Genomic DNA, 46,788 nt, shown 5'->3' with positions numbered 1-46,788 from the left:
ATATTTTTTCGTTTTCCGTTTATAAGCACCAAAGTTCTACTTGGTCCCATATTACGAATTTCGTAAGGATCAAGTAAAGATGTTGCATCATTAACTGGAGTTTGCACCGTGTTAAATGATGGTATTTTGTATTGCAACGCTTTGTCAAATGTTGCTTGTCCTGTCGAATTTAAATCTTTAGCTGTTAATACATCAACTGGCAATGCAGATGTAGTGTTACTTCTTGGTGCGGTTCTTGTTCCAACTACAACTACATCGTCAAGTTTAGAGCCACCATCATCATTTAAAGTTACATTGATAACCGAACCTTCACTAGCATTTTTTTCAACTCTCTCAAATCCTACTGAGCTGAATACTAAAACAGCATTTTCTGAAACTTTAATTTTGTAATTTCCATCGAAATCGGTCGATGAACCTGTTGTTGTACCTTTTTCTTTTACGTTTACTCCAGACAAGCCTGTGCCTGAACTGTCAGAAACTTTTCCACTTATTTCATTCTGTGCGAAAAGCACCGAGAAACTTAATAGAAATAACATTAATGTAAATTTTTTCATAATTGTTTTTTTGGTTTGTTAATTTTTGGTTTATTGTTTAACGAATGTAGTAATTAAATTAACACTAACTTAACTTCTAGGTAAAATTGTTTATACTTTTATCAAATGTTCAAAATTTTATGTAAAAATGGATTACTTGTATATGTGAGAATATGAAAATTAACAATTGGTTTTGAATTTGTACGATAATTCTTTATTTGTTAATAAAAATTATTCAAGAGATTACATCAAACTTTAAACTATCATTAAATAAAACTATATTTGCACACTTTTAAAAAAATAATACACGTAATAATGAAAGCAGGAATTGTAGGATTACCAAACGTAGGAAAATCGACTTTGTTTAATTGTTTATCTAATGCAAAGGCGCAAAGTGCTAACTTTCCGTTTTGTACTATCGAACCAAATATTGGCGTTGTTAACGTTCCAGATTCAAGAATAAACAAACTCGAAGAATTGGTAAAACCAGAACGTGTGCAAATGGCAACAGTCGATATTGTTGATATTGCAGGATTGGTAAAAGGCGCAAGTAAAGGCGAAGGTCTAGGAAATCAATTTCTTGGAAACATTCGCGAGTGTAATGCAATTATTCACGTTTTGAGATGTTTTGATAATGACAATATCATTCACGTTGATGGCAATGTAAACCCAATTAGGGATAAAGAAACAATTGATATCGAATTGCAATTAAAAGATTTAGAAACGGTAGAAAAACGTTTAGAAAAAGTAAATCGTGCAGCCAAAACAGGAAATAAAGAAGCACAAGTAGAAAAAGCACTTTTAGATAGAATTCGTGAAACATTATTGCAAGCCAAATCTGCAAGAACTGTAGAACCTCAAAATCAAGATGAGATAGATTTACTTGAAGATTTTCAATTAATTACCAACAAACCAGTGCTTTATGTATGTAATGTTGACGAAACTGCTGCGGTAAATGGAAATGAGTATGTAAATCAAGTTCGCGAATTGGTAAAAGATGAAGATGCTGAAGTTATTATACTTTCCGTTGGCGCAGAAGCAGATATTACCGAGTTGGAAAGCTATGAAGAACGTCAAGTTTTTCTAGAAGATATGGGATTAAAAGAACCAGGTTCGGCAGTATTAATTCGTGCCGCTTACAAATTATTAAAACTTCAAACTTACTTCACAGCAGGCGTAAAAGAAGTTCGAGCTTGGACAATAAATGTTGGTGATACAGCACCAAAAGCGGCAGGAGTAATTCACACCGATTTCGAAAAAGGATTTATTCGTGCCGAAGTGATTGCCTTTGATGATTATTCTAACTTAGGTAGTGAAACCAAAGTAAAAGAAGCAGGAAAACTGCGTGTAGAAGGTAAAGAATACATTGTTAAAGATGGCGATGTAATGCATTTCCGTTTTAATGTGTAGTTTTAAAGTACAAAATTAGAAATACTAGATACGAAAAAATACTAAGAATAAAAAATCTGTTAAATAATTTAGCAGATTTTTTTTGTGCCTTTTCCAGCTTTACACTTCAAGATTTTCTATTAAATTATTTTTTTCTAAGCCAAAAAAGGAGCTTCTTTGGTCGCTCTTTTTCGCCAAGAAAAAATATAATTTAATATGAAAATGCTTTTCGTTTCAATCTGGGGCGAAACAACAGTCTTAAACAGTTACACATTTTTTTAAAAGTATGTTAATTTTTTTGGCACAGCATTTGAATTGAAAAAATAAACCAATCAATCCAATGAAAAAAATAACCTTACTAATTGTTGTAATAATAACAGTCATTTCGTGCAAAGAATTTAATTCCGAATCCGAACCTTTTGGAAATAATTTCTATTTCGAAAATCCACAACCAATAAACGATTCTGAATTGAGTTCAATCCCAAATAAATTTCAAGGAGTATATATTAATTCTGATTCCACTTATCTTAACATTAATAAAAATTTAATTTTTACAGAAAGTAAAACTAAATTTATGTGTCATAAAACTAAATTAGATTCTTTAAAGCAAGATTTTTATTTTGAAAATGGAAAATATATTTCTAAAGACACTAAAGATGTTTTTGACTGTAAGAAGATAGGAGATTCAGTAGAATTGTCTTATAAAGATATTGATACACTTTTCATATTTTCAAAGACTCAAAAAGCAAAAAGAATAAACGGAAACTTAACATTAAACGAAAAAGATTCTATTTTCTGGAAAATCAAGCTCATCAGTTTGAGCAAGAATCAGTTAACTATAAAATATTTTTATTCAGATAATGATTTAAAAAGAATGGATTCAATTACTAAAATTCCTTCAAAAATGATTGATTCATTGTCTTTTGTAATATCACCATCAAGAACAGAATTTAAGAAATTTAGTGAGGTTAAAGATTTTGGGTTTGATTCTAAATTTACAAAAGTTAAGAAATGAAAATTATAAATAAGAGTTTCGTAATTTTTAAAAAACTTTTTTTAGGAATTTTATTATTTCTATTTATTTATTTTCTTTGTGCCTTTTTATTTTCAAAAATAACAGTCAATTCTGATGCCGAAAACCAATCTAAAGACGTAACAATTTATATAAAAACTAATGGAGTTCATACAGATATTATTGTCCCAGTAAAAAATGAAATTAAAAACTGGAGTTCACAAATTATGTTTGAAAACACTAAATCTAAAGATACAACTGCAAAATATTTAGCTTTTGGTTGGGGTGACAAAGGTTTTTATTTAGACACTCCAGAATGGTCAGATTTAAAGGCAAGTACCGCTTTTAATGCCGCATTTGCATTAGGAAATTCTGCAATACATACCACTTTTTATAAATCTATTAAAGAAAATAACGATTGTGTAAAAATTATTATTTCGAAAGAAAATTATAAAGATTTAGTTACTTACATAGAAGATAGTTTTCAGTTTGGCAAAAACCAAAATCCAATATTTATTCCATCTACAACCTACGGAAAAAATGATAGTTTTTATGAAGCTAAAGGAAAGTATAATTTATTTCATACTTGTAATTCTTGGGCAAATAATGCATTAAAAAGTGCAAATCAAAAAGCAGCTTTTTGGACAGTAACCGATTCGGGTATTTTCTATCATTATCAGTAAATAGTTTATTTTAAACCTCGTACATCCAACTTCGTAAATCAAACCTAAAACATAATTCGCCATTTTTAACAAAAAAAGTAAAAAATGGCGAATTATGTTATTCTAAAAATAATTGATTTAAGTCTATTTCATTTGTAATTATAGAACCAGAGTATTTATTTTTTACTAATCCAAATGTAGTAATCATAGTCAAGAAAACAGTTTTTCTAGTTTTGGTAAATGCTGTAAAAGAAGCTAGTTTATTTCGTAAAACTTCATCATAACTTTTAGTAATTTCATATTGATTTATAGAATATTTTATCTCAAATAAATTAATAATTCTATCTTTTCTGTCAATAATTAAATCTATTTGAGTTCCTTTATTTTCTGTAGTTCCTTTTTTATTCCAAATTGTAGTTTCACTATAAACACCTTCAATTCCTAATGCTTTTTTTATACTTTTAGTATGATCCCAACATAGTTGTTCAAATGCTAATCCACTCCAACTTATAACTTCTGGATTGTTGCTTTTGTTTTGCCAAGAACTATTTTTAGAATTTTCTATAAATTTTAAATAAAATAAAGTATAATAATCACTAATTGCATATATTTTTTTGGCTTTATTTGCACCAAATGGAACATAAGATTTAACAAATCCACTTTCTTCTAATTCTTTAATTTTTTTAGAAATTTCTCCGCTAGAAGCAATGTTCATTTGTTTTAAAATCTCTTCTCTTGTTGCTCTTGCTCCTAATTCAAAAATAGATCGTATAATTTTTTCATGTACATCAGCATTCGTAAATAATGATGAAAACACATAGTTAAACTCGCTTCGTAATAATCCATCTTTATCAAAACATATTTTTTCAATATTTTGCGTGGCACTTAAACCTTTATTTATTTGTTCTAAATAATACGGAATTCCTCCCATAACCATATATAAATTGGCAATTTGGTATCGATCTAGTTTTATGTTTTTACTTTCTAAAAAAAGCTCTGTTTCATACAATGTAAAAGGTTCAATTTTCATTCTATGAGTAACTCTATTGTGTAATCCGCCACGATTGGCAATTAATTTATTTAGCATCCACGAAGCAGATGAACCACAAACAATAAGTTTTAAATTTTCTTGAGAACTTGCCCAGCTGTTCCAAAACCACTCTAATCCTGAAATAAATTCCGATTTTTTAGTGTCAAACCAAGGCAATTCGTCTAGAAAAATAACTCGTTTACTTTTCTTTTTTTCTAATTGATTTTTTAAAAGATAAAATGCTTCAAGCCAATTTTTAGGTGTTTCAAAATCATTATTAAAAGATTGATTTAACGCAAGTCCAAAATTAATTAATTGCGAATTTGTATTTCTATTGGCTAAACCAGTAGTATAAAATGTAAAATTATTTTTAAAATATTCTTTTATCAAGTAGGTTTTTCCAACTCTTCTTCTGCCATAAACTGCAATAAATGCTGGTTTATCATGGCCAACAATTTCTTGTAAAAGTTTTTTTTCGTTAAATCTTCCTATTAATTCCATAATCTAAATCTTTTGCCAAAAGTACAAATTATTTTTAAATATGGAAATAAATAACATACATAATCTACCATTTTTAATAAAAAAAGCAAAAAATGGCGGATTATGTATTTGATTTAGTTATTTCTCAACTTTTAAAATCCTACTTAAAATTGTCAAAAACATTCTTAATAACTTCTCAAAAACCTGTTTTTAAATCTGACTAGATTCACTATATTAGCACAAATTCGATAGTTTTAAAATGCAAGAACAAGATCAATATAACGACGATAATATTCGTTCATTAGACTGGAAAGAACACATAAGATTACGTCCTGGAATGTACATTGGTAAACTCGGCGATGGTTCGTCTCCAGATGATGGAATTTATATTTTATTAAAGGAAGTACTCGACAATTGTATTGATGAGTTCGTAATGGGCGCAGGAAAAACTATAGAAGTAACCATAAAAGACAAAATGGTAACAGTTCGCGATTATGGTCGTGGAATTCCGCTAGGTAAAGTTATTGACGTAGTTTCTAAAATGAATACTGGTGGAAAATACGATTCTAAAGCGTTTAAAAAATCGGTAGGATTAAATGGAGTTGGTACCAAAGCTGTAAATGCTTTGTCTAATTATTTTCGTGTAGAATCGGTTCGTGATAACCAACAAAAAGCAGCTGAATTTTCGGCAGGAAATTTAACTCTCGATGAAGAACTTCAAGAAAGTACCAAGCGAAAAGGAACTAAAGTATCTTTCGTTGCTGACGAATTAATTTTTAAAAATTATAAATATAGAAATGAGTATGTCATTAAAATGCTCAAGAATTATTGTTATCTAAATACTGGATTATCAATATATTATAATGGCGAAAAATACTATTCAGACAATGGATTAAAAGATTTATTAGAAGAAACAATAACTGAAGAAGATTCGGTTTACCCAATTATACATTTGCTTGGCGATGATATTGAAATTGCTTTAACACACAGTAAATCACAATATTCAGAAGAATATCATTCGTTTGTAAACGGTCAAAACACTACACAAGGTGGAACGCATTTAAATGCATTTCGTGAAGCTATTGTAAAAACCATTCGTGAGTATTATAATAAAGGTTTTGAAGCTTCGGATATTAGAAAATCTATTGTTTCTGCGGTTTCTGTTAGAGTTGAAGAGCCAGTTTTTGAAAGTCAAACTAAAACCAAATTAGGATCTACAGACATCGGACCAAAAGGACCAACAGTTCGTACATTTATTCACGATTTTATTACTACTAAACTAGATAATTTTTTACATAAAAATCCAGAAGTTGCCGACTTACTTTTGCGTAAAATTTTGCAAGCAGAACGTGAACGAAAAGAACTTTCTGGCATTAGAAAATTAGCCAAAGACAGAGCTAAAAAATCGAGTTTACACAATAAAAAATTACGCGATTGCAGAGTGCATTTGTCAGATATTAAAAACCCAAGATATCTAGAAAGTACACTTTTTATTACCGAAGGCGATTCTGCCTCAGGTTCTATAACAAAATCACGCGATGTAAATACACAAGCCGTTTTTAGTTTGCGAGGAAAACCTTTGAATTCTTATGGAATGTCTAAGAAAATCGTGTATGAAAACGAAGAGTTTAATTTGCTTCAAGCAGCATTAGACATAGAAGAATCAATGGAAGACTTGCGTTACAACAACATTGTAATTGCAACTGATGCCGATGTTGATGGAATGCATATTCGATTGTTATTGATTACTTTTTTCTTGCAGTTTTTTCCAGAATTAATAAAAGATGGACATTTGTATATTTTGCAAACACCATTATTTAGAGTAAGAAATAAAAAAGAAACTATTTATTGCTATTCTGATAAAGAGCGAGTTGATGCCATTGAAAAGTTAAAACCAAAACCAGAAATTACTCGATTTAAAGGTTTGGGAGAAATTTCTCCAGATGAATTTAAGCATTTTATTGGTGCAGATATTCGATTAGATCCAGTTATGTTGGACAAAGCGACTTCAATTGAAAAGTTGCTGGAATTTTATATGGGAAAAAACACACCAGATAGACAAGTTTTTATTATCAATAATTTGAAAGTAGAATTGGACGTAATTGAGAAGAATTAAAAATTAAAAATTTGTCAAAAGAACTTCAAAATAAAGAATTATTTCAACAAGTAGTTGTGTTATTGCAAAATGCACGACAACAAGTTTTGCGTACTGTAAATTCAACTATGACTTTTACCTATTTTGAAATAGGAAGAATGATTGTAGAAGAAGAACAAAATGGAAAAGAACGAGCAGAATATGGCAAGCAAATTTTAAAAGGACTTTCAAAGCAATTGACGAATGAGTTTGGGAAAGGATTTTCTGTAGAAAGTTTAGACAGAATGAGAAAATTTTTTAGAATATATTCAAATTCGTCATCAGTGATGAGGATTTTGGATATATTAAATTCGTCATCACTGATGACGAATTCTAATTTAGATGACTCAATACTTTTAACAACTAAATTAGATAATGCAAAAGCGCAATCACTGATTTCGTTTTTCAAACTTACTTGGACACATTATATCATTCTTATGCGTATTGATGATGAAAAAGAAAGAAGTTTCTATGAAATTGAATCAGAAAAATACAATTGGAGTGTAAGAGAATTAAAACGTCAATACGATTCGGCATTATATACAAGATTGTCGTTGAGTAGAGATAAAGAAGGCATTTTAAAACTATCTGAAAAAGGACAAATAATAGAGAAATCCAAATATATTATTAAAGATCCATACATTTTAGAATTTTTAGGATTACCAGAATTACATCACTATTCAGAATCAGAATTAGAGCAGGAAATAATCAATAAATTAGAGAATTTTCTTTTAGAATTAGGACACGGATTTGCATTTGTAGCGCGTCAACAGCGAATAACATTTGATGATAAGCATTTTAGGATTGATTTAGTTTTTTACAATCGAGTTTTAAGAAGTTTTGTTTTAATTGATTTAAAAATTGGCGAATTAAAGCACCAAGATTTAGGACAAATGCAAATGTATGTTAACTATTATGACAGAGAAATGCGATTGGAAGGAGAAAATAAAACCATCGGAAATGTAATTTGTCAAAATAAAAGCGATTTAGTTGTAGAATACACATTACCGGATAATAACGAACAAATTTTTGCTAGCAAATACAAAACTGTTTTGCCAAGTAAAGAAGATTTAACAAAATTAATTTCAGAATCTAGATAAAAATGGATTTTATTTATTTAAAAAAAGAAGGTTTATTTACTAAAAGTAAAAAGAAATTTATTGTAATAGATAAATCTATTTCCTATTATTTAAATGCATTTCCTAAAATTGATAACGATTTTACTGTTGAAGATTTAATGAATATTTTAAAAAAACATGAAACAGAGGTTGATTTTTTATTTCAATCATTTACCAAAGGATATAATTTACATCTTTACTATGAAGAGATGAATTTAGAATCATTAAATGATAATAAATCAAAAATTTCTAAATTAGAATTTTCTTGGGTAGGAGAAGTTGAAAATATAAAAGAGTTTGGAAAACCTAAATTTGAAATTTCACAATATGCTCAAGTTAATGGCAAAGTAGAGTTTGAAAAAGATTCGTATTCGTTATCATTTGTTAATTTAAATGAAATTAAGGATGCAAAGTTTAAAATAAACAAGAAAATAATATATCAATACATTGAATTTGGAAATTTGTGGGATGAAAATCGAAAAGTAACAAAAAAAACTTTTTTTAATGGAGTAAAAGAATTTACTTTTCAAGATATTATAGGTTATTTTTTAAATGAAATTACTTTTTATGGTTATCCAGAGGATGCTGATGATGAAGCTGATAAATTAGACAAAATAATTTTAAATATTGATAAATCCAAAACAACACCATTTGAGGAAATTCAACTTAAATGGAAAAAGAAATTATTTGATAATATTGATAAAAAGAAGAAAACAGAAAAGAATTTATTAAGACTAGAGAAATTAAAAAAAGAAATTGATTATTTAGAAAACAGTTTAAAAAATAAAAATTAAGTTTATAAAACGATTAATAATAAGTTAGTGCAAAACCTAGAAAATATATCAGGTCAAATTGAAAATATTCATTCTTATTTCAGCGATTATGCTAATAAGCAGGTTAATTATGCCTACACTTTACGAAATTGGATTATCGGAATGTACTTGTTTAAAATAGAACAAAAAGGTCAAGAAAGAGCAGAATATGGAGATAAATTATATAAAAATATTGCTGAAAGATTAAAAGAAGAAAAGATAAAAGGCATGTCTTTTACTTCTTTACATACTTTTAAGAAGTTTTTTCAAACTTATCCATCAATTGTTCAGTTATTACCTGAAGAATTCGTTTGGTCTGAAAATCAAATTTTTACAATTATTCAGTCAGCGACTGAACAATTTGAGTTAGTAGATTATGGAAAAAAAAGTTAAATCTATTTCCCTATAAAACACTAGTCTGTTTTTAAGCATAATTAGTTTTTCACACATTCTAGAGTTTATAAAAATTGATGATGATTTACAACGAAGCTTTTATGAAATTAAAATACTTAGAACAAACTAAATTAGTATATATAGTTTTAAACTGTAAATTTGTAAATGATTAGATTTGGTAAATTAGAAATTAATTTTTTTTAAATTAAAAGCAATGAAAAATAATTATATAAAGAGTTTTAGAGTTGAAGGATTGTTCGGCACAAACGATATTAATATCATATTTGATGAAAACAAAAAAATTCTTATTGGTGAAAATGGTTTAGGAAAAACACAAATACTAAATTTACTGTATTATACCCTTACAAGAAATTTTTTAAGATTAAATGATTTTAATTTTGAAAAATTAGTTATTGTATTTGAGAATGATGAAATTGAAATAAAAAAAGATGAAGTTAAAAAGTCAATTGAAGGACTTTATAAAGAACCTGAGATAAGAGAATTTATTAAAGAATTTGGTTATGCTCAATTTGAGTCTTTCAATAAAAAATTTAGTCAAAACAAAAGAAAATCTTATGAATTAGAGAGAATTCTTGAAGCAAATCCAAAATTTAGGAAATATCCAATTCACAGATTATTTAGATATTTTGAAGAGTTTGATAAACAGTTTAGATCTAATTCTAATTTCAAAGAATCTGATTCAAAAATTAAAAAAGTATTGGAAAAATCAGAAATTTTGTATTTTCCAACTTACCGAAGAGTTGAAGAAGATTTACATAATTTAGGATATAATGACGATGAGTTTTTGGAGGAAGAAACAACTTTGATTCAATTTGGAATGGAAGATGTTGACAAAGAATTTAAAAAATTAGAATCTAAAATTGATAGATTATTAAAAGAAGGATTGACACAATTTACTAAGGATGTATTAAATATTGTTATAGATGATAATGTTCTTGAGAAGAATTTTCTTGAAAAAACGAGCGAAGAGGATATTAATTTGATATTATCAAGAGTTGGTCCTTTGTTGTCAGATGTTCAAAAAACATCTATCAAAACCATTGTAATTGAAAAAAAAGTAAACAACCAATTATCAGTTCATTTACTTAATAAGCTAGTTGAAAGTTACGAAAAACAAAAGCCTTTGGATAAATTAATAAAGATATTTAGAGATGTATGCAACAAATACCTTGTAAATAAAGAAATTTTTTATGATGAAAGTAATATAAAAATTTTTATAAAATCTAAAATAACTAATGAGAAAATTGAACTAAAAAACCTTTCCTCTGGAGAAAAACAAATTATTTCTATCTTTTCCAAAATTTACCTCTCACCAGAAGAAAATCGTTTTATTATTTTATTTGACGAGCCAGAATTATCATTGAGTATGCTTTGGCAAAAAGAATTATTGCCAGATATTGTAAATTCTCTAAAATGTAATTTTTTATTAGCAGTTACGCATTCACCTTTCATTTTTGATAATGAATTGAATAAATATGCTGTTGGTTTAAATGAATATTTCTCACTTTCAAAAAATATTTCAAAATGAGTTTAGGAGTTGAGCAAATGAGAAAAAGCATTACGGAACCTGTAGTAGCTTATACTGAATTTATGACATCTACAGCAAAATTACCAAATCATTTATTTTGTTTTTTTGAAGGTAAAGATAACCCTTATTATGTTCCAAGAATTAAAAAATACACTGCCAATTTTCATCCTATAAAATGTGGAGGAAGATCAAAAGTATTAGAGGTTTACAAATTGATAAAAAATCAAGAAGTTTATAAGAAATATAAAAAAGCTTTTTTTATCGATAGAGATTTCAATGAAACTTTGTACTTGCAAAATCCTCCTATATATGAAACTCCTTGTTATTCTATTGAGAATTTATATGTTTCCATATCTGTTTTTAAAGAAATTTTGAGTAATGAATTTCATTTATCAGAAACAACAAGTACTTTATTTGAAAAATATTCTGATATTTATATAAATAGACAAAAAGAGTTTCATTCAGCAATTTTATTATTCAATGCTTGGTACGCTTGTTTGATAAATATTAGAAACAATGATAATATTCAAACAGGAGTTCAACTTAACGATAAATTACACAAAGGATTGATTCAAATTTCAATTAATGAAATTATACAAAGTTATAGTTTTCAAGATTTGAGAGATAAGTTTTTAAATGCGCCTGAAATTTCTCAAGAAATTTTAAATCTTAAAATTGAAGAATTTAAAAATAGCGATACTACAAAAATATTTAGAGGTAAATATGAAATGGAATTTTTAATCAAGTTTATTGAATTAATGATTGAAGATTCTAGAGTTACTGATGAAGTTTTGAACTTTTCATTTAATGGTGCTTTAAATAATGTTAGGGCTATTTCTGTTTTTAGCGCTTATGCTGAAACTCCTGAAAGTTTAAATGATTATTTAGAAGAGGTTACAGGATATTTATTAGAATAGATTGAACTTTAAAATAGTGTTCGAATATTTAACAAACTATGAAAGACGAAGAAGAAGACAACATTATCCCAAACGAAGACGAATTTAACGAAGAGTTAAACGAAGCAACGAATGATGACGCAATTGAAGAAGGTTTCGAAGACATAAAATCGTCTAGCGGAAATCATTTTTATGACCATCAAGAAAATCCAGAAGATACCATTACCAAAGTTACAGGAATGTACAAAGATTGGTTTTTGGATTATGCTTCCTATGTAATTTTGGAACGTGCGGTGCCAGCAATTGAAGACGGTTTTAAACCTGTTCAACGACGTATTATGCACTCAATGAAAGAGTTAGACGATGGTCGTTATAACAAAGTTGCCAATATTGTTGGGCACACAATGCAGTATCATCCTCATGGTGATGCTAGTATTGGCGATGCAATGGTGCAAATTGGTCAGAAGGATTTGATTATTGATATGCAAGGAAACTGGGGAAATATTTTAACCGGTGATAATGCTGCAGCATCAAGATATATTGAAGCGAGAATTAGTAAATTTGGTCACGATGTTTTATTCTCACCAAAAATTACAGAATGGGGAGTTTCTTATGATGGTAGAAGAGCTGAACCAGTAAATCTTCCTGTGAAATTTCCGTTACTTTTGGCACAAGGTGCAGAAGGAATTGCTGTTGGACTTTCTACAAAAATTTTACCTCATAATTTTAATGAATTAATAGATTCATCAATAAAAATATTAAAAGGAAAACCATTTACTCTTTATCCAGATTTTTTAACTGCCGGAATTGCAGATGTTTCTAATTACAATGATGGTGTTCGTGGTGGAAGAGTTCGCGTTAGAGCAAAAATAACTCAGTTTGATAAACTAACATTAATAATTACTCAAATTCCGTTTTCTACAAATACATCTACTTTAATTGATAGTATTTTAAAAGCCAACGAAAAAGGTAAAATTAAAATTAAGAAAATTGAAGACAATACTGCTGCCGAGGTTGAAATTTTAATTCATCTTTATCCAGGTGTTTCACCAGATAAAATGATTGATGCTTTGTATGCTTTTACAGCTTGCGAAACTTCGGTTGCGCCTTTGGGTTGTGTAATTGAAGATAATAAACCATTGTTTGTTGGCGTTTCTGAAATGTTGAAAATTTCAACAAACAGAACAGTTGATTTACTAAAACGTGAGTTGGAAATTCAATTGGCAGAATTAGAAAACAAATGGCATTTTTCAACACTTGAAAAGATTTTTATTCGCGAAGAAATGTATATTGATTTCAAATTATACAGCGATAGAGAAACACTTTATGAATATTTGTACAAGAAATTTGAACCATTTAAAAAATCATTTGTTAGGGAAATTCATGACGAAGATTTGAATAAACTAACTCAAATTCCTATGATTCGTATTACACGATTCGATTCTGATAAAGCTGATGATGGAATTGCAAAGTTAGAAGAAGAAATGGAACAAGTGAAACATCATTTGGCAAATATAATTGATTTTACAATTGATTTTTTTCAAAAGTTGAAAGATAAATACGGAAAAGGTAGAGAACGCCAAACAGAATTACGAAGTTTTGATACTATTGAAGCTACAAAGGTGGTTTTAAGAAATACAAAACTATATGTAAATATGGAAGAAGGTTTCTTGGGAACAGGATTGAAAAAAGACCAATACGTTGCTGATTGTTCTGATATTGATGATGTAATAGTTTTTCTTCGTGATGGAAAAATGATGATTACTAAAGTTGATGAAAAGAAATTTATAGGAAAAGACATTATTCATATTGCAGTTTTTGATAAAAATGACAAGCGAACCATTTACAATATGATGTATCGCGACGGAAAAAATGGTTCTACATTTATAAAACGTTTTAATGTATCTGGTGTAACTCGTGATAAATTTTACGATTTAACTCAAGAAAAAGCAGGTTCGCAAACCTTATATTTCTCTGCAAATCCTAATGGTGAAGCTGAGGTTGTTACTATTTTATTACGTCAAGTAGGAAGCGTTAAAAAGTTAAAATGGGATTTAGATTTTACAGATATAGCCATTAAAGGAAGAGCTTCTAGAGGAAACACAGTAACCAAATATCCAATTAAGAAAATTGAACTAAAAGAAAAAGGAATTTCTACTTTGCGTCCGAGAAAAGTTTGGTTTGATGACACAGTTCAAAAATTAAATGTAGATGGAAGAGGCGAGTTGCTTGGCGAGTTTAGACCAAATGATAGATTATTAATTATCAATCAAAGTGGAAAACTAAAAACTATAATTCCAGAATTAACAACTCATTTCGATGAAGATATGATAGTTTTAGAAAAATGGAATCCTAAAAAACCAATTTCTACAATTTATTATGATGGCGAAAAAGATCGTTATTTTGTTAAACGTTTCTTGGTAGAAAATGAAAATAAAGACGAAGTTTTTATAACAGAACATGAAAAATCGCAATTGGAAATAGTTTCAACTGATTGGCGACCAATGGCTGAAATAGTTTTTACCAAAATAAAAGGCGTTCAAAAAGAAAACCAAACCATAAATATGGAAGAGTTTATTGCTGTTAAAGGTATAAAAGCTCTTGGAAATCAATTAACTGCTGATAAATTGAAACAAGTAAATCTTTTAGAATCATTGCCTTTTGAAGAACCAGAAGAGGAAATAATTGAAGAAATAGAAGTTGCTGGCGAAGATAATGTAAGTGAAGATATTCAAACAGAAACTGGCGATGATGGTCAAATAGGGTTGAGTTTTGAGTAATTTTTATTTTAAATAAAAATAAATTATAAAAAGTTTTTTACTTTAAGTAATTTAGTATAATTTTATACTTTATTTATAAGTAAACTATACTATGGCGAAATATAAAATTAATAAAAACGAGAATCTTTCAATTGTTAGTGAACCTACTGTAGCATATGGTGGCTATGATACGCCTAGATTTTCTAAGTCAATATTGTATGGAAATTCTATAAAAGTTCCAGAGTATCAAATGGTTTCTTTTGATAAAATGAAAATTTTAAAAGCTGGACTAACTAAAGTGAATTTAGAAAAATTAAAACAAAGAGCTTCATTAGATTATGATAAATTGTCTAAGGCATTATCTGTTACAAGAGCTACTTTAATTAATAATAAAGGTACAGAAAAATACAGCAACACAGTTTCTGAAAGAATTTTAGCATTAAGTGATTTATATTCTTATGGTTACAAAGTATTTGAAGATGAAGTCAAATTTAATGATTGGATGTTTAAGCCAAATAAAGCATTATGTAATAAAATTCCGTACGATATAGTTGATAATCAATTTGGTAGAGAGGAAATTAAAAATTTAATTGGAAGAATAGAATACGGTGTTTACTCTTAATTTATTGTAATGGTAGTATTTAGAGTAGGTAAAACAGAATATTGTAACGATTTACTTGGTGAAGGCGCAAGATTATTTGGAGGAAGATGGAATCTTGTTGGTGTTGCTTGTTTATATACCTCTTCAAGTCGTGCGTTGTCTGTATTAGAATATTCGGTTAATTTAAATGCTTATGAAATTCCAAAATTGTTAAGTTTTACTTTAATAGAAATTCCAGATAATGAAATTTATGAGGTTAATATTAAAGATCTTCCAGATGGATGGAATTCTTTTCCTGTTCCTACAATTTCAAGACTATTTGGAAGTACTTTATTAACCGGAAGTAATAAAGCAATTATTAAAATTCCGTCTACTATAATTACCAAAGAATTTAATTATTTACTAAATCCATATCATAAAGAGAGTTATAAATTTAAAATAGTTGAAATTGAAGACTTTGTTTATGATGATAGGATTAAAGCATTGTAATTGAGTTAAATAACTAGATTATTTAACTACATAACCTTTCAAATACATCACTGTAAAATTTGGTTTTGTATTAGAATCTAAAATTATTGATTTATTTACAATTCCTATATTATCTTCTTCAGCAGTAAAAGTAACTTTTATTTTAGTAGATGAGTTTTTACCTATTATTGAGTCTTTTAATTTTGCTAAAGTACAACCACAACTCGTTTTTAAATTTTTTATTTTTAGTTGAGTTGAGGATTTATTTTTTATTTCAAAATATTTTGAAATTGTATCACCAACTTTTATTGTGTCAAAACTAACTTCTTTTGTAAATTCAATATCAACAATATTGGTTTTTTTATTACATGAAATTATAAATAATGTAACAAGAATAGTAAAGACTAAGATTTTATTTTTCATTATCAATTAATTCATAAATGTTATTATAAGTTTCACTAGTTTCAATGTTTAAATCCCCAAAATATTTTATTTTACCATCTTTTCCAATTATCATATAATAGGGATAAGCAGAAAAATTTAACTTAGCAAGAATTTTTTTGTCAGTATAATAATTTTTAAATGTATACTTTTTAGTGTATTTTTTTGATTGTGAAATTTCACTAGTGTCATTATACACATTTACAGCAAAAATATTTACATCTGGATCATTTTTATAATGATTTTTTAATTTTTCGAATTTAGGGAAGGATTTTATACATACTCCACAAGAGTTAGACCATAAATCAACCACTTGAATCTTATTAAATTTTTTAATTTGAGTTTTATTGTTATTTTCATCTAATAAATCAATATGTGGAATTTCTTTTCCAACATTTTCATTTTTTTCAAAATTATAATTATAAAAGTTCATCAAATTTTCATAATTATATGATGAAATCATGAATGTGATAAAATAAATTAAAGTAATAATTATTTTGTTTTTATTGTGAAAGTAAATTAGTAATGCGAAAATTGATGATGTCAAGTAGATTATAAATCCTAATAAACCGGGTAAAAATATTGACTTAATTAATGCAAATATTACCGCAAATGTTGATAGTACTAGTGGAAAAAATATTAAAAACAAACCCATTTTTCTTAATGGATTTGTTTTTAATAAAATATAAGTTAAAAATATATTTAATACTCCAGCTAAAATAAAATAATTATATAAACCGTAAAACCGACCAAACATGTTTATGGAATATAATAAAATTATTACAACTGTAAAATATATATTTTTTTTCATTAATAATTAAAGCAGTTACCATTACATTCAAACATTCCAAAGAAACCACACCCATCAGTAGCAAACTTACACTTATTAGTTCCTCTACACTCACTTACACCTGCTGCGCAAGACCAAATTGATCCTTGGTTGCAAGAACAAACAGTAATAGAATCATAAACATACAATTTGTTATTATTGTTTACTGGATCACCTATTTCAAATAAATTTCGTTTTATAAACTCAATTGAAAATAAATATTGAGCATTATTTAAAAAATCTTTAACTATAACATTTTTAAAAACTTCTCTCTCATCATTAGAATATGAATCATCAAATACATTTGATGACATATTATTTTTTAATCCTAATAATAGGTTTTTTTGTTCTTCTGATAATTCATTATCTGTAATTAATTCAGTTATCTTATCATTCCAAATAGTAAATTTTTCTTCTTTAGACAACATTCTGTACATAATTCTCTGATTATCTAAATTCTTTTCTTTTATTACACTTGTAATTTTCTCTTGATTAATATTTTCTTGCTGTTTATCTACAGAGCAAGAAGTAAATAAAATAAAAATGAACGATAAAGTTAAAATAATTTTTTTCATAATTTAAAAGTTTAAGTTATTATTAATACTATATCAAATTTATATATTTAGAAAACACTATATGATTCAAATTTCAAATAATTATATTTATATTTGTTTTAAAATATAAATAATATGAATACAATAGGAAATAAAATTAGAATTTTAAGAGAAACTAAAGGTTTGTCTCAGGATAATGTTGCAATAGAATTGGGATTAACTCAACCATCTTATGCAAGATTAGAAAAAGAAGATGAAAGAATTTCTATAACACGTTTGATTCACATTGCTAAAATTTTAAAAACTTCAGTATCAGATTTAATTGATGAAAAGACTCAAAAAGTTATTAATCAACAAAATAGTGAGAATCCTAGTGCTTATGTAGATTCTGTAATTAATTCCGATAAAGACCATATAAATTCTTTAAAAGATGAAATAATTTTTTTAAGAAATCTTTTAAATAAATTCAAAGAAAAATAATATTTATTTTAGAAGAAATAATTGAAGAAATAGAAGTTGCTGGTGAAGATAATGTAAGTGAAGATATTCAAACAGAAACTGGCGATGATGGACAAATTGGGTTGAGTTTTGAGTAAGTAATTTTTAAATAAATAGTCAATACATAAATTCTTAGCCCTGATTACTTCACTAAAACTTTTATTTTAATAGGAGTTCAGCGAACTACGTTTGTAGTGTAAATAATCTTTGCCAAAGTTTTAAACTTTGGCAAAGATATTGAAACGGAAAGCAGGAATTACCATATTAAATAAAGCCCAAACCATTTTCTACAAATAATCTAAAAATTTGAAAATGAGTTTACTTGCTTAGTAATAACCAAAAAGTAAATTAAAGCAATAGGAATATTAGCAAGCATAATTAAAATTTTTATAGCTATATTTTCTCGTTCTACAATGTTTGTAAGCCATTGAAATATTAGGTTTATTAGTATCATTATATTAAAAAATATTGCAAATAATGTATAGAATAATCCTAAAATTAAAATTCCATCTTTATTGGGAAAAATATAATAGGATGCAAATAAAGCTGTACCAATAACAAATGATACAACTGCAAATTGTGTTGAAAACGAAAATTTTTTAAAGTCTTGAATGGTTTCCATAGTTAAATTTTAGTTTGTTTTAATAAATAGGATAAATAGATAAAGGTTCCAAAAAGTAGTGTAAATAAAATTGATTTTATTGTAAATCCAACAGTCACTAAATCAACAAATAATTGAAAAGGATTACTAATAATATTCCAGCTGTTGTATCTTAAAATTCTACCTAGATATATTCCAAAACCGCATAAAATACATATAAAAGGAATTGTGTAAGTGCTATATTTTACTAGATTTCTAGAATTTAAAAATATCTTGAAATGATTTAAAGAAAGTAATCCTAGTAAAAAACCTATTGTTGCAAAAGAGCAAATTATTATTAAATCTAAATAAAATAAGTTTCCGGTTGAGCGAACAATATGAACTAAATCTGTAATAATATAAAATGAATTTGGCAGAAATAAAAGCCAACAAATAAATGATATTACTAGTAGTAAATTACTTTTTATTTGTTTAGATTTTACAATAATATAACTCGAAATGAAGTAAGGAATTATTGCAAGAAATAAATTCCAAATTAGAAAAAATAGATAAGTTGAATTTGTAATTTTTGCTCTTAAAAGTAATAAAGAAAAACAATACGCAGAAAATAGTATTACTAATGTATTTATTTTTTTGTTACTGTTGAATATATTTATAATAATGTTCATAATTATTTAATATTAAAAGTTTGTTGAATTGTTGTTACAGGAATGGTTAACATTTTAGAAAAATCTAAGTGATGAAATAAATGTGCTTGCTTTCCTTTTTTGTAAGTTTTTATAAAGTTTTTTAATTCTAATGGATAAAAAAACAAACCAGTTATAATTACAATAAATACAAACGGACTTCGTTTTCCGTTTCCTAAAAGATAAAATTGCATATCAATTTCGTCTTTAACAGTAGCTCCGGTATTAGTAAGTACATGGTAAACATCGTGTTCTTCTAAACTTGGTTGTACATTAAAATTGTATTTTAATAGAAAACAACCCAAGTGAAATCCTAATGAATCTTGCGGATATTTTAAAAAATCAGATACATTTAAATTCCAAGAATCATTCTTTTTAAATAAAAATTGATAAGGCACTTTAATAATTTTGTAAAATGTTTCAATAATAATTTCTTTCATAATTATATTTAAAAGTACTTTGAAATTCAAAGTAAATGAATAAAAAAATAGGTCTAGCTTTTTTGTATTAATTTTTCTAATGCGTCAATGTGAGAAGCAAATGCTTTTTTACCACTAGTTGTTGCTATGTATTTGGTATTGGGTTTCTTACCAATAAATTGTTTTTCTATTTGAATATAATTTTCTGCTTCCAATGCTTTGGTATGACTTGCCAAGTTGCCATCGGTTACACCAAGAAGTTCTTTTAACATATTAAAATCGGCACTTTCGTTCACCATTAAAATAGACATGATACCCAAACGAATTCGGTGATCAAATGCTTTATTTATATTTTGTATGATGTTTATCAAAACTTAGTAATTAGTATAAATGATTGTTACTTTCTCTGAATCTGCAAGTTGCGATGGTGCTACAACATCTTCATTTAAAGGAAAATTATTTCCGTAACGCTGTTTTAATATTGCTTTTACTTGAGGATTATCTAAATTAAACGATTTTAGTTTTTCTAAATTACAGAGTTCAATATTAGCACCGTTTTTATATATTTTCCAAACATATTCTGAGCAGTAAATTTTTTCATTTGACCATTCAAAATAAATATCATACTCTTTATTGAATTCTTTTTTACCGTATTCTTTCATTTTAGCAACATTATTTGCATTTAAAAGTGTGGTATCTTTTAATCTAGCAACTACATATTTATTATCTAAACCATGAGTTATCCAATCGCTTAAAAGCGTTTTTTTTACTGGCTGAATTGCTTCATATACGTAGCTTTTTCCGTTTTCGTTAAATATAATTCCACAGTGCGAAAACTTAGAATTTGTAGCAATTCTAACTGCTTCACATTGTTCAGATTGTGAACTTTGAAAAATTATATCGCCATCGTTAAAACTAATTTTATCTTTAGATTTTAAAATCTTAAAAGTATTTTCTACTTCTGCAGATGCTAATTTAGCTCCAACAATAAAAATAGTTGCAAAGCAAATTAATGAAATTAATAGTATTTTTTTTGTTTTCATAACTTAATTTCTATCGTATTTAAAATACATGATGCTTCCATAAAGAATGTGACAAATTCCAAAACCTAATGTCCAAAAAAGTAATCCAAATCCAGAATAGTAGGTTGAAATTAATCCCAAAATTACCAATGTAATTCCAAGATAACGAACATCTCTAAACGTATTTTTACTTGCATTTACACATCCTAAACCATAAAAAATTAAGGTAATTGGTGCAATTAATACATAATCTTGTTTCAATAATTGTATAAGTGCAAATATACCACCAGTAATTAAAGGAATACTAAAGTTTATAATTAATTTTCTAGAAGATACATTCCATAATGTTTCACCTTGTTTTTTAGCTTTTCTTGCACTTAAAGTTAATCCAGTTACTATAGAAAGTGCGATAACACAAATTGCAATTAAAAATAATTGATTCGTAATTTCAGTTTCAGAAATTGGAGAAGTGTTTCTAGTTATTTTATAGTTAGTTCCAGAATAACTTGAAAGTAAATTGTTTGCAAGAAAAGCTCCTATTAAAGAATAAACTCCAGCTAGAATACCAGATAATCCGCTTAATGATAAAAACTGTGAAGAATTAGCCATCATGGATTTGATGTCTTGTATGTCTTTTAAATAATCTTTTGCTTCCATATAAAAGTACTTTGAATTGCAAAGTTACAATAAATTTTTAATCATCCTAATATTTTTTAATTTATTTTTGAAGAATGAAACCAGCAGAAATTTACATTTTAAATCAGCCAGAAAATTTTAGAGAAATTCTCTACAATTTACAAGTAGTTATAGAGAAATGTATACCAAATGATTTGCAATTATTATATAAATGGAAGTTACCTTTTTATTATTATAAAGGAAAACCATTTTGTTATTTCAATGTAAGTTATAAAAATAATTATGTTGATTTAGGAATTTTTAATGGATATGAGCTTACAAACACATCAACTAAATTAATTTCAGAAAATAGGAGTATGATGAAATCTCTTAGATATTATTCTTTAGAAGAGTTGGATAATGAATTGCTTGTTGAAATTCTAGAAGAATCTTTATTATTATTGAAGAAAAAAAATAGAGACTGAAATTTCAGTCTCTATTTTTAATTTTAATCAATTTTAAAAATTATTTATTTTCTCTGTTTATATAAACCCAACCCGATCTGTTTTCTGAAGTTCCAGTTTCTATAACATAATAGTATGTTCCGTCTGGTAAATCGTTTCCATTATCGGCTTGACCAAACCATTCTTTAGAATAATTTCCTTTAGCATAAACTTTACTTCCGTATCTATTAAAAATACTTAATTGAGTAACATTTAATCCAGTTAAGTCAAAACTATCATTTAATCCATCGGCATTTGGAGAAATACCTTTAGGAATACTACAAGTAATATCATTGGCAGTAAACACTTCAGATTTTAAACATCCTGTTCCATTTACTGTAATTAAACAAGTAAAATTTCCTACAACAGTAACTGTAATAGATTGTGTGTTTCCAACTATTGTTCCAGCTGCATTTGTCCAAGAATAATTTACATTATTTGTAAAAGAATTATTAATTGGAGATGCTTCTATAACGTAACTTGAACCTTGACAACCACCAGCTATAGCAAACTGAGGTATAGGATTAATTGTTACATCAAATGATTCTTCGTCTGTACAATTTGGTATTGTATTGCTTTGTGCAAAAACATAAATTGTTTGCGATGAAGAAATTATAGTTCCAGCAGGAATTTGAGTTCCTTGTCCGTTAGTTTGTGGATAATAATTTCCAAGAGTTAAAGCAGGTAAAGTATATGATGTACAAGCATCAACATCTTGAATTACTGATAGAACAGGAATAGGATTTATAGTAATATTCATTGTTGTTCCTGTGGCACATTGTCCAGAATTTGCTGTAAATGTGTAAACTGTAGTACCAAAATTTGCAGTAGTAATTGTAGATGGATTCCAAATTCCAATAACACCATTTGACGAAGTTGTAGGTAAAACTGGCGCAACATTATTTTGACATATAGCATTTATTTGAGTAAATGTAGCGGTAACTGGTGCTAAAACTGATATATTTAATGTTGTAGTAGTAGCACATTCTACATTAATTGGGGTAAAAGTATATGTTGTACTACCAATGTTTGCTGTATTTATTGTTGCATTCCAAGTTCCAGTAATTCCATTATTAGAAATAGTTGGTAAAGTAGGAGGAACTGTGTTTTGACAAATTGGTCCAATTGCTGTAAATGTTGGTACAACTTGAGGATTAATGGTTATGTTAAATGATTCTTCATCAGTACAATTAGGTATTGTATTGCTTTGCGCAAAAACATAAAGCGTTTGCGATGAAGTTATAACAGTTCCAGCAGCAATTTGTGTTCCTTGTCCGTTACTTTGCGGATAATAATTTCCTATAGTTAAAGCTGGTAAAGTATATGATGCACAAGCAATAACATTTTGAATAGGAGTTAAAACCGGTGTTGGATTTACTGTAATACTCATTGTTGTTCCAGATGCACATAGTCCAGAATTTGGTGTAAAAGTATAAACTGTTGTTCCTTCTACTGAACTATCAATTGTACTTGGATTCCAAATTCCAATGACTCCATTTAATGAAGTTGTTGGTAGAATTGGCGCAACAGTATTTTGACAAATATTTGCAATTTGAGTAAATGCTGCTACAATTTGATTATTAATCGTTATTGAAAAACTATTTTCTGCGGTACAGTTTGGAGTAGTTCCACTTTGAGAATAAACATATAAAGTTGTTGAAGCCGAAATAGTATTTCCAGCAAAATAAGCCGTTCCAGTACCATTTGAACCACTAAAATAGTTGCCATTTGTTAGTATTGGTAAAGTATAATTACCACAAGATATAACATCTGTTGGATCATCTGGAGTTGGTAAAGGTGTTATTGTAACGATTGTAGTACCAGTATTTGTACAGCCAGAGTTATTAACTGTTGCAATATATGTTCCTGCAGCGTTTGCTGTTATTGTACTTGTATTAAATGGCAATGCTATTCCATTTAATGTCCATGAATAAGTAACATCTTGAGGATTAAAGTTAGTTGGAGTTACTGTTATTAAACCACTTCCACTAGGACAAACACTAAAGCTAGGCGTTATAGTAAACTGAGGAGTCAAATCTTGTACAACCAAATTAAATTGGGTTACACCAAAACAACCTGCTGTATTTGTAACTCTAACATAAATAGTTTGAGTAAATGGAGTAGTATTTGTATAAAGATTTGGTAATGATGGTGTACCAGCATTTGCATCTTCACTATTTAAATAATAGGTTACAGTATGAGTAGCAGGATTTAATGTTCCAATTGAAGGAATATTGTTTTGAGCCAAATTAAATTGTCCTACTCCTAAATTATTGCATACATATAAAGTATTAGGAGTTCCAGGTACAACTACATCATAATATTCAATGGTAACAGAATCAGTTGATGCACAAGTTGTATTGGTATAATTTGCTGTTAAAGCATAAACTCCAGGAGATGTTATTGTTAAATTTGGTCCAGTTGCACCTGCAATTGTAGTTCCATTTAATGTCCAAATAAATGTGTATAAAGTAGGACTTAAATCACTTGTAATAGTGTAAGATTCTCCGTTACAAAGAGCAGTTCCATTGGCTTGAAGAAAATCTCCACCCAATTCAATATTACCAATATTTAAACTTCCGCCTTCTAAAAATACTGCAGAATCAAAGTTATTGTCTAATCTATCTGCAATTACCAATTTAATATGGTATTGACTGCCTGGAATTACAGGAGAAGTTGCAGTTAATGGTACAACAGTTCCATTATAATTTATTGGTGCTCCAAGCGGACTTACTCCTAATGGTAATTGGTAGAATTCATCAAAAAATTGTTGATATGAAGAAGCGCAACCAGTATTAAATTGATTGTCTCTAATAGTAACAACAGAAATTGGCAGAGTTGTTCCAGGAACAATTGCAAGATTTGTAGTAGTTCCTGTGGCAATATTGGTTAACAAAAAAGCAAAAGCGTCTGAAAAACCACATTGAAAAGTTCCATATTCTTCAGATGCAAAAATAAAATTAAAACTAATATTGTTTGTTAAAGGAACAAAATCAAATTCTAATTTAGTTGCATTTCTAGAATTCATAGGTAAACCAGTTGCTGCTAATATAATTGCTTCAAGATCTGTATCGCCAATCCAAGCTTGATTGCCATCTCCAAGTGTTGTAGTATTTGGTCCAGGTGCACTTAATGCATTACCAGTTGTTAAAACAATACCTTCTTGAAATGGAAAACTAGAACCATTTTTATTAAAATATCCAATACCATTTGTAGAACCAAAATTAGTTCCTGTAGAAGATGTTATATTAGTTACACTGGCACAAGTTGTATCTAATAAAACATCTTCAATTAATTGTACATTAGTAAATTGTGTCGTATTCGATGTTATTGGTGGAGGTACAGTTCCAACACAAACATTAAATGTTGTTGTTACAGGATTATCACTTGAAGAAAATATTCTAATAAAATAGACTTGGCCTGGAATTAATCCTGTTAAAGTAGTTAATGCATTGGTATTACAAGTAATAGAAGTTAAACTTCCACAAGTTCCAGAATATATTTGATACACAACATTAAAAGCATTACCGTTAATAATATTATTTAATCCAACATAATGATTGGCAGTTACAGCAGTAAATTGAAACCATACATCATCATTTGGATTACCAAAACAATTACTTGTTAATGCTGTTCCTGTTGCTCCTATTAAAGAACCAGCAACAGTTAATGCACAAGAAGTATTTCCGTTTACTGGAACATTTACAGCATTTATACACTCATCATTAGTTATTAATGTTGCAAAAACTACACCTGGGGTTGACCAAAAACTTATATCTGTATCGGTGCATCGAGATCTAACATAAGCTACATATTGTGTTGCAGAATTTAAACCTGTGGCAATATATGGATTGCTAGTAGTACTTATCCAACCTGTAGTTGAAGCATCAGGAATTGGTGAACCAAAAGGTAAAATTAATACGTTCCAAGTAGTTGCAGGCCCAACTTCTGTCCAGTTTACCGTGGCAGTTGTTTGTGTTACATTTGTAACAGAAACCAAAGTTGGTCTTGGGCAAGTTGGTGGAGGTAAACAAACAACATTGGCAACCCAACCTGCAAGATTAAATGAACCATCACTTACAAATCTAAAGGTTAAACATCCATTTGGAGAATCTCCAGTAAATGGTCCAGGAATTGTATTTCCCCAATAAGAACCAGGTAAACCTCCAGGAACATTTCCGCCACCATTGGTACTAGAAATTTGTGGTGCTAAAATTGAATTTCCGTTATAAACATACAATCCATCCCAGTTTACTTCTGTACTAAAACTTGTAAAATTTAATGTAACTTGTTCTCCTGTAATTATAGGACAAATTGTTACTGTACTGTTTGTATTACTAAGATAATTTTGATTTGCTCCTAACGGATCTGTAAATATTCCACCACATATTGGTGGTGTAACCTGTGTTGTAAAACTCGTTGAGCTTGACCAAGAACTAGAATCTGATGAAGAACATATAGCTTTTATATAAACATCATAACAAGTATCAGCAGTTAATCCAGTTAAAGTAAAAGGATTAGAATTGGCAACTACTTGACCAACAGTTGCACTAGTTGGAGCTGCTGATCCACAAGGTAAATATAAAACTTGCCAAGAAGTTGCTGTATTTGGATTGTTCCAAGATACTACGCCACTTGTTGATGTTACAGTATTAGATGATAATGAAAATGGAGATGGGCAAGTTGGTGCAATTGCACAAGTTACATTAGCATTCCATCCAGCTTCAGTTCCAAAAAAGCCACTTATAAATCTAAAGGTTAAACATCCATCGGTACTTGACGAAGTAAAAGGTCCGATAATTGTATTTCCCCAAAATGCTCCAGGTAAATTTCCAGGTATAAAACCGCCATTGTTACCACTAGAAAATTGTGGATCTGTAATTGAGTTTCCGTTATAAACATACAATCCATCAGATTCTTCTTCAACACTAAAACTTGTAAATGTGACTGTTACAACATCGCCAGCATTTACAGGACAAATTGTTACTGTATTATCAGTTTCATTCTGATATTGTGCATTAATACCGCCCAAATCTGTAAATATTCCACCACAAACTGGCGGTGCAACTTGTGTAGTTATTGTAGTTAAAGCTGACCAACCACTTATATCAGTTAAAGAACAAACCGCTCTTACATAAATATCATAACAAGTTTCAGGAGTTAATCCATTTAAAGTGAACGGATTAGAATTGGCAACTGTAAATCCAGTTGTTCCTGCATTTGGAGCTGTAGAGCCACATGGTAAAGCGATAATATGCCAAGAATTAGCAGTATTTGGATTTGTCCATCCTAAATTAACTGTTGTTGAGGTAACAGAATTGTTAGACAAACTATAAGGTGCAGGACAAGTTGGAGCAAGTGTACAAGAAATATTAGCAATCCAACCAGCAGCATTTACAAGACCATCACTCCTAAATCTAAACGTTAAACAACCATTGGTTGCACTAGAAGTAAATGGACCAGGTATAGTATTGCCCCAAAAAGATCCAGGCAATCCGCCAGGAACATTACCTTCATTATTAGCACTAGAAATTTGTGGTGATGTAATGCTATTTCCATTGAATACATACAATCCATCAAATTCTTCTTCGGTATTAAAACTTGTAAAAGTTACTGTTACAACATCGCCAGGATTTATTGGACAAATTGTAACAGTAGCATCTGAATTATTTACATAATTTGTTGTTGGTCCGGCAGCATCAACAAAGTTTCCTCCACAAACTGGTGGCGCAGTAGTTGTAGTAAAATTATATGGTCCAACCCAAGCGCTAGTAACACCTGGACTGCAAACTGATCTAACTAAGAATTTGTAATTTGTGTTAGGTAATAAATTAGTAACAACATAAGGCAGAGTTCCATTATAAATAGTTCCAATTCCAGTTGGAGTTGAACCCACAGGAAGAATTTCAACTTCCCAAGAAGTACTTCCTTGACTAGTCCAAGTTAATGAACCGCCATTAAAGGTAATTGGATTAACATTAAGATTTGCTGGATTAACACAATTTGGCACCAATTGAACATTATCTACTAACCATCTATCACCGCTTAATCCAGGAACATTTTGAGTATATTTCATTACAAAAGCAATATATACTTGTTGCCCAGCAAATAAACTTAAATCTACAATTTTTTGCTCATAAATATTATAAGTTGTAGTAAGTGTTGCTTCTGTCCATTGTTGTACAAGTGTATAATCTGATGGATTTAATTGTGTTCCAGTTGCTGGAGCAATTTTTATTTGAAAAATAGTTGCAGTCTCTAGTGCAATTGTAGATTTTGTAAAAAACCGTAATTGTCCATTTGCAGGAACAGTAACTAAAGGTGTTGCTAAATAATCTTCAGATGTATTTCCTTGCCCTATGAATTCTCGATCCATATAGGCTGCATTCAATCCTTGATAAACATCTGTTGTTGGAGTATTTCTAATTTCCCATCTTTTACCAAGTCCAACACCATTGTCAAAAACTGCCCATTCACCAGTTCCGATTGTCCAAGGCGATGGTGTTGTAGGTGGTGCTAAATCTGGTCCAGCAGTGTTTTCGAATCCTTCGATTCCTGGAGGTGGTAATAATTGTGAAAAGGAAGAAAAAGAAAAAAAAATTGTAATAATAAATAATGTAATTTTTTTCATAGCATATTAAAATTTATAGAATTTATTTTCAACAAAGTATTGTTGTAAATCCAAAAATAAATAAAAATATCGAGAAATATTACATTATATTTTAAAAATTCCACCAAAAGCTATTATTCTTTGAAGAAATAAGATATTTTGTTGCGCTTTATCATTAACATCATTAGTTGTTCTAATATTATTCATATTGATGAATCCTGCTTTTAATTCGGATTGAATGAAAAAATATTTAAAAAAGGTAATATTGATTCCTACTTTGGCAGATATTCCAAAGCCAGAAATATGAAAATTATCGTGTCTTTCTTTTCCTATTAATTTTGTATTGGTTTTCGGCAACATTATTCCAGCTCCAATACCTTCGGTTAAATTTATTTGAATTTTATCAGTATTTTTTATTTTTAAAACATTTGAAAAATCATCCATTCTAGAAAATTCAGTATGAATATAATTTAATCCATCAGTATGTTCAAATGTTAAAAAATCTTCTGTAAGTAGTACTTGATTATTGGGCAACGTTTCTCCAAAAGTTCCTTGATTAGGATAATATCCTGTGAAATCGGCAGCAACATTTTGTCTTAAAACATACTTCATATGATCAACTCCAATGGAAATATTGTATTTATCTGAAATAAAGTATCCCATTCTAAAATTAGTTTGTGGAATTGTCATTCGTGATGGATTAACATAATCTATATGCCAACCTTTAGGTTTGTCATCTGCGGCAACATTATTTAAAGTAAAATCATAGTTTTCTCCTTTAAATGTGATGTCCGATTTAGAAAAACTTTCTCTGTTTCCACCCCAAAAAAAGAAAAATTTTCCTTTGTTGTGCGATGTGAACTTTTCTTTTTTTATATCTTCTTGAGCTTGGGTAATTTGAAAAACAAAAAGGGCTGTTATAAAAATTATTGGACTTATACTAAATTTCATTTAAAATTGATTAATTGTTTTTCTAATTGCTACTAATTTTTTCATTAAATCTTCAAAATAATCTAAATGTAACATATTGGCACCATCACTTTTAGCATTTGCTGGATCAAAATGGGTTTCAATAAAAATTCCATCAACACCAACTGCTATTCCGGCTTTGGCTACAGTTTCTATCATATCTGGTCTTCCTCCAGTTACACCAGTTGTTTGATTAGGTTGTTGTAATGAATGTGTAATATCTAAAACTGTTGTAGCATATTTTTGCATTGTTGGAATTCCTCTAAAATCTACAATCATATCTTGATATCCAAACATTGTTCCTCTATCAGTTACCATTACATTTTCATTATGGCAATCTACTACTTTTTGAACCGCATGTTTCATACTTTCTGGACTCATAAATTGTCCTTTTTTTAAATTTACAACTTTTCCTGTATTTGCAGCAGCAACAACTAAATCTGTTTGACGTACTAAAAATGCAGGAATTTGCAATACATCAACATATTGAGCAGCCATTTTTGCATCTTCACTAGTATGAATATCTGTAACTGTAGGAATTGAAAATTCTTCGGAGACTTTTCTCAAAATTTTAAGTGCTTTTTCATCACCAATTCCAGAGAAACTATCAATTCTAGAACGGTTTGCTTTTTTAAAAGATCCTTTAAAAACAAATGGAATTTTTAAATCGGTTGTAATTTGAACCAACTTTTCGGCAATTTTAAAAGCCATTTCTTCTCCTTCAATAGCACAAGGTCCAGCTAAAAGAAAAAAGTTACCACTATCTATATTTTTTAGTTGAGGTATATTTTTAATATTCATTTTAATTTTTTTGTTGTGCAAAGATAATAAGAAAAAAGTTTTAATTTTAGTATCAAAACTGATTGAAAAATAAAAAAATTAAATTAATTTATTTTATTAAAAATCCTTTTGGACAATAAACTTTTCCTTTATCATTTATATTTATATACAATAAAATTTTCTTATCATTACCTTCAAATGTAATCTCATAGATATCTAAAATTCCGCCACCCATAACATTTCTAGTAGTTGGAAATGGACAACAACTGTCTACTTTTTTATAGGTAAACTTCTCTCCATTAAGTCCAGTAAAAGCATTAAAAAAATAACTAATACTTCTATCTCCAAATTTTTCGTTATCAAAACCAATGTTTATAGGATAGTTTTTATCATAACCATATTTAAAATCTTTACTGTATTCTGTAATTACATAATGTCCATCTTTCATTGCAGGTTTGGGAATAGTATTGTCAACATTTTTCAGAGTAGATTTAATGCTTCCGCAAGAAAAAAATAAAAATAGGATTGATAAAAAATAAATGATTTTAAGCTTTTTCATTACTTATAATTTAGTGTATAAAGATATTATTTTTTTTAAATATTAAATAGTTTAACAATAATCAAACCACAATATTTACTTTTGCTAAAATTATTTTTAAATATGGATTTTATTTCTCAAACTTGGCATTGGTCAATTTCTGGTTTTTTCATTGGAATTGTTATGCTTTGTCTTAATTATTTCGGAAAAGTTTTTGGTATGTCGTCCAATCTTAGAAGTTTATGTTCTATGACTGGAGTTGGTAAAAAAGTTCCATTTTTTGATTGGGATTGGAAAGCCCAAAGATGGAATTTTGTAGTTGTAATTGGCGCAATGATAGGTGGTTTTATTGCAACTTATTATATGAATGATGCTTCTAATGTTTCTATAAATCCAACTACAATTTCTAAATTAAATGCTCTTGGAATAGATGCTCCAAATGGTAAATTATTACCAGATTTTATGTTTGGCAATCAAATTTTCACATCTTTTAAAATGATTTCGATATTAATTATTGGAGGAGTTTTAATAGGTTTTGGATCAAGATATGCTGGCGGATGCACTTCTGGTCATGCAATTTCTGGTTTAAGTAATTTACAACTTCCTTCTTTAAAAGCTGTTATTGGATTTTTTATTGGAGGTTTAATTATGGCTCATTATATTTTTCCTTTATTATTTTAAATTATGAACTTACTTAAATATTTAATTGTGGGTTTTGTTTTCGGAATTGTATTAACAAAATCGGAAGCCGTTTCTTGGTACAGAATTTACGAAATGTTTCAATTTGAATCTTTTCATATGTATGGAATAATTATGACTGCTGTAATTACTGGATTAATTGGAATTCAACTTATTAAAAAATACAACGTTAAAGATGTTAAAGGATTACCAATAGTTATTCAAGATAAAGAAAAAGGAACTTTTAGATATTGGATTGGTGGATTATTCTTTGGTTTAGGTTGGGCAATGGTTGGCGCTTGTCCAGGTCCAATATTTATTCTTTTAGGTTCTGGTTTTTTAAGCGTAGGATTAATATTAATTGGAGCATTACTTGGAACATTTTTATACGGTGTTTTTAAAGATGATTTACCACATTAAAAAAAAAAGCTAAAACATAAATAAGAATTAGCTTTTATATGCTTAAAAATTATTTCTTTTTAAATTATTTCTGCGCTTAAACCAGCTTCAAGCAACGAGGAACATTTAGGTTTTAACTCATCAAACGAACCAGTTTTTACAGTGCATTTTCCTTTATAATGTACTAAAATTGCACATTGTTCAGCTTGTTCTGCTGTGTGTTCACATACTTTTATTAATGTTTCAATTACATGATCAAAAGTATTTACATCGTCATTAAAAAGAACAATTTCATTATTTATGTCAACTGCTTCTAAAACAGCAACATCTTCTTGAATTTTTTCTATTGTACTCATATTATTTTTTTATAAACCAAGTTTTACAATTGCAAAATTAAGTAGTTTTTAAGTATTTTAATGAAACCCAATTGTTTCTTTCCAATTTTTTAACATACGTTAAACCATTTTCTAAACAAGATGCATCAATATATGGAATATCTTCTGTGTAAAAACCACTTAAAAGTAAAATTCCGTTATCGTTTAAACAATCAGTATATGATTTCATATCGTTTATCAAAATATTTCTGTTGATGTTTGCAATAATCAAATCATAATTTTTGCCTTTTAAAAGAGAAGCTTCTCCTTCATAAACAGTAATTTCTTTACAATTATTTCGTTCGGCATTTTCTATAGAATTTAGGTAACACCAGTTATCAATGTCAATTGCATCAATTGGTTTTGCACCTTTCATTTCGGCTAGAATTGCTAATATTGCTGTACCACAACCCATATCTAATGTTTTTAAATTGGTAACATCAGTTTCTAGTAAATGTTGAATCATCATATGAGTAGTTTCATGATGACCAGTTCCAAAACTCATTTTTGGTTCAATAATTATATCAAATTCTGCATCAGTTTTTGAATGAAACGGCGCACGAACATGACATTTTCCGTCAACATCAATTGCTTCAAAGTTTTTTTCCCATTCTTCGTTCCAATTTACTTGTTCTATTTCTTTTACTGTGTAAGAAATTTTAAATTCTGAGGAAGATAATATGTAAATGTCATCAAGAATATTTTCGCTCCACAAGTCTTTTTGAACATAAGCTTCAATACCAGTTTCTGTTTCTACAAAACTTTCAAAAGCTTTTTCTCCAAGTTCTGCAATAAGTATTTCTGATCCCAATTGTGTTGGTTCTATTGTAAAATAATAACCTAAATAGGCATTTGACATAGTATATTTTTTGCAAAGGTATGGAAATATTTTATCGAAAAAGTTGTGTTCTAATCAAAAAAAAATCCTCAATTACAAACTGCAATTAAGGATTAAAAATAAATTATAGTATTTTAAATTGCGTTTACAATAGCAACAAAATCATCTGCTTTAAGTGCTGCGCCACCAATTAATCCGCCATCTACATCTGGTTTTCCAAAAATTTCTTTAGCGTTGTCTGGTTTTACGCTTCCACCATAAAGTATGGAAACATCTTCGGCAATATCGCTACCAAAAGTGTGTCTTACAGTTTCTCTAATAAAAGCGTGCATTTCTTGTGCTTGCTCTGGACTTGCAGTTTCGCCAGTACCAATTGCCCAAACTGGTTCATAAGCCAAAATTATATTTTCCCAAGCCGTGTTTTCTATATGAAATAATCCATCACGCAATTGGTTTTCAACTACATTAAAATGTTGCTTGTTTTGTCTGTCTTTTAATTCTTCACCAAAACAAAAAATTACTTTCATTTCATGCTTCAAAGCAGTTGTTACTTTGCTAGCAATTAAAAAATCAGTTTCGTTAAAAATGGCTCTTCTTTCAGAATGTCCAAGAATTACTGTAGTTACACCAACACTTTTTAGCATATCTGCACTAATTTCTCCTGTGTAAGCACCATTTTCGTTTTGATGCATATTTTGCGCAGCAACATCAATATTAGTAAACTCTAAATGATCTACAGCCGAAGCCAAATTAATAAAAGTAGGCGCAACGATTACTTGAACCTCTTTATCTGTTGGTAATTTATCAATTAATTCGTTTAATAAATCTTCAGTTTCTTCACTGTTTTTATTCATTTTCCAGTTTCCTGCAACAATCTTATTTCTCATTTTTTATTGGTTTAATGCTTTGTTTATTTTGTCAAAATCGGTTTCAATTGCTCTATAAAGTGTAACTTTTCCTTCTTTATTAACTACAATATATCTCGGAATCCAATCTAAATCTACACTTTTTCCAAAACTTCCTTTCATTCCATCTTTGTCATTTACCCAAAAATTTTGTCCTATCAATTTGTGTTTTTCAACACCAGCAAGAAATTTCTCCATAGATTTATCTAACGATATAAATACGTAAACAACATCAGTATTTTTTTCTTGTAACTCTTTTACTTTTGGCATTGCTTTTACACAATCGCCACACCACGAAGCCCAAAATTCTATTACAATTTTCTTTCCTTTATTGTCATTTATTACGCTTTCTAGCGTAACTTCTTTTCCGTCAATAGTAGTAATTTTTCCAGCCAAAGCATCTTTAGAAAATTGCTTTTCTTGAGAATTACACGAAATAGAACTCATTACAACAGCCAAAAGTAGCACAATATTTTTCATCTTTATTTTTTTAAGTTTTAACAAAAATACTAATTCTTCAATTTTAATTTCACAATCATTTCTTAATTTATTTAGTATTAATGCTGATGCATATCAGTAGCGAATGGTTTGGGCATTTCTACTTTTCTTTTTCCAGCTTTCATTTCATAAATCCCGATGAAAAATCGGGATGTTATTACATTTAATCTGGGCTATTTTAAGTTTTCATTTTTACTAAATTCAAATTATTTTTTCAAATCCTCTTTAGTTTTAGCAAGATACGTACTCAAATTCTTTCCGTCAAATTTCTTATCATCTATTCCATCATAAAAAATAATTTCATTTCCATTCCATAAATAGTTTACACCAGGAGTATTTCTATTGCTACCAAGAACATTCCAAAACGGAATAATTTCTATAACTTTATAAGGATAATTTGCGCCTGCAGCTTTAAAAAAATCTGGAATTAAAAATGCTTCTTCGTTCATAAAAATAATAGAAACTGGAGGCAAAGTAGCATCTTTTTTTCGCATTTCTGTTAGTTCCTTTGCAGTTTCTTTACAATGATCGCAACCTGGCGCAAAAAAGCAAAGAAGTTGTTTTCCAGTATCAATTTTAGGATAAAACTTTGCAAAACCAGATTTTACTTTCTTTGGTTCGTTAGCATTAACTAATTCGATTTCTTTAACTTTAGAATCAATGTTTTTTACAGAATCTTTTTTTACTTCAATTAGCGAAATTACTTTATTAGAAATTGTATCTAAAGGTTCAACAGTAATAGAAGTTGTGTCATTTATAACTGTATCTACAGGAACATTTACAAACTCTTGTGCTACTGGTTGAATTGGAGCCAACATAAAAATCCCTAAAATTGTAGCAAATAAAACCGTAGTTAAAACCCAAAAATTATGTTTTTCCAACGCTTCTTTTGGTAATAAATAATATAAATATCCAAGCAATCCTATTGCAATTATATTTTTAATTATAGCTTCAATTGGCGTCATTGGAATTAACTCGCCAAAGCATCCACAATTTCCAGAATTTCCTCCACTTAAAAAAGTTACATACGTTAAATGTCCAACAAACACAACTAACAACAGTATAGTTACCGGAATTATAAACTTTTTTAACCAATGTTTTTGAAGTAATAAAAACCCTAACGCAAGTTCAATACCAATAAGAGTTCTAGAAAAATAAGGAGCAATACTTTGCGAAAAACCCATTGAATACAACTGTTTTACTTCAAATGTTGAAATTGCAAAATAAGGCGAATCAAATAAATGACTTTTAGACAATTTAGCAACAGCAGAAAGTATGAATAAAAAAGCAACAATAATTCTAATTGTCCAAGCTATGTAGTTTTTTTTAGTTTCCATATTTTATTTTTTACAAATGTAAAAAGGGTTTCTTTTTTATTTTGTTAATGAAGTGTTATTGAAAGTAAATTCCAAAAAGCAAAATACAAATTTCAAATAAATTCCAAATTTCTAAATTATAAATTTCAAACTTGCATTGTAAATTATTTTGATTTTTCTAAAATTGCTGATAGTATTTTTTTTAACTCATCAGCTTCTTGAATTAAAACCGAGTTTATTTTTTCAAATTCTGAAGCGTTTGTGGCTTTTATAATTTTTAACCAAAACACACTTTCTTTTGCTTCTTTTCTAGAAATTTGGAATTTATTTGGAATTTATTTGGAATTTGGAATTTGCTATTTGGAATTTAATTTTTCTCCATCAATATCAAAGCAAAAACAGAATAATTAATCATGTCTTGATAATTAGCATCAATACCTTCAGACACTAATGTTTTTCCTTTATTGTCTTCAATTTGTTTTACGCGAAGTAACTTTTGTAAAATTAAATCGGTTAACGAACTTACTCTCATTTCGCGCCAAGCTTCACCATAATCATGATTTTTATCTTCCATTAATTGCTTGGTTAGTGCAACTTTTTTATCATAAAAATCAGTGGCTTGTTGTACATTTAAATCTGGTTGATCTGCAATTCCGTTATCAATTTGAATCAATGCCATAATGCAATAATTTATAATTCCTATAAATTCGCCAGTTTCGTCTTCATCGATTTTTCTTACTTCGTTTTCTTGTAAACTTCTAATTCGCTGTGCTTTAATGAATATTTGATCTGTTAATGATGGCAAACGTAATATGCGCCAAGCACTTCCATAATCGGTCATTTTTTTTATAAATAATTCTCGGCATGTGCCAATTACTTTGTCGTATTTTTGCGAAGTATTCTTCATTAAATGCTATATTTGTATGATTTTTTTTCAAAAGTAAAGAATATTTATTGGATTGAAGAATGTTGATTAACGAATTTTGATTTTTGATTTTAAAAACTACAATGACACTAAACTGCAAAGGAAATTTAATAGATGTAACCATTCCGAAAGTAATGGGAATTTTAAATTGTACACCAGATTCTTTTTATGATGGCGGAAATTATAAATCAGATTCTCAAATTCTTTCTCAAGCAGAAAAAATGCTTACTGATGGTACAACTTTTATAGATGTTGGTGCTTATTCTAGTAAACCCAACGCCAATTTTGTAAGTGAAGAAGAAGAAATTTCAAGGTTACTTCCAGTTGTAAATTTGATACTAAAAGAGTTTCCAACAACACTACTTTCAATAGACACTTTTAGAAGTAAAGTTGCCAAAATTGCAATAGAAAATGGAGCAGCAATTATTAACGATATTTCTGCAGGAAGTTTAGATAGCGAAATGATGCAAACTGTTGCAAATCTTCAAGTTCCATACATAATGATGCATATGAAAGGTACGCCACAAACTATGCAAACGTTAACAAATTATGAGAATATTATAAAAGAAATGTTATTTTATTTCTCTGAAAAAGTTGCTTTAGCAAGAAGTTTTGGAATAAATGATATTGTAATAGATGCAGGGTTTGGATTTGCAAAAACACTAGATCAAAACTATGAAATTCTAAATAAATTGGAAGTTTTTAATATGTTAGATTTGCCATTGCTTGTTGGAGTTTCAAGAAAATCTATGATTTACAAAACACTTAAAACTACAGCCGAAAATAGCTTGAACGGAACTACAGTTTTAAATACAATTGCACTTGTAAAAGGAGCAAAAATTTTAAGAGTTCACGATGTAAAAGAAGCTGTTGAGTGTGTAAAATTAGTTGAGAAACTTTAAGTTATTACATTTTAAATTTTATTAAGATGTAACTATACCAAAAATGGAAGAACACTTTAACAATTATAAAAGTAGATTTTAATATTTATAAATAGAATTATGGAACCACTATATTTTGTTTTTTATCTGCAATAATTTTAATATTAGGGATTTCAATGTATAAATTTTTTACAAAAAAACTCTTAAATTTTGAAAAAGATGGTAGTAAGTTAAATTATAATTTTATAAAATATTTTAAAAATTATTCAATTCTTGTAATAATATTTTCTTTATTTTGTATGCTTATTGTTTTACTAAATATTATCTTATCTCAATAAAACATCAAAATTAACTAACCCAAGCTCTTCGCTATTGGTGAAAGCATTTATGATTATTGGAAAGCAACACTTTTACCAGATATTAGTAAATTTACTTATGCATTAAATAATTGTTAGAGACCACATAAATAATTTTATATGAAAGAGAAAATTAATATTTCAATTAAAAGTCATTTTATTTCATTGAAATGGCTTTTGATATATTTAGTTGTTTTGATAATTATTTTGTTATATTTTTATGTTAAAATTGATTTTGATGGTATTTTAGTATTTGCCTTTTTTTCTTTATTTCAAATTGTACCATCAATTTATCTGCATTTTATGTATTTTAGTATTGATAAAAATAAACTTGTCGAATTTAATGATGATGAAATTAAATTAACCATAAAAAACCAAGTTTATATATATAAAACAGAAGATATTGATAAAATCATTATTTTTAAATCTGCTAATATGGACAAATATGGAATACCGTTTATGGTTTTTGAAAATTATTATTTTACTAAAATATTGTTAAAGTCCAATAGTAATTTTATTTTAACAAGTTTACTAGACAATAGAATAGAAGAGAAATTAAAAAAAATAAAAAATGTAAAGTTTGAAAGAGAAAAAGGTTATTCATTTTTTAAATTTTAAAAAATTTGAAGTTTTCAATATGTTAGTTCATTTTCACTTCTAATATCGTATTTCGTACTTCAAACTTCCTACTTCCTACTGATGATGATAAGGTTCATTCTTCAATATTGTAAATCCGCGATAAAGTTGTTCAATTACAAACAATCGAACCATTTGATGTGAAAAAGTCATTAATGATAAAGATATTTTGCCTTGCGCTTTTTCATAAACTTCTTGACTAAAACCATATGGTCCACCAATTACAAAAACCAAAGTTTTAATTCCAGAGTTCATTTTCTTTTGTAAATAATCTGAAAAATCTAAACTAGAAAAGGTTTTTCCGTTTTCATCTAGTAAAATTAATTGATCAGTTGCTGTAATTTTAGATAAAATTAATTCGCCTTCTTTTTCTTTTTGTTGACTTTCTGATAAGTTTTTTACATTTTTAATATCTGGAATAATTTCTAAATCAAATTTTATATAAAACGACAATCGTTTAGAATATTCTTCAATTAAAATTTGTAAGTTTTTGTTATCGGTTTTACCAATTGCCAACAATTTTATATTCATTTATCTGTTTTTAAGTTTGGCTATAATTTCTTGAAAAAGCAAGCCCAAAATTGCTCCGATGGCAAAAATAGATAAAAATCCTACTGGTTTTACTTCTATATCTTTTATAATTCTAAGATAATTGGTAACAGAAATAACTAATAATAAAGAGAAAACAATTAATTTTTTTTTAGGATTCATAGTTTTTTGGTTTAAGGTTGATAGCTAAATTATAAAAAATTGATTGATATTGATTGGTTATTTTAATGTTTTTACATTTCATCATTCAATTTTTACACTTCGGTAAGAAAAAGTTTTACTAAAAATGATTTTGTTACAAATTTGCTTCATCAAAACACCGAAACACATGAAAGCAATTTACATCATTATCGTTTTACTAATTTCAACAATTAGTTTTTGTCAAAACACAATTTCTGGAACTGTTGTAGATGAAAAAAACAAGCCAATTGTTGGAGCCAATATTTTTATTGATGGAACGTATGATGGAACAACAACTAACGATAATGGAACTTTTACTTTTGTAACCAATGCAACAGGAAATAAAATTCTTGTAGTAACTTTTTTATCTTACGAGTCTTTAAAACTTACAATTGATGTTTTAAATTATAAAGAAAAAACTATAAAATTAAAAGAAAGTGTAAATACATTAGATGCTGTAATAATTACTGCAGGAACAATGGATGCTGGAGATAAAGCAAGAGTTTCTGTTTTAAAACCACTAGATATTGTAACAACTGCTGGTTCTAACGGTGATATTGTAGCTGCTTTACAAAGTTTGCCTGGAACAAATAACGTTGGCGAAGATGGAAGATTGTTTGTGCGTGGTGGCGAAGCAGATGAAACACAAACATTTGTAGACGGAATTCGAGTAGCACAACCTTACGGCGCACAAACTCAAAATGTTCCTTCTCGTGGCAGATTTTCTCCATTTTTATTTAGTGGTATGTCATTTTCTACTGGAGGATATTCTGCCGAATATGGAGAAGCATTGTCTAGTGTTTTACTTTTAAATACATCAAATGAAGCAAGCGAAGAAAAAACTGATATTGCATTAATGACTGTAGGTTTAGGATTAGCAAATACACAAATTTGGGGTAAAAATTCAGTTACATTTAATACATCCTATATTAATTTAGCACCATATCAAAAAGCCATTCCACAAAATTTAGACTGGAACAAACCATTTCAATCATTATCTGGCGAAACAGTTTATCGTCATACATTTAATAGAGGAATTTTTAAATTATATGCAGCTTTTGATGCTTCGCAATTCGATTTAAATCAAGAATCTATAAACTCAGTTACAAAAAATAGAGTAGCTATTAACAACAATAATTTCTATTTAAATTCATCATACAAAGGAAGTTTTGGAGATCAATGGCAAATAAATTCTGGTTTAAGTTATGGATATAGTCAAAATAAAATTGGCTTGAATGTAGATAATGTAAACAATGATGAAAATGCATTACACATAAAAGTGAAGTTAAAAAAATCGTTTTCAGATCGAATTAAACTAACTTTTGGAAGTGATTTATTCAACACTAAATTTTCAGAAACTTTTTCTCAAAATATAGGATTTTCTAACACAAGCGGTTATTCTTCTATAATTATTGCTGGATATTCAGAATTGGATGTTTTCTTTTCTAAAAAATTGGCTGCTAAAATTGGAGTTCGATTTTCTAACAATAGTATGTTAAACGAAACTGCAATTGCACCAAGATTTTCAATGGCTTACAAAGTGGCTAAACATTCGCAATTTTCTTTAGCTTACGGAAGTTTTACTCAAGCACCAAAACAAGATTATTTAAAATATGCCGATTATTTATCTAGCGAAAAAGCATCGCATTATATTTTTAATTTTATGTATAGTAAAAATAAACAAACGCTTCGTACAGAAATTTATTATAAATCATATTCAGATTTGGTAAAGTTTGACACTACTAATTCACAATTTAATTCGGTTTATTCTAATAATGGAACTGGTTATGCAAAAGGATTTGAATTGTTGTGGAGAGACGAAAAATCAATTAAGAATCTTCAATATTGGATTTCCTATTCTTATATTGAAACCGAAAGAGATTATAAAAATTTTAAGGCAAAAGTTACTCCAAGTTTTGTTGCCGATCATACGTTAGCATTAGTAGGAAAATATTGGATAGAAGATTGGAAATCACAAGTAAGTTTTACGCATAATTTCTCAACAGGAAGACCATTTAACAACCCAAATGAAACCGCTTTTATGAATGGAAAAACTAAAAATTATAACAGTTTAAGTATGAGTTGGGCGTATTTAGTTACTTCTCAAAAGATACTCTATGTTTCTATTTCTAATATTTTAGGTACACAAAATGTGTATGGATATGAATATGCAAATTCTCCAGATTCTAATGGAACATTTCAACGAAGAGAAATAATTCCAACAGCAGATAGATTTATTTTTGTAGGTTTCTTTTGGACAATTAGTACTAATAAGAAAGACAATCAGTTGAATAATTTGTATTAATCAATTATTATCGTTGGTTAAGTTTAAAAAAGGACACTTTTTTCTATAATTCAATACAATTCCAATTTTATAACAATTACTATTTTTTTTAATATTTAAGCATCAGTGTTTTAGTAATTTCCTATATTTGTTTTTTTTTTATAAATGTAAGAATATGAAGTTAAAAGTTACCTTACTATTACTATTTTTCTTCTTAAATTCTGTTTTTGTTCAAGCACAAACAAATCCTGTTGTTGTAATAACTGATCAAAATAATACTACAGATGTTACTATAGATTGTAATTATGCATTTATTCCTCCAAAAAAAGTAAGACTTACTGCTACTTTTCCAACAATAAAGAATCCTACCACTTATAAAGTTGATCCAATTTCATTTACACCACTTGGAACTTTTAGTCAAGGAACGCCAGTTGCTGTTAATGCAGACGATATTTGGAGTTCAAATTTAGCAATTGGATTTCCATTTTGTTTCTATGGAAATACTTATTCAACAGTTAATCTAGCAGATAATGGAATTATTCGTTTTGGCTATAATAATTCTGTTCCAGATGTTACTTCTTTCTCATCAATATCAAACGTTACACCAAGTCCATCGTTAATTCGCAACGCAATATTTGCTGGTTTTCAAGATTATTTAGTTGCACCTGTAGCATTTGGTTGCATTGCTGGTGATAATTGTGGTTCAATAACAACCTACACAACTGGAATTGCACCTTATAGACAATTTATTATCAATTATAATTTGATTAACCATTGGGGTTGTTCTAATGATTTAAATCCAATAAATACTGTAAAATCTACCTTTCAAGTGGTTCTTTACGAAACTACTAATGTTATTGATATTTATGTAAAAGATAAACCGTTAACTTGTATTGGGAATTCGAGTGCTAACAATGGAATAACGAATTCACTTATTGGATTAAACAATTCCGATGGTACACAAGGAATTGCGCCAACTATTCCAAACAGAAATACAAGTGTTTTTTCGATTACAAATGAAGCGTATCGATTTACTCCAGATGGAACAAGCACAACAACAATTCAATGGTTTAATAATCTTGGCGCTTTTATTGGAGGTGTAAATCCTATTGAAGTTATACCTACTGCAAATACTTCATACAGTGTAACAATAATATATAATACTTGTACACCAATAACTATTACAGATAATATAAATGTTAATTTTGATTTAGATTATCCTGTTGCTCCTACAATTACTGCAAAATATTGTGATGTTGCTCCACCGTTTTTAAGTCAAGATGGAATTGACATTGAAACGCTATTGATTGATTCTACCGATGCCGTTGGTACTATAAAAACAATTTATAATTCTCAAGCAGAAGCCGATGCTGGACCAATTTTAGTTCCGCCATTGACTGGTTTGAATAATTATACAATGACAACACCAACAAAAACTTTTTATTACAGAGAAGAAATTGGTATTTGTTATGTAACTGGAATTATTAATTTAAGTTTATTTGTAACTCCAACTATTGCCGATAAACAAATTGACCTCTGTGATACGCTAAATGATAATGTTGAACCAGTTACTTTTTCTACAATTGTAAATCAGATTACTGGTTTTAATTCCTCTACTATGGGAATTAGATATTATACAAATCAAGCCGATGCTATTACAGGATTGTTGTCTAATCAAATATTTAATACAACTGTTACAACAACTCCTTTGGATGTATTTATTAGGGTTTTTAATTTATCAAATCCTGATTGTTGGAGTACAGCTAAAGTAACTTTTACGATTTTACCAAAATTAGATTTGGCACCAATTACAACATTTTGTATAGCCGACACAAATTTTGATCTTCAAGAAAATTATGATTTATCTACTATTCCATTAACATTTAATGTAGGTCCAACAACCGCAATTTCTACTTATTACACTACTCTTTCTGGAGCTCAAAATGGTACTGGAGCGGTTTCGCCAAATGTTTTAGTAAATATAAATTTGCCAGCAACTACTGCAACTTTCTATATTCGTGTTGAAGCTTTAGGTTTTTGTCCAACTTTTCAACCAGTTGTAATAAGTTTTTGTGTAGCAACTGGTGGTGACGGTGGAAGTGGAGGAAGTGGAAATGGTGGTGGTAATGGAGGTTTTGGAGCTTGTCTTGAAATTGGCGATTCAGTTCCAATATTTGATTTAAATTTAGTTTTTGCTGCGGTAATGGCTCCAGCAACACCAACGCCAAATGGTTATTTCACAACTTTGTTAGGTGCTCAAACAGATGATATTTTGATACGATTATCAGATTTTGACGCCATGAATTTTACGCCAACTCCAATCGCACCACTTTTATTTACGCCAATTTGGGTTCGTTTTAATGATGTAAATGGTGTTGTTGGAATAAAAATAATACGAATTCCGTTGAAATTCAAAAAACACGAAGTAGTTCCATACTCGATTTGCGATGTTTATAATGATAATCTTCATACTGTTGATTTATCTGCAAGTTCTCCTTATATAATTGCAATTCAAAATGCAAATCCTGGCGAAACCATAACTTGTTTTCAATCACAAGCAGATTATGATTCAGATAATAATCCAATAACTTCGTTTTTAGTAGATTATACAAATGCAACCCCAATAAATACTGTTTTTATAAAAGTTTCTTCTTTTGGTTGTAATTCTGATTATCAATTAGTTTTTACTTTAGTTCCATTTACAATTAAACCACCAATTGAAGAAAAATTATGTGATGTTGCACCGTTTGGAGTAGAACCTTTCCCAAATTTAGGAACAATTATCACTGGACTTGTGCCAAGTTATAGCACAACTTCTTCTTTTTCAATTCATTCTACTTTGAATGGAGCTTATGATAACACTTCAATCATAAATAATTATATTAATTATTCTGTTACAGCTTCAACTCAAATTTTTATCAGAATTACAGAAAACTTTTTAATTGATCCAACATTATGTCCTACTATTCAACAAGTTAACTTTGGTTTTAAAACTTCAGTAGATGTTAACACTGTTACTGCTTTTCAAGTTTGTGATACTAATGTTGATGGTATTGAGACTTTTGATATCAATCCATATATAACCTCAATTATTAGTGTTTCAAATATTGATCCAATAACAATTCGATTATATAGTAATTTGCCAGATGCTATACTTCATGCTAATCCGAGCCCAACTTTTCCGGATTTAACAAATTTTGTTTTCAATAGTAGTTTATATGGTACAACCCCAACTTTCTATATGTATCTATTAAACGAGACAACTGGTTGTGAGCGTATTGTTCCAATAAATTTGATAATGCAATCTGTAAATTTACCTACAACAAACACACCATTAAGAATTTGTGATTTTGAAAATAATGGTATTGAAACTATTACAGCATTTAGTTTTTTTAATCCACAGGTTATAACCAATTCGTTTTTATATTCAATTCAATATTATTTAACCGAAGCTGCTGCAATTGCAGGAACACCACAAATTCCTGCCAACTATCTTTTAACAAATGGTGATACTGTTTGGGTAAAAATCTCTACAGCAAGCAATACAACTTGCTCTAAAATTAAAGATTATGTGATTAGTTTTAGATCTTCTCCAATTGTAACAAACATTACTCCTAAAATTTGTGATGATTTAAGCAATAATATTGAAACTCGAAATATGAATTCTTTCGTTGGATTGATTATATCTAATACAACAAATTATACTTTTCAATATTATTTATCAAATTCAGATGCTTTAAACAATCTCAACCAGCAATCTGCAACTTACAATATGACATTTGTTGCAACGAATTTTGCACCAACAATTTTTGTTAGAGTTACTGATAATGTTACAGGTTGTTTTTCGATTGCCACAATTATTTTTGAACGAAATCCAATTATAGAAGCATTCGATGAACAAATTTTTTCTTGCGATATTTCATCTACCAATCAATTACAAGGCGAATTTAACTTAACTAGTGTTATCAATCGTGTAGGTTCAACAGGAATGATTGTTAATCCATTAAATTATACAATATCGTATTACACCACTTTACCTCTGGCAACAGCTGGAGTTGTAAGTACTGCAATAACAAATCCAACTACATTTGGTGTTTTGGCAAACCAGACTTCTTATGTTTATGTTCGATTTGTAAATAATACAACTGGATGTTTTACCGTTAAAAGGATTGAGCTTCAAATTTATAATCTTCCAAAATTTGTTGATGGCGAAGTTTACGTTTGTGATACTAATTTGGATGGAATATTCACTTATAATTTAACTATTTTAAACAGTGTAGTTGTTTTAGTTCCAGCTTTATTTACATTCAAATATTATCCAACAAACGCTGATGCTATTGCTAGTACTAATGAAATTACTACTAATATTACAAACTATACCTTTACTTTTCCAAGAAGTATTTTTGTAAAAGGTACTAATGCAAATGGATGTGTAAAAATTAGAGAAGTTATTTTTTCAACAAGACCAACAGTGCCTTTGTTGGTAAATGCCGTTTCACTTTTAAAATGTGATGTAAATAATGATGGAATTGAAACTTTTAATCTTACAGATGCTGAGGTTCAATTAAATACAGTAACACCAGCAATTACATATAACTATTTCAGAACTTTAGCAGAAATGCAAGCTAATAATCCTGCTAATTTAATAGTAAATCCATCTTCATATACAAATTCTGGAACGAATCCTTTAACAGTTTATGTTCGATTATCATCTGCTGTTACTAATTGTGACTCTTTTGCTCAGATTAATTTAAATTTATTACCATTACCAGTAGTTGTGATAAGTGGCAACAGTACTATTTGCAGTGACACCAATGCCACAATCACTTTTACAGGCACACCAAACACGGTTGTAACCTACACAAAAAATGGTGTAAACCAAACCATTAGTATTGGACCAAGTGGTATAGCAACACTTACCAATTTGTACACAACACCAACAGCAAGTACTACCACAACAGTTTATAGCTTGGTTAGTAGCGCAACAAGTGTGGTAAGTCCAACACCAAGTTGTAGCCAAGCACAAAGTGGTACAGCAACCATCACAACACTACCATTACCAGTAGTT

General features: G+C 28.5%; 44 protein-coding genes. 20 read left to right on the top strand and 24 right to left on the bottom strand.

The features are described 5' to 3' along the window. Positions 1-554: carboxypeptidase-like regulatory domain-containing protein (locus ACH2BC_RS08955; RefSeq protein WP_395053652.1), on the bottom strand; the 554-nt coding region annotated here is incomplete at its 3' end. A 294-nt stretch (positions 555-848) separates the two neighbouring features. Between ACH2BC_RS08955 and ychF the strand changes: the two genes are divergently transcribed. The 3 genes from ychF to ACH2BC_RS08940 all read left to right on the top strand — a co-directional run bounded on the left by ychF (position 849) and on the right by ACH2BC_RS08940 (position 3,617). Further along, the gene (gene ychF, locus ACH2BC_RS08950) at positions 849-1,943 is read left to right on the top strand and encodes a redox-regulated ATPase YchF (RefSeq protein WP_395053651.1); all 1,095 of its coding nucleotides are present in this window, start codon (positions 849-851) and stop codon (positions 1,941-1,943) included. Positions 1,944-2,262: 319 nt separating this feature from the next. Further along, positions 2,263-2,937 (top strand): hypothetical protein, encoded by a 675-nt coding sequence (locus ACH2BC_RS08945; RefSeq protein ID WP_395053650.1) that lies wholly within the window; start codon positions 2,263-2,265, stop codon positions 2,935-2,937. Then, the gene (locus tag ACH2BC_RS08940; protein WP_395053649.1) at positions 2,934-3,617 is read left to right on the top strand and encodes a TIGR02117 family protein; all 684 of its coding nucleotides are present in this window, start codon (positions 2,934-2,936) and stop codon (positions 3,615-3,617) included. Before ACH2BC_RS08945 ends, ACH2BC_RS08940 begins: the two co-directional genes overlap by 4 nt. Before the next feature lie 97 nt (positions 3,618-3,714). On the opposite strand, the gene ACH2BC_RS08935 is transcribed toward ACH2BC_RS08940, so the two are convergent. Beyond that, a complete protein-coding gene (locus ACH2BC_RS08935) occupies positions 3,715-5,127 on the bottom strand; it encodes an ATP-binding protein (RefSeq protein ID WP_395053648.1) in 1,413 nt (470 codons plus the stop codon). 238 nt (positions 5,128-5,365) lie between these two features. Here ACH2BC_RS08935 and ACH2BC_RS08930 point away from each other — a divergent pair, with 238 nt between their 5' ends. The 9 genes from ACH2BC_RS08930 (at position 5,366) to ACH2BC_RS08890 (ending at position 15,857) form a co-directional block, all read left to right on the top strand. Beyond that, positions 5,366-7,222 carry a DNA topoisomerase IV subunit B gene (locus ACH2BC_RS08930; RefSeq protein ID WP_395053647.1) on the top strand — a complete coding sequence of 619 codons (1,857 nt, stop codon included), beginning with the start codon at positions 5,366-5,368 and terminating at the stop codon, positions 7,220-7,222. A gap of 11 nt (positions 7,223-7,233) precedes the next feature. Then, positions 7,234-8,340 (top strand): YhcG family protein, encoded by a 1,107-nt coding sequence (locus tag ACH2BC_RS08925; RefSeq protein ID WP_395053646.1) that lies wholly within the window; start codon positions 7,234-7,236, stop codon positions 8,338-8,340. A gap of 2 nt (positions 8,341-8,342) precedes the next feature. Beyond that, complete coding sequence (locus ACH2BC_RS08920; RefSeq protein WP_395053645.1) at positions 8,343-9,152, top strand: hypothetical protein; 810 nt, start codon at positions 8,343-8,345, stop codon at positions 9,150-9,152. A 27-nt stretch (positions 9,153-9,179) separates the two neighbouring features. Beyond that, a complete protein-coding gene (locus ACH2BC_RS08915) occupies positions 9,180-9,563 on the top strand; it encodes a DUF1016 N-terminal domain-containing protein (protein WP_395053644.1) in 384 nt (127 codons plus the stop codon). A 214-nt stretch (positions 9,564-9,777) separates the two neighbouring features. After that, the gene (locus ACH2BC_RS08910) at positions 9,778-11,112 is read left to right on the top strand and encodes an AAA family ATPase (protein ID WP_395053643.1); all 1,335 of its coding nucleotides are present in this window, start codon (positions 9,778-9,780) and stop codon (positions 11,110-11,112) included. After that, a complete protein-coding gene (locus ACH2BC_RS08905; protein ID WP_395053642.1) occupies positions 11,109-12,029 on the top strand; it encodes a DUF4435 domain-containing protein in 921 nt (306 codons plus the stop codon). Before ACH2BC_RS08910 ends, ACH2BC_RS08905 begins: the two co-directional genes overlap by 4 nt. Positions 12,030-12,067: 38 nt before the next feature. Continuing rightward, complete coding sequence (locus tag ACH2BC_RS08900) at positions 12,068-14,788, top strand: DNA gyrase/topoisomerase IV subunit A (protein WP_395053641.1); 2,721 nt, start codon at positions 12,068-12,070, stop codon at positions 14,786-14,788. 91 nt (positions 14,789-14,879) lie between these two features. Next, positions 14,880-15,389 carry an antitoxin Xre/MbcA/ParS toxin-binding domain-containing protein gene (locus tag ACH2BC_RS08895; protein ID WP_395053640.1) on the top strand — a complete coding sequence of 170 codons (510 nt, stop codon included), beginning with the start codon at positions 14,880-14,882 and terminating at the stop codon, positions 15,387-15,389. Positions 15,390-15,398: 9 nt separating this feature from the next. After that, positions 15,399-15,857: an RES family NAD+ phosphorylase gene (locus tag ACH2BC_RS08890; RefSeq protein WP_395053639.1), complete on the top strand. Its 459-nt coding sequence runs from the start codon at positions 15,399-15,401 to the stop codon at positions 15,855-15,857. 18 nt (positions 15,858-15,875) lie between these two features. Here ACH2BC_RS08890 and ACH2BC_RS08885 read toward each other — a convergent pair whose 3' ends face one another. Genes ACH2BC_RS08885 through ACH2BC_RS08875 form a run of 3 tightly spaced genes read right to left on the bottom strand, consistent with a single transcriptional unit; the run spans position 15,876 to position 17,681 of the window. Further along, positions 15,876-16,259 carry a DUF1573 domain-containing protein gene (locus ACH2BC_RS08885; RefSeq protein WP_395053638.1) on the bottom strand — a complete coding sequence of 128 codons (384 nt, stop codon included), beginning with the start codon at positions 16,257-16,259 and terminating at the stop codon, positions 15,876-15,878. Further along, positions 16,249-17,088: a TlpA family protein disulfide reductase gene (locus ACH2BC_RS08880; protein WP_395053637.1), complete on the bottom strand. Its 840-nt coding sequence runs from the start codon at positions 17,086-17,088 to the stop codon at positions 16,249-16,251. Before ACH2BC_RS08880 ends, ACH2BC_RS08885 begins: the two co-directional genes overlap by 11 nt. Further along, positions 17,088-17,681, bottom strand: coding sequence for a bacteriocin fulvocin C-related protein (locus ACH2BC_RS08875; RefSeq protein ID WP_395053636.1), 594 nt, complete (start codon positions 17,679-17,681; stop codon positions 17,088-17,090). The genes ACH2BC_RS08880 and ACH2BC_RS08875 overlap by 1 nt, the downstream gene beginning before the upstream one ends. A 114-nt stretch (positions 17,682-17,795) precedes the next feature. Between ACH2BC_RS08875 and ACH2BC_RS08870 the strand changes: the two genes are divergently transcribed. Then, entirely contained in the window at positions 17,796-18,140 is a 345-nt protein-coding gene (locus tag ACH2BC_RS08870; protein WP_395053635.1) for a helix-turn-helix domain-containing protein, read from the top strand. 316 nt (positions 18,141-18,456) lie between these two features. On the opposite strand, the gene ACH2BC_RS08865 is transcribed toward ACH2BC_RS08870, so the two are convergent. The 6 genes from ACH2BC_RS08865 to ACH2BC_RS08840 are packed head-to-tail and all read right to left on the bottom strand — an operon-like array spanning position 18,457 to position 21,543. Beyond that, complete coding sequence (locus ACH2BC_RS08865; RefSeq protein WP_395053634.1) at positions 18,457-18,780, bottom strand: hypothetical protein; 324 nt, start codon at positions 18,778-18,780, stop codon at positions 18,457-18,459. A 2-nt stretch (positions 18,781-18,782) separates the two neighbouring features. After that, a complete protein-coding gene (locus ACH2BC_RS08860) occupies positions 18,783-19,427 on the bottom strand; it encodes a DUF1361 domain-containing protein (protein WP_395053633.1) in 645 nt (214 codons plus the stop codon). A 2-nt stretch (positions 19,428-19,429) separates the two neighbouring features. Further along, on the bottom strand, positions 19,430-19,885 hold the full coding sequence (locus ACH2BC_RS08855; protein WP_395053632.1) for a hypothetical protein: 456 nt from the start codon (positions 19,883-19,885) through the stop codon (positions 19,430-19,432). 53 nt (positions 19,886-19,938) lie between these two features. After that, a complete protein-coding gene (locus tag ACH2BC_RS08850) occupies positions 19,939-20,232 on the bottom strand; it encodes a winged helix-turn-helix domain-containing protein (RefSeq protein WP_395053654.1) in 294 nt (97 codons plus the stop codon). Between the two features lie 6 nt (positions 20,233-20,238). After that, a complete protein-coding gene (locus ACH2BC_RS08845; protein ID WP_395053631.1) occupies positions 20,239-20,907 on the bottom strand; it encodes a YiiX family permuted papain-like enzyme in 669 nt (222 codons plus the stop codon). Between the two features lie 3 nt (positions 20,908-20,910). Then, the gene (locus ACH2BC_RS08840) at positions 20,911-21,543 is read right to left on the bottom strand and encodes a hypothetical protein (protein WP_395053630.1); all 633 of its coding nucleotides are present in this window, start codon (positions 21,541-21,543) and stop codon (positions 20,911-20,913) included. 74 nt (positions 21,544-21,617) lie between these two features. On the opposite strand from ACH2BC_RS08840, the gene ACH2BC_RS08835 reads away from it, so the two are divergent. Beyond that, complete coding sequence (locus tag ACH2BC_RS08835; protein ID WP_395053629.1) at positions 21,618-21,986, top strand: DUF1801 domain-containing protein; 369 nt, start codon at positions 21,618-21,620, stop codon at positions 21,984-21,986. Between the two features lie 40 nt (positions 21,987-22,026). Here ACH2BC_RS08835 and ACH2BC_RS08830 read toward each other — a convergent pair whose 3' ends face one another. The 4 genes from ACH2BC_RS08830 to ACH2BC_RS08815 all read right to left on the bottom strand — a co-directional run bounded on the left by ACH2BC_RS08830 (position 22,027) and on the right by ACH2BC_RS08815 (position 30,922). Next, positions 22,027-28,635, bottom strand: coding sequence for a choice-of-anchor L domain-containing protein (locus tag ACH2BC_RS08830; protein ID WP_395053628.1), 6,609 nt, complete (start codon positions 28,633-28,635; stop codon positions 22,027-22,029). Between the two features lie 84 nt (positions 28,636-28,719). After that, complete coding sequence (locus ACH2BC_RS08825; protein ID WP_395053627.1) at positions 28,720-29,565, bottom strand: hypothetical protein; 846 nt, start codon at positions 29,563-29,565, stop codon at positions 28,720-28,722. After that, positions 29,566-30,384 (bottom strand): 3-deoxy-8-phosphooctulonate synthase, encoded by an 819-nt coding sequence (gene kdsA, locus ACH2BC_RS08820; RefSeq protein ID WP_395053626.1) that lies wholly within the window; start codon positions 30,382-30,384, stop codon positions 29,566-29,568. Positions 30,385-30,472: 88 nt separating this feature from the next. After that, entirely contained in the window at positions 30,473-30,922 is a 450-nt protein-coding gene (locus tag ACH2BC_RS08815) for a 2-dehydro-3-deoxyphosphooctonate aldolase (RefSeq protein WP_395053625.1), read from the bottom strand. Between the two features lie 102 nt (positions 30,923-31,024). Between ACH2BC_RS08815 and ACH2BC_RS08810 the strand changes: the two genes are divergently transcribed. Both ACH2BC_RS08810 and ACH2BC_RS08805 read left to right on the top strand, forming a co-directional pair. Then, on the top strand, positions 31,025-31,582 hold the full coding sequence (locus tag ACH2BC_RS08810; protein WP_395053624.1) for a YeeE/YedE family protein: 558 nt from the start codon (positions 31,025-31,027) through the stop codon (positions 31,580-31,582). A 3-nt stretch (positions 31,583-31,585) separates the two neighbouring features. After that, positions 31,586-31,999, top strand: a complete 414-nt coding sequence (locus ACH2BC_RS08805; RefSeq protein ID WP_395053623.1) for a DUF6691 family protein — start codon at positions 31,586-31,588, stop codon at positions 31,997-31,999. A 59-nt stretch (positions 32,000-32,058) separates the two neighbouring features. On the opposite strand, the gene ACH2BC_RS08800 is transcribed toward ACH2BC_RS08805, so the two are convergent. From ACH2BC_RS08800 to ACH2BC_RS08770, 7 genes are all read right to left on the bottom strand, one after another. Beyond that, a complete protein-coding gene (locus ACH2BC_RS08800; protein WP_395053622.1) occupies positions 32,059-32,334 on the bottom strand; it encodes an ATP-dependent Clp protease adaptor ClpS in 276 nt (91 codons plus the stop codon). A 37-nt stretch (positions 32,335-32,371) separates the two neighbouring features. Then, positions 32,372-33,211, bottom strand: a complete 840-nt coding sequence (gene prmA, locus ACH2BC_RS08795) for a 50S ribosomal protein L11 methyltransferase (RefSeq protein WP_395053621.1) — start codon at positions 33,209-33,211, stop codon at positions 32,372-32,374. 113 nt (positions 33,212-33,324) lie between these two features. After that, positions 33,325-34,077 carry a triose-phosphate isomerase gene (gene tpiA, locus ACH2BC_RS08790; protein WP_395053620.1) on the bottom strand — a complete coding sequence of 251 codons (753 nt, stop codon included), beginning with the start codon at positions 34,075-34,077 and terminating at the stop codon, positions 33,325-33,327. A 3-nt stretch (positions 34,078-34,080) separates the two neighbouring features. Continuing rightward, positions 34,081-34,575, bottom strand: a complete 495-nt coding sequence (locus ACH2BC_RS08785) for a TlpA family protein disulfide reductase (RefSeq protein ID WP_395053619.1) — start codon at positions 34,573-34,575, stop codon at positions 34,081-34,083. Positions 34,576-34,799: 224 nt separating this feature from the next. Continuing rightward, on the bottom strand, positions 34,800-35,930 hold the full coding sequence (locus tag ACH2BC_RS08780) for a MauE/DoxX family redox-associated membrane protein (RefSeq protein ID WP_395053618.1): 1,131 nt from the start codon (positions 35,928-35,930) through the stop codon (positions 34,800-34,802). A 143-nt stretch (positions 35,931-36,073) separates the two neighbouring features. After that, positions 36,074-36,226, bottom strand: a complete 153-nt coding sequence (locus tag ACH2BC_RS08775; RefSeq protein WP_395053653.1) for a hypothetical protein — start codon at positions 36,224-36,226, stop codon at positions 36,074-36,076. 50 nt (positions 36,227-36,276) lie between these two features. Beyond that, the gene (locus tag ACH2BC_RS08770; RefSeq protein WP_395053617.1) at positions 36,277-36,816 is read right to left on the bottom strand and encodes a DUF1599 domain-containing protein; all 540 of its coding nucleotides are present in this window, start codon (positions 36,814-36,816) and stop codon (positions 36,277-36,279) included. 101 nt (positions 36,817-36,917) lie between these two features. On the opposite strand from ACH2BC_RS08770, the gene folP reads away from it, so the two are divergent. After that, positions 36,918-37,736 carry a dihydropteroate synthase gene (gene folP, locus ACH2BC_RS08765; protein ID WP_395053616.1) on the top strand — a complete coding sequence of 273 codons (819 nt, stop codon included), beginning with the start codon at positions 36,918-36,920 and terminating at the stop codon, positions 37,734-37,736. Between the two features lie 455 nt (positions 37,737-38,191). Beyond that, positions 38,192-38,689 carry a hypothetical protein gene (locus ACH2BC_RS08760; RefSeq protein WP_395053615.1) on the top strand — a complete coding sequence of 166 codons (498 nt, stop codon included), beginning with the start codon at positions 38,192-38,194 and terminating at the stop codon, positions 38,687-38,689. Between the two features lie 75 nt (positions 38,690-38,764). Here ACH2BC_RS08760 and rlmH read toward each other — a convergent pair whose 3' ends face one another. Both rlmH and ACH2BC_RS08750 read right to left on the bottom strand, forming a co-directional pair. Beyond that, positions 38,765-39,238 carry a 23S rRNA (pseudouridine(1915)-N(3))-methyltransferase RlmH gene (rlmH, locus tag ACH2BC_RS08755; RefSeq protein WP_395053614.1) on the bottom strand — a complete coding sequence of 158 codons (474 nt, stop codon included), beginning with the start codon at positions 39,236-39,238 and terminating at the stop codon, positions 38,765-38,767. Then, positions 39,239-39,418, bottom strand: coding sequence for a hypothetical protein (locus ACH2BC_RS08750; RefSeq protein ID WP_395053613.1), 180 nt, complete (start codon positions 39,416-39,418; stop codon positions 39,239-39,241). Positions 39,419-39,584: 166 nt separating this feature from the next. On the opposite strand from ACH2BC_RS08750, the gene ACH2BC_RS08745 reads away from it, so the two are divergent. Together ACH2BC_RS08745 and ACH2BC_RS08740 are read left to right on the top strand one after the other, a co-directional pair. Next, on the top strand, positions 39,585-41,741 hold the full coding sequence (locus tag ACH2BC_RS08745) for a TonB-dependent receptor domain-containing protein (RefSeq protein ID WP_395053612.1): 2,157 nt from the start codon (positions 39,585-39,587) through the stop codon (positions 41,739-41,741). A gap of 154 nt (positions 41,742-41,895) precedes the next feature. Then, positions 41,896-46,788: hypothetical protein (locus ACH2BC_RS08740; protein ID WP_395053611.1), on the top strand; the 4,893-nt coding region annotated here is incomplete at its 3' end.

Origin of the sequence: Flavobacterium sp. (assembly GCF_043760115.1) — a bacterium.
Taxonomy (GTDB): domain Bacteria; phylum Bacteroidota; class Bacteroidia; order Flavobacteriales; family Flavobacteriaceae; genus Flavobacterium.
Note: the sequence above shows the minus strand (reverse complement) of the source record. Positions and strands in the feature narration are given on the sequence as shown.

Excerpts from the sequence above, each read along its gene's own strand:
- ACH2BC_RS08865 (WP_395053634.1), bottom strand. The coding sequence starts at position 18,780 with ATGGAAACCATTCAAGACTTTAAAAAATTTTCGTTTTCAACACAATTT.
- ACH2BC_RS08940 (WP_395053649.1), top strand. The coding sequence starts at position 2,934 with ATGAAAATTATAAATAAGAGTTTCGTAATTTTTAAAAAACTTTTTTTA.
- ACH2BC_RS08770 (WP_395053617.1), bottom strand. The coding sequence starts at position 36,816 with ATGAAGAATACTTCGCAAAAATACGACAAAGTAATTGGCACATGCCGA.
- ACH2BC_RS08805 (WP_395053623.1), top strand. The coding sequence starts at position 31,586 with ATGAACTTACTTAAATATTTAATTGTGGGTTTTGTTTTCGGAATTGTA.
- ACH2BC_RS08780 (WP_395053618.1), bottom strand. The coding sequence starts at position 35,930 with ATGGAAACTAAAAAAAACTACATAGCTTGGACAATTAGAATTATTGTT.
- ACH2BC_RS08785 (WP_395053619.1), bottom strand. The coding sequence starts at position 34,575 with ATGAAAAATATTGTGCTACTTTTGGCTGTTGTAATGAGTTCTATTTCG.
- ACH2BC_RS08860 (WP_395053633.1), bottom strand. The coding sequence starts at position 19,427 with ATGAACATTATTATAAATATATTCAACAGTAACAAAAAAATAAATACA.
- ACH2BC_RS08870 (WP_395053635.1), top strand. The coding sequence starts at position 17,796 with ATGAATACAATAGGAAATAAAATTAGAATTTTAAGAGAAACTAAAGGT.
- ACH2BC_RS08830 (WP_395053628.1), bottom strand. The coding sequence starts at position 28,635 with ATGAAAAAAATTACATTATTTATTATTACAATTTTTTTTTCTTTTTCT.
- ychF (WP_395053651.1), top strand. The coding sequence starts at position 849 with ATGAAAGCAGGAATTGTAGGATTACCAAACGTAGGAAAATCGACTTTG.
- ACH2BC_RS08855 (WP_395053632.1), bottom strand. The coding sequence starts at position 19,885 with ATGAAAGAAATTATTATTGAAACATTTTACAAAATTATTAAAGTGCCT.
- ACH2BC_RS08885 (WP_395053638.1), bottom strand. The coding sequence starts at position 16,259 with ATGAAAAATAAAATCTTAGTCTTTACTATTCTTGTTACATTATTTATA.
- ACH2BC_RS08945 (WP_395053650.1), top strand. The coding sequence starts at position 2,263 with ATGAAAAAAATAACCTTACTAATTGTTGTAATAATAACAGTCATTTCG.
- ACH2BC_RS08890 (WP_395053639.1), top strand. The coding sequence starts at position 15,399 with ATGGTAGTATTTAGAGTAGGTAAAACAGAATATTGTAACGATTTACTT.
- folP (WP_395053616.1), top strand. The coding sequence starts at position 36,918 with ATGACACTAAACTGCAAAGGAAATTTAATAGATGTAACCATTCCGAAA.
- ACH2BC_RS08910 (WP_395053643.1), top strand. The coding sequence starts at position 9,778 with ATGAAAAATAATTATATAAAGAGTTTTAGAGTTGAAGGATTGTTCGGC.
- ACH2BC_RS08760 (WP_395053615.1), top strand. The coding sequence starts at position 38,192 with ATGAAAGAGAAAATTAATATTTCAATTAAAAGTCATTTTATTTCATTG.
- ACH2BC_RS08895 (WP_395053640.1), top strand. The coding sequence starts at position 14,880 with ATGGCGAAATATAAAATTAATAAAAACGAGAATCTTTCAATTGTTAGT.
- kdsA (WP_395053626.1), bottom strand. The coding sequence starts at position 30,384 with ATGAATATTAAAAATATACCTCAACTAAAAAATATAGATAGTGGTAAC.
- ACH2BC_RS08815 (WP_395053625.1), bottom strand. The coding sequence starts at position 30,922 with ATGAAAAAGCTTAAAATCATTTATTTTTTATCAATCCTATTTTTATTT.
- rlmH (WP_395053614.1), bottom strand. The coding sequence starts at position 39,238 with ATGAATATAAAATTGTTGGCAATTGGTAAAACCGATAACAAAAACTTA.
- tpiA (WP_395053620.1), bottom strand. The coding sequence starts at position 34,077 with ATGAGAAATAAGATTGTTGCAGGAAACTGGAAAATGAATAAAAACAGT.
- ACH2BC_RS08880 (WP_395053637.1), bottom strand. The coding sequence starts at position 17,088 with ATGAAAAAAAATATATATTTTACAGTTGTAATAATTTTATTATATTCC.
- ACH2BC_RS08810 (WP_395053624.1), top strand. The coding sequence starts at position 31,025 with ATGGATTTTATTTCTCAAACTTGGCATTGGTCAATTTCTGGTTTTTTC.
- ACH2BC_RS08835 (WP_395053629.1), top strand. The coding sequence starts at position 21,618 with ATGAAACCAGCAGAAATTTACATTTTAAATCAGCCAGAAAATTTTAGA.
- ACH2BC_RS08745 (WP_395053612.1), top strand. The coding sequence starts at position 39,585 with ATGAAAGCAATTTACATCATTATCGTTTTACTAATTTCAACAATTAGT.
- ACH2BC_RS08840 (WP_395053630.1), bottom strand. The coding sequence starts at position 21,543 with ATGGAAGCAAAAGATTATTTAAAAGACATACAAGACATCAAATCCATG.
- ACH2BC_RS08900 (WP_395053641.1), top strand. The coding sequence starts at position 12,068 with ATGAAAGACGAAGAAGAAGACAACATTATCCCAAACGAAGACGAATTT.
- ACH2BC_RS08875 (WP_395053636.1), bottom strand. The coding sequence starts at position 17,681 with ATGAAAAAAATTATTTTAACTTTATCGTTCATTTTTATTTTATTTACT.
- ACH2BC_RS08845 (WP_395053631.1), bottom strand. The coding sequence starts at position 20,907 with ATGAAAACAAAAAAAATACTATTAATTTCATTAATTTGCTTTGCAACT.
- ACH2BC_RS08800 (WP_395053622.1), bottom strand. The coding sequence starts at position 32,334 with ATGAGTACAATAGAAAAAATTCAAGAAGATGTTGCTGTTTTAGAAGCA.
- ACH2BC_RS08750 (WP_395053613.1), bottom strand. The coding sequence starts at position 39,418 with ATGAATCCTAAAAAAAAATTAATTGTTTTCTCTTTATTATTAGTTATT.
- ACH2BC_RS08825 (WP_395053627.1), bottom strand. The coding sequence starts at position 29,565 with ATGAAATTTAGTATAAGTCCAATAATTTTTATAACAGCCCTTTTTGTT.
- ACH2BC_RS08935 (WP_395053648.1), bottom strand. The coding sequence starts at position 5,127 with ATGGAATTAATAGGAAGATTTAACGAAAAAAAACTTTTACAAGAAATT.
- ACH2BC_RS08930 (WP_395053647.1), top strand. The coding sequence starts at position 5,366 with ATGCAAGAACAAGATCAATATAACGACGATAATATTCGTTCATTAGAC.
- prmA (WP_395053621.1), bottom strand. The coding sequence starts at position 33,211 with ATGTCAAATGCCTATTTAGGTTATTATTTTACAATAGAACCAACACAA.
- ACH2BC_RS08905 (WP_395053642.1), top strand. The coding sequence starts at position 11,109 with ATGAGTTTAGGAGTTGAGCAAATGAGAAAAAGCATTACGGAACCTGTA.
- ACH2BC_RS08920 (WP_395053645.1), top strand. The coding sequence starts at position 8,343 with ATGGATTTTATTTATTTAAAAAAAGAAGGTTTATTTACTAAAAGTAAA.